The organism is Rahnella victoriana, from assembly GCF_021276285.1.
Classification (GTDB): Bacteria; Pseudomonadota; Gammaproteobacteria; order Enterobacterales; family Enterobacteriaceae; genus Rahnella; species Rahnella victoriana.
Map to the genome: position 1 here is coordinate 1,210,159 of NZ_CP089919.1, position 57,191 is coordinate 1,267,349.

Here is a 57,191-nt window from a genome sequence, read left to right on the forward strand (position 1 = left end):
GATTTTCACCTGGTTCATGTTGTACGGTGGATTCTTCGGTCTGAGCCGTGTCGAAACCCGCCAGTGGGGCGGCCTGACGCTGACCCTGATTATCGCTGCGGTCGGCATCGCAGGTGCGTTACCGCTGGGCATTATGCTGGCGCTGGCACGTCGTTCACGTCTGCCTGTCGTGCGCATTCTCTCGGTGATTTTCATCGAGTTCTGGCGCGGCGTGCCGTTGATCACCGTGCTGTTCATGTCGTCGGTGATGCTGCCGCTGTTCATGACCGAAGGGACAAGTATCGACAAACTGGTGCGTGCGCTGGTGGGGGTGGTGCTGTTCCAGTCAGCGTATGTCGCGGAAGTGGTGCGCGGCGGATTACAGGCGCTGCCGAAAGGCCAGACCGAAGCCGCCGAATCACTGGCACTCGGTTACTGGAAAACGCAGGGATTAGTCATTCTGCCGCAGGCGCTGAAAATGGTGATACCGGGGCTGGTGAACACCATCATCGCGCTGTTCAAGGACACCAGTCTGGTGATCATCATCGGCCTGTTCGACCTGTTCAGCAGCGTCCAGCAAGCCACCGTCGATCCTGAATGGCTCGGTATGTCGACCGAAGGCTACGTCTTCGCCGCCGCCGTCTACTGGATTTTCTGTTTTAGCATGTCGCGTTATAGCCAGCATCTGGAAAGACGCTTTCACACCGGACGTTCCGCACACTGAGGTAAACCATGAGCGACCATCAAGTCACAGAAAACCAAAATATGATGATCACGCTGGAAAACGTGAATAAGTGGTACGGACAATTCCACGTATTGAAAGACATTAATCTGAGCGTCAAACCGCGCGAGCGCATCGTGCTGTGCGGCCCTTCCGGCTCAGGGAAATCAACGACCATTCGTTGCATCAACCATCTTGAAGAGCACCAGCAAGGGCGCATCGTGGTGGACGGCACCGAACTGAACGACGATCTGCGTAACATCGAACGCGTGCGAACTGAAGTCGGCATGGTGTTCCAGCACTTCAATCTGTTCCCGCATCTGACCGTGTTGCAGAACTGCACCCTGGCCCCGTGCTGGGTGCGCAAGATGCCGAAGAAAGAGGCAGAAGAACTGGCGATGCATTATCTGAAACGCGTCCGTATCGCCGAACATGCGCATAAATTCCCCGGACAGCTTTCCGGGGGTCAGCAACAGCGTGTGGCGATCGCCCGCTCGCTGTGTATGAAGCCGAAAATCATGCTGTTCGACGAACCGACTTCTGCGTTGGATCCGGAAATGGTGAAAGAGGTGCTGGACACCATGATCACGCTGGCGGAAGAAGGCATGACCATGTTGTGTGTAACGCATGAAATGGGCTTTGCGAGAACCGTCGCCGACCGGGTGATCTTTATGGATCGCGGGGAAATCGTCGAGCAGGCGCCGCCGCTGGAATTCTTTGCCAATCCGAAATCCGCCAGGACGCGGGAGTTCTTGTCACAGGTGATTCATTGAGCTTGCTCCTCCCCTTCACAAAAGGGGAACCATTAAAGGTTTGGCTTTTGCTCCTCCCCCTGCGAAGGGGGAGGCTGGGAGGGGGTTTTAAATACAAAACAATAAGTTAAAGCACAGTTTGAATGTAGTTTTTGACCTTAATACCCCACCCCAGCCCTCCCCTTCGCAGGGGAGGGAGCTAATCGTGTTTCGCACTCCGCTGCAATAAAACCCGAACTGATTTTCGTCTTACTCCTCCCCTTCGCAGGAGAGGGAGCCTTAATCATCACCACATCACTACCCCGATCATCGGCGCGATCACCACAGTGACCACACCCGCCAGCATCATCACCAGACTCGACACCACGCCTTCTTCCGCGCCCAGCTCATAGGCTCTCGCCGTACCCGCACCGTGCGACGCGGCACCGAATCCGGCACCTTTCGCCAGACCGCTTTTCACCGCCAGACGCAGAAACAGCATATCGCCGACCGCCATGCCGAAAACGCCAGTGATCACCACAAACAGCGCCACCAGATCCGGCTGGCCGCCCATTTGCTTCGCCGCCGCCAGTGCGAACGGCGTGGTGATGGAACGCACCGCCAGACTGCGCTGGATTTCTTCCGGCAAGGTCAGCAGCCGCGCCAGCCAGACGGAACTGCTGACGGCAACGACAATGGCCGTCAGCACGCCTGCACTCAGCGACATCCAGTGACGACGGATCACCGCCATATTCTCGTAAACCGGCACCGCAAACGCGATGGTCGACGGCCCGAGCAGCCATAACAGCCAGTGCGTTTCCCCGATGTAATCCTGATACGAGGTGTGCGTCACCACCAGCAAAATCACCAGCACGATGGGGGTAAATACCAGCGGCATCAGCAGCAGTGTGCGTTTCTGGCGGTAGAGTTTTTTGTTGGCGTAATACAGCCCGAGCGTGATCACAAAACACAACACGCTGATAAGCAAATCAGTCACGGCTCGCCTTCCTCGCCGCCAGACGCTGTTCCAGACGGTATACCTTATCGACCACCACCGCCGTCGCGCCGAGGGTCAGCAAGGTGCTGACACCGATCACCAGAAAGATTTTCCAGCCCTCAATCATCAGCAACTGGGCATAATTCACCACCGCCACGACCGCCGGAACGAAGAACAACAGCATTTCCGCCAGCAGCCAGCGGGAACCGGCTTTCACCCATTTCACCGGCAAAATGCGGAACATGATCAGTAATAAAAGCATTAGCATCCCGACGATATTCGCGGGTAAAGGCAGATGCAATACGGTGACCAGACGATCGGCAATCACGAATAACACCGCGTACAGCACCACCTGAACGGGGATCTGACAGCGGGTCAGCAGGGACGGCGCTTTAGTGCGCAACGCCAACAACATGGGAACGACCTCGAAAGAGGAAAAAGAGTGAAAATGAAGTATACGCTGGCAGGAAACCGGTAAAGAAATGAATTAAAATCATAAGAATGATTCCAGTTTGGAATACTTTGTCACCCGCCGATCTGACCGGGATACCTCAGCCCATGGACGTCCGTACCTTACGTTATTTTGTCGAAGTGGTTCGCCAGCAGAGCTTTACCCGCGCGGCGGAAAAACTGTTCGTCACCCAGCCGACGATCAGCAAAATGCTGCGCCATCTGGAAGACGAGCTGGAATGCACGCTGATCATCCGCGAAGGACGGCGTTTACGGCTGACCGACAGCGGTCAGGCGCTGTATCAGCGCGGGCTGAATATCCTCGAGGAATTCCGTCAGCTGGAAGCGGAACTGGAAGACATCAACTCGCTGAAATCCGGCCATTTGCGGCTGGGTATTCCGCCGATGGTCGGGACACAAATTGCGCCGCTGATCGGCAGTTTCCGCCAGAAGTATCCCGGTATTGAGCTGATAATTTCTGAGTTTGGCGGGCTGACCGTGCAACAGGCGGTGATTTCCGGCGAGCTGGATCTGGCGCTCACCGCCCTGCCCGCCGATGCCGTGCCTTCCATCGCGTCGTTGCTGCTGTTCAGTCATCCGCTGTGCGTCGTGGTGCCACGTACACCGCACTGGCTGAACCGTACCCGTATGGCGATCAGTGAACTGGCGGAAGAAAGCATCCTGATTTATAACGAGGATTTTGCCCTTTACCGTCAGCTGATGGATGCCTTTGCGTCACATGGTTTCACTCCGAAAATTGCGGCCCGCAGCGGACAGTGGGACTTCTTAGCGGCGATGGTGCAGACCGGCATGGGCGTGGCGATTTTGCCGGAACCTGTCTGTCAGCGGCTGGATAAAAACGCGCTGATGTGGCTGCCGCTGGATCCGCTGATGCCGTGGCAACTGGGCCTTATCTGGCATCAGGGCAGTTATCTTTCACACAGCGCACAGGCGTGGATCACCCTGTGCAGGGATTACTGGAAATAGCGGGAAGCAACGGGAAATAGCAGGCAATAAAAAACCGCGTGAACCTTGCAGCGCACGCGGTTTTTTTATTTCTGACAGACGCTACACCTCTTTTTCTACCAGAAGCGCTTCGAGTAAATCGAGATCATGCAGCAGTTTTTGCAGGGTCTCGTTACTGATTTTCTGCGTGGCGCGCAGGTGATACAGCTCACCCCGCTCGGCGCGCAGTGCGGTCAGACGGAAGCGACGCTCGAGGTTTTCCAGCTTCAGCGCGGTTTCCATATCATCGCGATTGGCCGTGCGTCGCCGCAGTGTGCCGATCACCCGCGAACTGATTTCCTTCAGCGTCTGTTCATCGATGTTTTCTTCCGTATCCGCCGCCAGACGCTCTTCCATCTTGTGCAGGCTTTCAATCGCCACTTCCGCCGCGATCGATTTCGCCATGCGCTCTTCTTCACGATAGGTTGTGCCATCGGCCACCACCACGCCCCGGAGCAGGAACGGCAAGGCAATCACCCCGGCAATCAGGGAGAACAGAATGACGCCGGTCGCCAGAAATACCAGCTGATAACGCGACGGGAACGCCGAACCGTCAGCGAGGAACAGCGGAATGGACAGCACACCGGCCAGGGTAATCGCCCCGCGTACACCGGCAAAAGACGCCACCCACAGCTCACGCGTACTGTAGCTGCCAAACAGCAGCGGTTTCTTTTTCAGGAAACGGTTGCTGAAATTCTTCATCACCCACAGCCAGACAAACCGCAGGATCAGCAGCGCAAAATAGATAATCCCGACGTCGGCAAACAGATGCCAGGTGACGATGGACGGATCATGCGTTGCCTGATCAATTGAGTTCTCAAGGATGCCCGGCAGTTGCAGACCCAGCATGATGAACACCATGCCGTTGAACACAAACTCGAGCATCGCCCAGACGCTGTTCGCGCGCAGGCGCATCGCCAGCGGCGCATTACGGATAATACCGGACTGGCTGATGGTCATACCGGCAGCCACCGCAGCCAGAATGCCCGACACGCCGATGTGTTCGGCAATCAGGTACGACGCGAACGGCAACAGCAACAGGAAGACGATTTGCGTCGCCGGATCATCACCGCTCCAGCGGCTCATGATGCGCAGCGATTTACTGTACAGCCACGTCACCGCCACACCGGCCATCAGACCGCCGATCGCCACTTTGAGGAATTCCACCGTGGCACCGCCGACGGTGAAGATCATCGTGCCCATCGCCACGGCGATAGCAAACTTCAGGGAGACCAGGCCGGACGCATCGTTCATCAGCGCCTCACCTTCCAGCACGCCCATGATCGACTTCGGAATGCGGCCCTTGCCGACAATGCCGCCCAGTGCCACGGCATCGGTCGGTGAAAGCACCGCCGCCAGCGCGAACGCCGCCACCAGCGGGATATCCGGCACCATCATATAAATCAGATAGCCGATGCCGACGACGGTGAGTAACACCAGCACCAGCGCCAGCCCGAGAATTTCGCGCCCGTGGTGGAGGAATTCACGGGTCGGGGTTTTCCAGCCATCTGCAAACAGCAACGGCGGAATAAAGAGGACGAGAAACAGCTCAGGATCGAAATCCACATGCAAACCAAAATTCGGCCAGGCCAGCAAGGCCCCGACAGCAATCTGCATTAATGGAAGAGGAACCTGAAACGGCAACATTCTGGTGACGACACCGGAGAGCGACACCACCAGAATCAAAATCAGAATGGTAAAGAAGATTTCCATGCTTTCCTTAGACTCTTGTTTTTATGAATTTCAGCCAGACGCAGGTGAGTGAGTCCGGAGCGAACTAAGGAATAGTAGATCAAAAGGGGATGTGATTTAAATCAGTGCGTGCGGTTACATCAGAGAGGGTTTGCTCCTTACCCGTCTCAGGAGCCGGAATGAAGGCTTTTTCGTGCTCCTCCCCCTGCGAAGGGGAGGCGGGAGGGGGTTTTAATGACAAAACTCATGCCAAAGCACACTTCAACCTGCTGATTCGTCATTAATACCCCACCCCAACCCTCCCCTTCGCAGGGGAGGGAGAAAGGCAGTTGGCATCAGATCGCCCATCCGCCCGCATAAAACACCACCAGCGCGACGGCGATAATCACCGTTCCGAGGTTGAGTTTGCGCCATTCGCCGGAGAAGATGCGGCCAATCACCAGCGCGCTGAAACCGAGCATGATACCGGTGACGATATTACAGGTCAGCACGATAAATACCGCGCACAGTAACCCTGACATCGCATCCACGAAATCGCTGAAATCCAGTTTGGTGACGTTGCTGAGCATCAGCAGGCCGACGTACATCAGCGCAGGTGCGGTCGCGTAAGCCGGAACCAGATACGACAGCGGAGACAGGAACAGCATCAGCAGGAACAGCACGCCGACCACGGTTGCGGTCAGGCCGGTTTTGCCGCCCGCCGCTGTACCGGCGGCGGACTCGATGTACACCGCAGCGGGCGATGCACCGACCAGAGACGCGAAAATGCTGCTCACGGAGTCAGCGGTCAGGGCTTTACCGCCGCTGATGATCTGGCCGTTCTCATCCAGTAAGTTCGCCTGCCCGGCGACCGCACGGATGGTACCGGTGGCATCAAAGACCGCAGTCATCACCAGTGCCAGCACGCTTGGCAATACGGCGGCTTTCAGCGCGCCCATGATGTCGAGATCGAAAATCACGGATTTACCGTCCGCGCCCGCCAGAGAAGGCATCGCGAATAAACCCTGATATTTCACTGTCGGATCGAAAATCAGACCGATAATGGAAATGGCGATAATCACCAGCAGAATGCCGCCCGGCACGCGCAGTTTCTCCAGACCAAAAATCACGGCCAGACCGAGCAACGTCATCACTACCGGGAAAGAGGTGAAGGCGCCGAGGGCTACCGGTAAGCCATCCAGCGGGTTTTTCACCACCAGACCGACGCCGTTGGCGGCAATCAGCAGCAGGAACAGGCCGATACCGATGCCGGTACCGTGCGCAACGCCTGCTGGCAGGTTGCGCAAAATCCACGAACGGATACCGGTCACCGAGATAATGGTGAACAACACCCCCATCAGGAACACCGCGCCGAGCGCGACAGGCACGCTGATATGCTGGCCGAGTACCAGACTAAACGCGGTAAAGGCCGTCAGAGAAATGGCGCAACCGATCGCCAGAGGCAGATTCGCCCACAGCCCCATCAGCAGGGAGCCAAAACCGGCGACCAGACAGGTCGCGACAAACACCGCCGTTGGCGAGAAGCCCGCTTTGCCGAGCATTGAGGGCACCACAATGACCGAATACACCATCGCCAGAAACGTGGTTAAACCGGCGATCACTTCCTGACGGACATTACTGCCACGCGCACTGATTTTGAAAAAAGCATCAAGCGGGCCTTTTGGCGCAATTGCGCTGCCCGCCTGAGGTTGTTGACTCGACATGGAAAATCCTCTGAATGTCTTTACTGATTAGCCGGCGTGGTCATTATGAAACCGTTTCTGCACGTTCACTTCCATATTTGTCGCCTGACATCGCCGAAAACAGCGTCAGAACGGCAAGGCAAACGTTTAACTCGCATCGCGTGTGGCGGGACAAAAATTAACGCAAACGATTATCCGGCCTTTGGTACTCCCATTTCAACTCCGTTCGCCGACAATTTACCGTTGTCCGGTCAATAAAAACGCGGTTGTGGTGGAAATTTACCCGTTGAAGAAAAGTGAGACGCAAAAGGCAAAAAAGACAGGAAAGAAAAAATAACAGGAGATTTATTAAGGTTTATTTTTTCGACACGTTCATTGCATAAAAAACTGTCCGCCATGAACGTGTCGAAATATAAAAATGCAGAATGGGATTAACGCAAGATAGTAAACGGCCCGCCACTTTCCAGCGCCTTCTGATAGGCCGGACGCGCCGTTATATTCGCCAGCCAGGCATTGAGTCGCGGATATTTTCCCAAACCGGCGCGGGCATTGATCGCTTCTATCGGGAAACTCATCTGAATATCTGCCGCGCTGAACTGATAACCGGCGAAATAAGGATGCGTAGTCAGATGCTGTTCCAGATAATCCATGTGGGTATAAATCTGCTTATCCAGATAGTTTTTCTGTACGCCCTGCCCGATCGCGCCGGCGACCGGACGGATCAGCCACGGCATCGGCGGTTTGCCCAGACGGCTGAAAATCAGCTTCATCACCAGCAACGGCATCAGCGAACCTTCCGCATAATGCATCCAGTAACGGTATTGCTGACGTTCGGCAAAAGCGGCCGGTTTCAGCGTGCCCGCCTCATCGTACACTTCCTGCAGGTATTCAATGATGGCACCGGATTCCGCGAGGATCATGCCGCTGTCCTCCAGCACCGGTGATTTGCCCAGCGGATGGACTTTTTTCAGCGATTCCGGCGCCAGCATGGATTTTTTATCCCGCTGATAACGCTGGATTTCATAAGGGACGCCCAGCTCTTCGAGCATCCATAAGATTCGCTGTGATCGTGAATTATCCAAATGATGCACTGTTAACATAAAGGTATTCTGCCCCGTTTGATTTAATTATTTGTTAACTATAGACAACGCTTTCAAAACCCGTATCACAAATACATTAAAAACCCTGCTATTTATCGGGTTTATTTGCGCCAGAATCTTTTTATTTGATTAAAATCACTTACGGATTAATCTTAATTACATGAAAAAAATAATCGTAACTTCATTCGCCTTTAATAACTCTTAATGCCATTATCGCCGGATAAAAAATCAGCCCGTCGCTTTCGACTCTATGTTTGTGGAGCCTCACATGTTTTCCAGTAATTACAACAATGTGCTCGTTATGTTTTCGTTCATTGTTGCAATGCTTGCCTCTTATACCGCACTTGATATGGCTGGCCGGGTTGCCACCACGGAGGGAAGGGCTTCCCGACTTTGGTTAATTGGTGGCGCCATTGCAATGGGTATCGGTATCTGGTCGATGCATTTTATCGGCATGCTGGCCTTTAATTCTGCGATGCCAATGGGTTACGACCCGGTCATTACCCTGCTTTCCATGTTTATCGCCATCATTTCGTCGGCCTTTGCGCTGTGGCTGGTGTGTCTGCAGGAATTACCGGTCAGACGTTTACTGGCGGGTGCCTTGCTGATGGGCGGCGGCATTGCCGCGATGCATTACACCGGTATGTCGGCGATGCTGATGATGCCGCCGATTGTTTACGATTACCGCTGGGTCGCGTTATCGGTGGCGGTGGCGATTGTCGCCTCCGGTGCGGCGCTGTGGATGGCATTCCATTTACGTCAGCAGTCGCCTAACGTGCGCCTGTTGCGCATCAGCGCCGCAGTGGTGATGGGCACGGCCATTGTCGGCATGCATTACATCGGTATGGCCGCCGCCGAATTTCCGATGGACAGCCACAGCATGGCGGCATTCAGCGGCGTGGACAATAACTGGCTGGCGTTGCTGGTGATTGTGGTCACGCTGGCCATTCTGGCGATCACGCTGATCATTTCCATTCTGGATGGCCGTATGCAGGCCCGCACGTCGATTCTGGCATCGTCACTGGCGCAGGCCAACCGCGAGCTGACGCAACTGGCGCTGCATGACAATCTCACCCGGTTGCCGAACCGTCTGTTGCTGGAAGACCGTCTCAGTCAGGCGTTTCAGAAAGCCTCTCGCGGCGAATCACAGTTTGCGGTGTTGTTCCTCGATCTCGACGGATTTAAAGCCGTGAACGATGCTTTCGGCCATCACATCGGTGATCAGCTGCTGATTTCCGTTACCGAGCGCCTGAAATCTCAGCTGCGGGCGACGGATACACTGGCGCGACTGGGGGGCGATGAATTTGTGCTGCTGGTTGAGATCACCGAGCCGACCGACGCGTCGCAACTGGCCGATAAACTGGTGCATCTGATTGCGCGTCCGTTCTATGTGTCCCGCTACGAACTGCTGGTGTCCGCCAGCGTGGGCATTGCGGTGTATCCGGGCGATGGCGAGAATGAGCGCGAGCTGATGCTCAATGCCGACGCGGCGATGTACCACACCAAGAATTCAGGCCGTAACGGACACAGTTTCTTCCAGCCGTCGATGAACGCCAATGCGCAGAACCAGTTGCAGATGCTCAATGATTTGCGTCTGGCGCTGGAACACCACGAATTGCGTCTGCACTATCAGCCAAAATTTATCGCGCCTTACGGGCCGGTCAGCGGTTTCGAGGCACTGTTACGCTGGGAGCGCGAGGGCAAAACCCTCAGCCCGGATGTGTTCCTGCCGCTGGCGGAAAAAACCGGTCTGATTATTCCCATCGGTGAATGGGTGCTGAACGAAGCCTGCCGCCAGTTGCGCGAATGGCATCTGCAGGGGCATACGCAATGGACGGTAGCGGTGAATTTATCCACGTTGCAGTTTGAGCAGACCAATCTGGTGGAAATGGTGATTGATACCATTGAGCGCCATCAGATCCCGCCTGAAATGCTGACGCTGGAAGTGACCGAAACCACGGCGATGCGCAATCCCGATGTGAGCGTGGAAATTCTGGAGCGTCTGACGCAATACGGCGTTAAAGCCTCGATTGATGATTTCGGGACCGGTTATTCCAGCCTGCTGTATCTGAAACGTCTGCCCGCCAGCGAGCTGAAAATCGACGGTGCCTTCATTAACGATCTGATTGCCGGCAGTGAAGACGCCAGCATCGTGTCGGCGATCATTGCCCTCGGCCAGACCCTCAACCTGAAAGTGGTGGCCGAAGGGGTGGAAACCACCCAGCAGCAGGATTTCCTGACCCAGCTGGGTTGCGACACCTTGCAGGGCTATCTGCTGGGACGTCCGATGACGCCACAACAGATTGCCCAGCATCCCGATTCAGACTGGGAACCGCAGATCACCATTACGCAAAAAGTCTGACGCGCCCTGCTCAGACGGCCGCCGTGCGGAAGAAACGCACGGCGTTGCGCAATTCGACACTTTGCTCCGTCAGGGATTGCGCCGCGGCCGCCGCCTGTTCGACCAGCGCGGCGTTCTGTTGCGTCACCCGGTCCATCTGATCGACAGCAATCCCCACTTCATGAATACCGGTGTGCTGCTCCGAGCTTGCCGTCGAAATTTCGCTGACAATTCCCGCCACCTTATTCACCGAACTGACAATCTCGTTCATGGCTTTACTGGCGCGATCGGCCTGCTGCGACCCTTCGGCAATTTTGCTGACGGTGCCCTGGATCAGGTCTTTAATCTCTTTCGCCGCCTGTCCGCTTTTTTGCGCCAGCACCCGCACTTCACTCGCCACTACCGCAAAGCCCTTGCCCTGCGTACCGGCACGGGCCGCTTCCACGGCGGCATTCAGCGCCAGCAGGTTGGTCTGGAAGGCAATACCTTCAATCACGCTGATAATATTAATGATTTCATTCGAACTGCCGGACACATCGCGCATATGCGCCTGCATTCCCGTCACGATCGCCCCGCCCTGAGACGCCGTTTTCGAGGTTTCCAGCGCCAGCTGGCTGGCCTGTCGCGCGTTATCCGCATTCTGGCTGACGGTGGTGGTCAGGTTCTGCATATTGGAACTGGTCTGCACCAGCGAGGCCGCCTGTTCTTCAGTGCGCTGTGATAAATCCACGTTGCCCTGTTCAATTTCACTGGCGGCATGACTGATGGATTCGCTGCCCTGCATAATCTGATGAATGGTTTTATTCAGTTGCTGATTCATCCCGTTGAGGGAGGCCAGCAAACTGCCGTCATCACCCGGTTTCAGGGTGATTTTTGCCGCCAGATTACCGGCGGCAATTTCGCGCATGATAGAGGCGGCATAGGCCGGTTCACCGCCCAGCTGTTTCACCAGATTGCGCGCCAGCAGCAGCGCCATCGCCAGTGAAAGTACAAAGGCCACACCCACCAGCACTAAGAACATCGCGCTGCCCGTGTGATAGCTGCTGCGCGCCCCGGCGGCGGCCTGCTCGCTGTTTGTCAGTTCGTTTTTGACCAGTGTCGCCAGATCCGCCATCAGTTGCGTACGGTACTTGCGCGAATTATCGCCGCTGATTTGCGTGGCCTGCGCGATGTCATTACGCTCCACCGCCGCGATCACCTGATCGTTCGCCAGCGAAAACTGTTCAAAATTGCGGACGATTTGTTTAAACAGATCCGATTTACTGCCGCCACTGTTCAGTGTCTGGTATGCGTTTTCAGCCTCTTTAAAAGTGGCCACCGCCTGCAGGATTTCGACCCGGTGACCGTCACGCGGCGCACCCTGCGGCGAGGCAATGTACTGCACCTGTTGCAGCCGTAATTCGGCCAGCGTTCCGCGCATGACCAGCGGAAACTGCACGCCGGGCAGCCGGTAAGCGCGGTAATTTTCAATCTGCTGATTGCTGCTGTTGAGCAACCAGGCCGACATGGCCGCCAGAATGAGCATCAGCGACAGGACGAGCGCGAAAGCACCCAGTAAACGGGCAAGGATGGTGAGGTTAGTGATCTTTTTCATCTGGACACATCGGGAAGTCAGTGACAGGAAACTCTCATAACGGCCAAACGCAGGGGAACTTTAGGCAAAATGAAACTATATTTCATTTTGTTAAACACTGACTTTCGAAATGTAATTTCAGGGTTACCGGACAAATTTTTCATGTTACCGCAATGCGATAAAAACATGATCTGCCACGCATTTGCCGGTTTTGCCCTCTCAGGGCGAGAGGGCAATCACCGCGACTCACTTTGGCTCAAAATCCGGCCATAACGGGCTGACGCCCGACAACAACTTCGCCGTCCCCGCCGCCACCGACATGTGTCGGAAATTGTCGCTGCCGTCCGCTGTCTTCGCGAATTTCACCACCGTTTCCAGCCCGGCTTCCTGACACAATACCGTGCCGCCAGCGATATCCCACAGCGTGGTGCGCCGTTGCAGATGGCCGTCGATAATGCCTTTTGCCGCAAACACCATGCCGACCGTGGTACAGCGATAACAATGTACTGACCAGTCAGCCGCGCGGATCCCCTGATAAAAGGCCGAGGCCTCGTCCAGCTGGTCATCGGCGCTGTCGCCCAGCGACACAATCTGTACATCTTCAAAACGGTCATCGCGACGGAAGGGTTTGTCGTTGAGGAAAATCCCCTTTCCGGATTCTGCTGCAAACAGATCGTTTAAAACCGGCAGCGCCACAATGCCCATCACCGGCTGTTTATTTTCCACCAGCCCGAGCGACACGCCCCACAGCGGCGAACCGCGCAGAAAATTCGAGGTGCCGTCGATAGGATCAATCACCCAGCACGGCGCGTCGGTCAGAATGCCACCCATCTCTTCACCGATCACCGCATCCTGCGGAAAATGCTCTGCCAGCCGGGTACGGATAAACTGCTCAACCGCCAGATCGGCTTCAGAAACAAAATCCTGCGTGCGCTTACTGCTGATTTCGATAGCGTCCCGGCGGTGAAAAAAGTCCAGCGCCAGTCTGGCGGCCTGCGCCGCAATCTGACTGGCAACCGCCAGACGCGGGGACATCATAGTGTTGGTCATGACAAATCCTGGGTTTTCAGTCGGAAGGAACAAAAGCTGTCTTCATAGAATGCACCGGAATCGATGAATAAAAAATGACAACCTGCCGCTTGCTAAAACAGCGTAAAACACTCTATATCTGTGTGCTTCAACTTTATGAATTTTGCCGGAGTTTTCCATGCCCGATGCCGCCCATTGGTTGCCCTTTCTGCTGATTTGTCTCGGTCTGGTGTTAACACCCGGACCTAACATGATTTACCTGATCTCGCGTTCGCTGTGTCAGGGTCCGAAAGCCGGGCTGATCTCGCTGGGTGGCGTGGTGCTGGGATTCCTGTTTTATATGCTTTTCGCTGCGCTGGGCATTACCGCGCTGGTGATGGCGGTGCCGTTCGCCTACGACGCCCTGCGCATCGGCGGCGCGGCGTATCTGCTGTATATGGCCTGGCAGGCGGTGAAACCCGGCGGTCGCTCGCCGTTTCAGGTCAGAGATTTACCCCGCGACAGTCATAAAAAACTGTTCACCATGGGGCTGGTCACTAATCTGCTGAATCCCAAAGCCGCCGTGTTGTATCTGACGCTGTTGCCGCAATTTATCGTGCCGGAACAGGGGCATGTGCTGGCACAGTCGCTGATTTTGGGCAGCTCGCAAATTCTGATCAGCACGACGGTTAACGCGCTGGTGGCACTTTCCGCAGGCTATATCGCGGGCTTTCTGGCGGGACGCCCTCTGTGGATGGTGCTTCAGCGCTGGTTTATGGGCGCGGTGCTGGGCGGACTGGCGGTGCGTATGCTGCTCGACGGGCGCAAATAACGCTCTGTTTACAAGACCATCTGTTTATAAAACCATCAGTTTCTAAAAACTGTCGATTGATAAAAACGTGGCACTTATCACCGGTCATATTCACTTTACCGCGAACGCTATATAATCCTCTGCACAACGAAACCAGAGGATTTTTCCGTGCGCGTATTTTCATCCCGCTTTTTGACTCCGGCAGCCCTGCTCGGCCTGGCCCTGAGTTTGGCTTCCCCTTCCGCGTTGGCTACACGTCAGATCACCGATCAGCTTGGCCGTCAGGTCACTCTTCCCGATCAGGTGGATCGCGTCGTCGTGTTGCAACACCAGACCCTTAATCTGCTGGTGCAGCTTGATGCCACCCGGGACATCGTCGGCGTGCTGAACAACTGGCAGCAGCAACTGGGCAGCGGTTATGTGCGCCTCGCGCCGGAACTGGCAAAAACGCCGGTGGTCGGTGACCTGACCAGCGTTAATCTGGAAAGCGTGGTGGCGCTGCATCCGCAGGTGGTGTTCGTCACCAACTATGCACCGCAGGAAATGATCGACCAGATCAGCCAGACCGGCATCGCCGTGGTGGCGGTATCGCTGCGTGATGATCCGAAAGGCGAAGAACATAAGATGAATCCGGTGCTGCCGGATGAAGACAAGGCCTACTCCGAGGGGCTGAAAAAAGGCATCGCGCTGATCGGTGAGGTGGTGAATCACCAGAAACAGGCGCAGGCATTGATCGACTATACTTTTTCTCAGCGCCGGTTAACCGGCGAGCGGCTGAAAAGTATTCCGGCCAGTCAGCGGATCCGCACTTATATGGCCAATCCCGATCTGACTACCTACGGCTCGGGGAAATACACCGGCCTGATGATGGCGCATGCCGGTGCCATGAACGTGGCGGCGTCCACGGTGAAAGGATTTAAACAGGTCGCGCTGGAGCAGGTGATCGCCTGGAACCCGCAGGTGATCTTCGTGCAGGATCGTTATCCTGACGTGGTCGGGCAGATCCAGCAGGATCCGAAATGGCAGGGCATTGATGCGGTGAAAAACCATCGTGTCTATCTGATGCCGGAATACGCCAAAGCCTGGGGCTACCCGATGCCCGAAGCCCTGGCCATTGGCGAACTGTGGATGGCGAAAAAACTCTACCCGCAAAAATTCGCCGACATCGACATGCAAAAACAGGCTGATGACTATTATCAGCGCTTCTACCGGACAAATTATAAGCCCGCGACAGAAGCGGCGCGCGCGGGGAAATAGCCTCGTCTCCGGCGCTTTATGTTGAGGCAATGTGACAAGGAGACCTGATGACAAAGACGATAAAAGTGCTGGCGGCAGGGAGTCTGCGCCGTGCGTGGGCACCGTTGTGTGATGCCTTTACGGAAGAAACTGGCGACAAAATCGACGTGGAATTCGGCCCCGCCGGATTGCTGCGCGAGCGCATCGAACAGGGTGAAAAAGTCGATCTGTTTGCCTCGGCCAATACCGCGCATCCGCTGACGTTGCAACAACATGGCAAGGCGCTGGAGGTGGAAGCCTTTTGCGGCAACAGCCTGTGCGTGACGGCCAGAAAGGGGCCCGAGCTGGAGAAACTCAACTGGCTGAGCGTGTTGCTGGATCCGCGTTTTCGTCTGGCGACCTCGACGCCGCAAAGCGATCCTTCCGGCGATTACACCTGGCAGATGTTCGAGCAGATCGAAAGACGGCATCCTGATGCGGGGGCGATTTTGCGCAATAAGGCGCTGCGGCTGGTGGGCGGTGAGAAATCGGCGAAAGTGCCGGAAGGCAAACTGGCGGCGGAATGGCTGATTTGCAGCGGTCAGGCCGATGTGTTTATCGGCTATACCAGTTATGCCACGCTGCTGCGGGAAAACGATGCGCTGGAAGTCTACAACATTCCGGCGGATTACAACGTGCGGGCCAGATACGCGTTGGCGACCTGCACGGAGAAAGGCAAACCGCTGGCAGATTTTATTCTTTCAGAAACCGGCCAGCATATTTTGCAGAATGCCGGTTTTTGCGGGAGACATGCGGTGATGCCGGAATAGAAAAAAGGAAAAAATATACCTCAGTGATCGAGGTCCCTTTCCTTCATTGCCCGCTGACGATCATAGTACTCATCTTCGGCGGCAATGATTTCATCCAGCAGCGAATCCACATCTGCTTTGTGCGTATCTTCGGTGAACTGCCCGGTCAGAATGGTTTCCGGCGTCAGTTTGCCGTCTTCGTACAATGCCCAGATTTCTTTGGCAAAACGCGTTTCCAGCAACTGTGGCGCAAACTGACCGTAATACTCGGTCATGTTATTCACATCGCGCTCAAACATCGATTCGGCATGGTTGTTGGCTGCCGCGTCCACGGCCTGCGGCAGGTCGATAATCACCGGCCCGTCGGCATCCATCAGCACATTAAATTCTGACAAATCGCCATGCACGATACCGGCGCACAACATGCGCACGATGTTACGGATCATGGTCTCAAAATCCGCGACGGCTTCTTCTTCGGTCAGGATCACATCACTGAGACGCGGCGCGACCACGCCGTCGGCGTCGGTGATGAGCTCCATCAGCAGCACGCCGTCCAGACAAATATAGGGCTGCGGCACGCGCACACCGGCATTCGCCAGACGAAACAGCGCATCCACCTCCGCCGTCTGCCAGGATTCTTCCTGCTGCTTACGGCCGAACTTTGACCCCTTCTGCATCGCACGTGCATTACGGGTATTGCGCACTTTACGGCCTTCCTGATACTGCACAGCCTGTTTGAAGCTACGTTGTGTCGCTTCTTTGTAAACTTTGGCACAACGGATCTCTTCACCGCATAACACGGTGTAAACGTCGGCCTCTTTGCCACTTTTCAGTCGACGGACCACATCATCAATCAGGCCGTCATCCACCAGAGGTTGGATTCTATTTGGGATTTTCATGCAGCCTTGTACCTTATTTCAGCGCATGAGGGAATGACCTGCGCAATATTCCCTGCATTACACACCAGACACGCGGTTCGCGTCATCCTTTCTTGATCCTTATCGCTGACTGTCTTCAGGGGTACAGTTTAACGTAGTGACGAGGGTGTGGATACTTTCTGCGCACAGGTTATTGCCTGTCATCTTGCTATTTCTTAACGCTAAACCTGACCGTTTCTGCCAAATAAACGATAACCTTCGCGCTGGTTGAGGCGATCATAATACGCCGACACCGCCGGTAACGCCGGACGCGACATCGGGGTCATCGACCAGCGGTTCACCGCCAGCCCGATCGGAATATCCGCCAGGGTAAAATTATCGCCCAGCACGTAATCGCCGCTGCGCTGAAGCTGTTCTTCCAGCATCTGCATATGACGGTTCCACTCGCTGACACCGGCATCAATCAGCGCCGGATCCTGATGTTGCGGGCTGTTGCGCGCCAGCGCCGGAAACGCATATCGCCACGAATTATTCAGCTCACCGGCCTGCCAGTCCATCCACTGTTCCGTCAGCGCACGGCGTTTCGGATCAGATGACAGCAAATCCTCACGCCCTTCCCGCGCCGTCAGGTAGCGGCAAATCACATTGGATTCCCACAGCACAAACTCGCCGTCGAGCAGCACCGGTACCATCGCATTGGGGTTCAGTGCCTTAAACTCCGGCGTCTGTGTGGTCTGAAAACCTGAACCGAATTGCTCCTGTTCATATTCCAGCCCCAGTTCGTGACAGGTCCACAACACTTTACGCACATTGATCGACGGTGATTTACCCAGAATCTTCAGCATGATTTCCCCTGATAAGTGGAGCGTTAATAGCCGGTTACGACGGACGGACAAAAATCCGCGTTTCTGACCCATGATAGGTGGTATCGGTTTTTGCCACGAAACCACATTTTTCCGCCAGACGGATGGAAGCCTGATGCGCCGGCGCAATAATGCAGCATAGCTGACGATCGAGATGTGTACCGGCCCAGTTCAGTACCGCCTGTGCGGCTTCAAACGCATAGCCTTTGCCGTGAAACGCCGGAGAAACCACCCAGCCCATTTCTGCCATGCCATTGAGCGATGGGGTAATTTCCCGCTGATAATCCGCCAGACCGATCTCACCGACAAACGCGCCTTCTGCGCCGTGATTTTTTTCGAACACGATCCAGTAACCGAACCCCAGCATCTGCCAGTGGCCGGGATAACGCAGCAGGCGGCTCCAGCTCGCCTCGCGGCCGGACGGCGTGCCGCCGATATATTTCACCACAGCCGGATCGGCCCATTGCGCGGCGATATGTTCAAAATCATCCACATGATGGCCGCGTAAAATCAGTCGTTCGGTTTCAATAACGGGAGCGAGGGTCTGCATGGTTTTTCCTGAAGGATAAGATGAATTAGCCGCGGCGCAGCGCCGTCGGCGTCATGCCGCGCACGGCTTTGAAGCGGTTACTGAAATGGCTGGCGGAACTGAATCCGCATTCCAGCGCAAGGGTGGTGATATCCATCTGACTGGTTTTTAATAAAATTTCCGCACGGATCAGCCGGGCATTCATCACGTACTGATGCGGCGCCATGCCCATACTTTGTTTAAACATACGGGCGAAATGGAATTCGCTGAGTTCCGCCAGCGCGGCGAGGTCCGGCAACAGCAAGGGTTCCGCAAGATGCGCGTGAATGTAATCTTTCACGCGATTGAGAATATGCGGTGCCAGCCCGCCGCGTACCGTGGGCAGCGCCCATTGCAGGTGGGTGTAATGTTTCACCAGATGCGCCAGCAGCAGATTTGCCGCGCTGCTGAGCATCAGCTGATTGCTGTTTTCCTGCCACTGACTGCTGAGTAAAAAGTGGCGATACAGCAGGGTAATTTGCGGATCTTCTCCGAACGTATGCTCTTCCATGCGGATCGCCGCCGGACTGCGATCCCAGGTTTGTTCCACCAGATGCCGTAAATGTTCGTCGGAGCAATACAGATGCACAAACGACAAATCGTCGCGCACATCCCAGCTCGACATGCTGTCTTTCGGCATCAGACAAAAACGATCCGGCCCGCCGCCATTGCGCCAGCCGCTGCGGGTTTTGTGATAACACTCATAACCGTCGGCGACGTACAGGCTCAGCGTGTGGTGATCGGCACTTTCCTGATTGACGATGTCATTTTTGTTCGACCACGCCGCCAGCTGAATACCTGACCCCAGTGTCAGACTGTCATGCAGCACCGCTTTGTGCTTGCGCAGCGTTTCAAACGCCTGATAAACCCTGGTCATGCCAGCACACCCGGTGGAGGAAAGAAGAGTCACAGTTTACGGTTTTTCCCCGCCGCAGAGCCAGATTTTGCTGCGTGACGCAGCGAAAAAAAGCGCAAGAATATGCAACCCGCCGCAAACGGCTGACAGCCAGCCAGCGCGCATTCCCGCACACTCCGCTCAACATGTCATGTGAAACGAGAGAAGGCTATGAACGCGCTGCTTTATATTCTGGTGATTATTATCTGGGGCACCACCTGGTTTGCCATCTACCTGCAACAGGGCGATGTCCCGGTGACGGTGTCGATTTTCTACCGCTTCCTGCTGGCGGCAGTGATCATGCTGGTGGCATTGCTGGCAACGCGCCGGTTGCGACGTCTGGCGCTGAAAGATCACCTGTTCTGCATGGTGCAGGGGTGCTGCGTTTTTTGCTTCAATTTTTACTGTTTCTATCACGCGGCAGCCTATATCACCAGCGGACTGGAATCGGTGATTTTCTCCATGGCCGTGCTGTTTAACGCCTTCAACGGCATGGTGTTTTTCCGCCAGAAACTGGCACCGGCGGTGATCCCGGCGTCGGTTCTCGGACTGGCAGGCATTATCACCTTGTTCTGGCATGATCTGAGCGCGGCACACATCGCGCCGGAACTGCTGAAAGGCATCGGTCTCAGCCTGCTCGGCACCTACGGATTTTCACTCGGCAACATGATCAGTTCCCGCCACCAGCGCCACGGGCTGGATGTGCTTTCCACCAATACTTACGCGATGTTTTACGGCACGGCCGTTATGGGCGCACTGAGCCTGATGCAGGGCGCGTCATTCGCCATCGATCTGACCCCGCAATACCTCGGCTCCCTGGTCTATCTGTCGCTGTTTGGCTCAGTGCTGGCCTTCGGTATTTACTTCACGCTGGTCGGCCGCATCGGTGCCAGTCAGGCCGCCTACAGCACCCTGCTGTTCCCGCTGGTCGCCCTGACGGTGTCCACGTTCTATGAAGGCTATCAGTGGCACACCAATGCGATTATCGGTCTGGCGCTGATCCTCATGGGCAATCTGGTGATGTTCTGCCGCCCGAACTGGCTGGAGATGTTCAGGAAGGCGGCAGTGGCATAATTTGATATCAGGCCAGCAAATTCTCACCGCCAATCAGCGGAATGATTCTGGCAAGCACGTCGTCAAACACGCCACTTTCCGCAACAGCGATAAACTTAGCCTGCCGGTGACGCCAGTCCATTGTGTGGATCAATGTTGTGGCGACCACACTCGGTGCACTCAAATTGTTAACCGGCACTTCGGTCGGTGCGCCACGAATACTGGTGCTCACCGGCATACAAATCACCAGCCCGGTGACCTGATTATAAGTTTCATGAGACAGGATAAGCGCAGGGCGATATTTGCCTATTTCCTTTCCTTTGGTTGGCTCAAAATCCAGCCAGCAAATATCGCCACGCTTTGGTAAATACATTAATAATCAAGCTCCCTGTCAGTCGGTTCTGCCAATTCATCCGCGTGAGCATTATACGCGCTCAGACCCGATAGCAAGCTGGCCTCAGTGACCTTCTGCTTCCCGGCTTTTCGAATTTGCAGCCCCTCTTCAGAAATCTCGATATCAACAACATCGCCTTCTTCGAATTGTGGAATTGACTTCAAATTTCCTGACAACCGTAGCGCGATGCTGTTACCCCATTTCTGTAATGTGGCCTGAGTTCGCATGTTCATTCCTCCACCGTTGTATCTACAAAGAGTATACAACGAAAAGCCCGTAACGTTATTTTCGTTACAGGCTTTTGCGAGCTGCATTCAGACTATTTATCTTTCAGGCTTAAACAGGAATGTTAAATAATCCCGCCATTCGCCTTCAGCGTCTGGCCGTTCACCCAGGCACCGTCGGGACCGGCGAGGAAGGCGACCACGGAGGCGATGTCTTCCGGCTGACCGAGGCGCTCAAGCGGTGAGGTTTTGGCGATGGTGTCCACCAGCTGATCCGATTTGCCGTTGAGGAATAAATCCGTTGCCGTCGGGCCGGGCGCAACGGTATTGACGGTGATCTGGCGGCCGCGCATTTCTTTGGTCAGCACACGGCTCAGCGCCTCGACAGCGGCTTTGGTTGCGGCATACACGCCGTACGTCGGCTGATACAACCCCACCACCGTCGATGAAAAGTTGATGATGCGCCCGCCATTGTGCAGATGTTTCGCCGCCTCACGCAGGGTGTTGAAGGTCCCTTTCAGATTAATGTCGATAAGGCGATCGAAGGCCGCATCGTCGGTATCGGCGATGGCAGAAAGCGTCATAATGCCCGCGTTATTGACCAGCACATCCACGCCGCCAAACGCCTGTTCCGCACTGGCAAACATCCGGCTGACCGCCGCCGCGTCGCTGACATCCGCCTGCGCGCTGATGGCCTTGCCGCCTGCCCGTTCAATCTTGCTGACCACCGCGTCGGCCTCTGCCGCACCGCGTGAATAGTTCACAATCACGGTAAAACCGTCCCGCGCCAGACGCTGCGCAATCGCTGCGCCGATACCACGGGATGCGCCGGTGACCAGGGCGACTTTCTGTTTTGATGAAGTCATGAGGTATTTCCTTTTGAGTTGTCCGGATTCATTGCTGCTGAAGAAAGCGTAGCCGATTGACGCTGCCGGATAATTACCCGATATTCGTTATCACTATCCGAAAAAGGCGAACAATCATCATGGATAAACTCGACAGCATGCAGTTATTCACCCGCGTGGTGGAACTGCGCAGTTTTACCCAGGCCGCACAGGCGCTGAACCTGAAACGCTCGACGGTGACCGACGCAATTAAGCAGCTAGAGACGCGGCTCAACATCCGGCTTCTGCAACGCACTACCCGTCACGTCAGTCCGACGCTGGATGGCGAAGCCTATTACCAGCGCTGTCTGCGTATTCTGGCGGATGTGGAAGATGCCGAAATGGCCTTTGCCGGTGCGCAGCCGAAAGGGTTATTGCGGGTGGATGTACACGGTTCGATGGCGCGACATTTTCTGCTGCCCGGCTTACCGGATTTTCTGGCGCAGTATCCCGACATTGAGTTTTACATGAGCGAAGGCGACCGGCTGGTGGATCTGGTGCGGGAAGGCATCGATTGTGTGATCCGCGCCGGAGAGCTGAAAGACAGCGATATGGTGGCGCGGCCGCTCGGTACGTTGCCGGAAATTACCTGCGCCAGCCCGGATTATCTGCAACGTTTTGGCATACCGGAAACACCGGACGATCTCGCCGGTCACCGGATGATTGGTTTCCGGTCCAGTGCGACCGGTGGTCTGTTGCCGCTGGTGTTTCAGCAGCAAGGTAAACTGCGTGACGTTATGCTGCCGACCAGTTTGTCGGTCAACGGCGCGGAAAGCATGAAAGAAGCGGCACGGCGCGGGATGGGGATTATTCAGGTGCCGCATTACGGCCTGCTGGAAGATCTGGCGCAGGGCAGTCTGGTGCAGATTCTGGCGGATTATCCGGCCGGTTCGCTGCCGGTTTCCCTGCTTTATCCGCGCAACCGCCAGCTTTCGCCACGCGTGCGGGTATTTATCGACTGGATGGTGAAAGAGTTTGCGCGGCGCGATCCGCATCTGACATGATAGTTTTTCTGCTCAGAAAGCCTGACGTCACAACGTTAACGATTGGGAGATGCCGATGACCACACCTGCTGTATTGCTGCATATCGGCAGCGAAGAAACGCAAGTTATCGTCCGTAGTGATGATAACGAAGATAAAAGTTTGCTCCTGACACTGGGCTCACAACTGACATCCGTCGGGTATTTCCGCCATTCTCCGCCGACGCCGGATGAAATGGAAACCGCCATTATGGTGGTCGAGGACGAAGTAATTCGTATCCGGCATGACATTCCGCCGGACGCCAAACTGTTCAGCACAGACAACGATATCCGCGCGCTGGCCCGCATTGCCGGTGAAGCAGGAAACGAAATAATGACCTTATCCCTCGACGCCGTTGAACGCACTTTCGACCGGCTGGCGCTGGTGATTAATGGCCGTCCTGCCCATTTCGAAGGCATCCCGGACGGTAATGATTTCGCCGCCACGCTGCTTATTTTGCGCGAATTTATGCATCACCTGCAATTTGATGAAATCGTGGTGAAAGGGACGAAATTTGAGATACCCAGGTAAGCACTAAAGAGAAAAGAACAGCCCCGGATGGGGCTGTTAATACGTTAGCACTGGATCAGGATTTACTTTTTCCCTGCCCGTGGGTGTCGTAATAATTGAGCACGAATTCGAGATCGAAGGTTTTCGACTGGAATGTCTGTTTAAGTTTTTCCTGTAAAGGTGCTGGTAAAGCTAAAAACCGACCTTCTGTTTTTATCACAGAGGGATTTGCGCCCGGCGAAAGGACAATCAAAGATTCGATCACTGTTTGATAATCTTGCCCGCTATGTGTGCTTTCAGGAAAACTGCCCGCATATGCAATCATACTCAGCATATATTCATATTCTTGCTGTTGAATACAGGATTTCAGCGATTCATTTTTAAAGTAAATAAGCGCAGTAGATATCGTTTCCCGATCAAAAGGCTTCAGATCTTCTGCGGTAATTTTCGGCTTTTGTTGCTCTTTTTTGTCACACAGCGTGGTTTGTCTGCCCAGGCTGTCCATCGCAGATTGCATTGCCTGCTTTAGTCTTAATTGCTCAGGCGAGATACCCTGAGTGGCAAATACGCTCAGAGGAAAAAAGAGTAAGAGTGCGGTTAATGTTAAGAGCTTCACATTCATTCCTTAAATGTTTAACGAAGACTGTCCTTCATACACATCCAAAAAGCACGTTCCTCACCTTGCAATCCAGTTGTTAATATTAGCATTTCGATATCTCTATATATCAAGTTCCTGACAAGGTCACCGGTTCCTTTCGCTGCCTGAGAAAACATAAAGAAATCTTGTTGTGTAACGTAAAAACTACTGGTTAATGAATTATTTTTAACGAAAATAGAATAAAGAACACTAGTTGCATTCAGTGCCTGAAGTAATGTTCCCAATTTTCTCTTTCGACGTATTTCTTCAATGGTATTGATACTCTGCTGGCCGAAAGTTACGGAACCTCCACCACATTCTATCATTTTAGACCTCAGCTATTATTGAAATATATAATTCATAATAAATACATTCACATGACCCATCAAATAACTTCATTTATATGATATTGGTAAAAATGATTTTTAACTGAAGAAATATCACACTTCCAGAAATAAAAAGCCTCCCTGAAATATTCAGAGAGGCTTATATTTTCCGTTTATTTAATTACGTTACTGCAATGGTTAATGATTTTTTAATACCGCAGGATCAGATTCCATCAATACCAGACTGCTGAGATCAGGCAGGGTCTGATGATTCAGGTAATCCTGGAACGACATGCGCGGGGCATTATTTTCCCAGGCGGATTGCAGCTTGCCGAGCAGGTCAGTGGTTTTCGACGTGATTTCCGGCGTGGTGGTGTCGGATTCCAGCGCGCCTTTCACATATTTCTGAATATGCGTTAAGTGGCTGGCCGACTGATCGACCGACGCACTCACCAGCGCCCCTTTGTGATACTGCACGGACGTCGTGCTTTCTGCCGAGTCATCAATCTGATAGTACAGGTAATTCTGCGAATTCCGGTCGCTGGTCAGGTTCAGCTGTAAACCCGGCGTCAGCGACTGATGGTAACTGGCGACCAGATGCGACTGCTGCTTCTGGGTGATATTGCGATCCTGCGTACCCGTACCGGTGATGCTGCTGGTTTGAGAAACCTGATAAGAGAACGTATCGGTTTCGTCCGGGCGCATCGGATTGGTGGTATCGACCGGCGTCTGTGAGATGGACGCCGTGAAATCCGCCAGCCCCGTCATCATGTTTTTATCGGTTTTGGTCAGCGAGAAATACACCGGCTCTGAGCCACGGGTTTTGTATGTCGTCGCCGTATCGCCGTAATTGCTGTTCAGGGCGGTAAAGGTATCTTTGAACATGGCCATCAGCGATTCATCGGCATTGCCGCGATTGCCTGCGCTGTTGATTTGCTTCAGATAACTGTTCAGCGCCTGTTTCTGCTGATTATCGGTGCCCAGCAGTGCGCGTTGACTCATGTCCACGCTGATATCTACCGTGCCAGCCACACCGGTCGATTTGACTGAGCGCGTATTCGCATCGGCGTGGAAATCCAGCGTCTGGGTATGGGTGGTGCCCAGCGAGGCATGTAAATCCACCGACGACAACGCCGAGGTATCAAACTTCGTCAGCCCGCTCAGATCCAGTTTCGGCGGCTGTGCCGTCAGGCCATCAATCGCTTTCTGAAAACCTTCTGCCAGTCCGGCCAGCGCTTTACGATCCGTATCGCTGAGCGTGCCTTTGCTGACATTCATCTGTACACCAAGCGCATCATCATCACTGCTGAGCGTGATATCGACCAGCGCGCCGCTGGCGGTTTTAATGCTCAGGCTTATCTGATTATCGGCTTTGGTATGAAGCTGGGTTTGTGCGGCGACGTTGCCCGCTGAACTGGCTGACTGAGCGGAAGTCTGCTTCATCACCGACTGGGAATAACTGCCGCTGTCGGTAGTAAATCGTTCAAGCAGCGCCGCACCGAGTCCGGTAAACCGCGCCGCATTGCCGGCGTTGCTGAAATTGGATGCGAGCTTTGAAGACATCAGATCACTGGAAGAACGTTCCCAGACCAGTGCCGGTTTGGTGAAGCTGTATACCGGCGACGCAGATTCCGTCTGGCCGATCATCACTGCGGTGGATTGTGTCGTTGAAGCCTGCTGCTGACTGGCTGTAGTAGTGACTGCCGTCAGTGATTTTGTTGACGTAACCAGCGTATTAAGCGCCTGATTACCTGTCGCAGAGATAACTGTCATCCCGATGAGTCCCTATGTTTTTGCGCCATAGCGCCAGTGGATACCTTGATCCTTCTGATGCTATTTTCGGCAAAAACACAGGAAACTTTAAGGATGTGTAAAAAGTTGTTTCTTTGACGTCCCGCGCTACTCCAGCGGGCCGCCCAGAATGGTTTCGCACATTCCGGAGAGAATGCGTTCGCCGGTTTCGGTTTTCAGATCTTCGTACCATTGTTCGGTCACGGCCATTTCTTTGCCATGGGTGACATCGCAGCGTTTACGCGCTTTCAGTACCAGATCCTTCACGCGATACGCGCGTTTTTCCTGATATCGCAGCAGTGCATCTTCAATGCCTAACGAATTGGTTTGCAGCATATTGGCCAGCACCACCGCATCTTCCATCGCCGCGCAGCCGCCCTGCCCGATATCCGGTGTGGTGCTGTGACCGGAGTCACCGAGCAGTGCAATCCGGCCTTTGACCAGTTGCATAAAGGGTTCGATGTCGTGGATTTCGACGCGGTTGGTGGTTTCCGGATTGATCTGGCGGATCAGCTTCTGCACCGGCTCCGCCCAGCCCGCAAAATAGCCCTGCAAATCATCGCATACTGTCGTGCGATCCTGCGGCAAGCCTTTCGGCAGCGGCACATCAAAGAAGAAATAGAAACGGTTGCCGCTCACCGGCATCAGCGAAACGCGTTTGCCCTCGCCGACAAACGTTGTCCACTGATCGGCTGGCGCGATGCTTTCGTCAATTTCCACCAGACCGTTCCAGTTGACGTAACCGGCGTAGCGGCGCTCTGTCGCATAACCCAGAACGTGCTGGCGGATAATGGAATGAGTACCGTCGGCAGCGATCAGCAGATCGCCGGTCGCAGACGTGCCGTCGTCAAACCAGGCGGTTACGCTGTCGGCGGATTCCTCAACGTGTGTGACGCGCTTGCCGAACTGCACCTGATCGCGGCCATACGTCTCGAGCAGCATCGACTGAAGTTCCGCGCGCGCCACCGGATAGGGCTGTTCGCCGACGCTTTGGATCAGCGGATCCATGCTGAACCGCGTCATGGTCTGTCCCTGCTGATACTCTTTGTACGCCATAAAGCGCATGTTGCCGCCGAGTTCGCGCAGCGCCTCTTTCATGCCGAGATAATTCAGGCACTTCACGCCGTTAGGCCAGATGGAAATCGCCGCGCCCACCGGTTTGATCTCCTTCACCGCCTCGTATACCGCCGTTTCGATACCAAAACGCTTCAGCGCAATCGCCGCACATGCACCGCCAATACCGCCACCAATCACGATCGCTTTCATATTTTTCTCCCCTGAGTCTCTTTAGGGAAAAGCAATTTCTGTACCAGAAAAGCAATTTGCCGCCGAAGCCTTGTATACAATCTTAAGGTAAATCTGTAACGGCCGAAGGACAGGCGAAATGCCCTAAAACGAGGCGCTCTTTTGGAGCAGGAATGATGTAAACGCGGCGCAGTGAGTCACTCTGGTGCAGGAGGGCGAAGGTTGATACTCTGCCGGGTATTGATATTTCGAATACCCAAACCATAAGTATTTATAAAATGAATCGCTATCCGATGTTCAGCCCGCAGCAGTTACTCAGTTTTGTCGCCGTCTGCGAAACCGGCAGTTTTACCCGCGCCGCCGACCGCGTATACCTGTCGCAATCGACGGTCAGCCAGCAAATCCGCAGACTGGAAGACGCGCTGGGCAAACCGTTGCTGGAACGCACGTCTCATCAGGTGCAACTGACGGAAGAAGGCGAACGGTTGCTCGGTTATGCACGGCGGATTATCGCGCTGAACGGTGAAGCACATGACGCGCTGAGCGACCAGTGGCCGGACGGCGTGGTGCGTCTCGGCGTGCCGGAGGATTTTGCCGCAGCGACCACTTCCCTTCTGGCGCAGTTCAGCCGCGCCCATCCGCATATCCGCCTCGATGTCACCAGCGGCCTGAGCCACGAACTGCGCCGCGCCTGGCAGCAGGAGATGCTGGACATCATTCTGGTGAAACAACTGACCGGTGAGAAGGCCAACGCCGCGCGTCCCGAGCCGATGTTGTGGCTCGACAGCGCCGCGTTTCCGGCATTTGAACGGGATCCGATCCCGCTGGTGCTGTTTCCGCTCAACGGGCTATACCGCGAGGAACTCTGTCAGGCACTGGATGCTCTCGGGCGCAGCTGGCGCATCAGTTACAGCAGCGCCAGCCTCGCCGCGCTGGTTGCGGCCAGTGCAGCCGGATTAGGCGTCACTTTATTGCCCGCCAGTTGCCGCCAGCCGGAGCACCGGATTTTAGGGGCAGAAAGCGGATTGCCGCCGGTGGATAACGTAGAACTGGCGCTGTTTTACCGCCCCGACGCGACGCCTGCACAAATCGCACTGGCCGGAAAACTAAAGGATTTTTGCCAGCTCAGCTAGCTATTGTGTTTTCCACTGGCAGGCAGTGGGAAACATCACAGCCGGAACCGGCGTCATCTTTTAAGGTGAAGGGAAAGCCAGCATCCTCCCGCATCATGATTAAGGAATTCGACGTGCAAAATCCTCAGCAACAAAGCCGCAGACATTTTCTCTCGCACAGCGCCAAAATCACCGCCACCGGCGCGCTGCTCACGGCAGGCATGGCATCGGCCTCCCCGTTCAAACCGGGTGCCATGAACGAAAAATGTGACGATACCAGCCAGATCAACGCGATTTCTGCGCCGCATTACCAGTTGCGCAATGTGCGGCTGGAAGAGGGTTTTGAGCGCGAAGGCGATATCGTTATTGCCACCCAAACCGGGCTGTACAACCTGGAGATCAACAACGGCAAAATCGTGGCGATCCAGCCGGCAAAAGACGCCCCCGCCAGCACCTTGCCGGCTTTTGATGCCAGAGGATTACTCCTGCTGCCCGCCACGCGCGACATGCACATTCACCTCGACAAAACCTTCTACGGCGGCAAATGGCAAGCGCCGCGTCCGCGCAAAGGCAAAACTATCATGGACATGATTGCCCGCGAACAGGTGCTGATCCCCCAACTGTTGCCGACGTCGGTGGAACACGCCGAAGCGATCATCGGCCTGCTGCATTCCAAAGGCACCACGGTGGCGCGCAGCCACTGCAATATCGATCCGGTCAGCGGCCTGAAAAGTCTTGAGCATCTGAAGCGTGCGCTGGAAAAACATCAGCAGGATTTCAGCTGTGAAATCGTGGCGTTTCCGCAGCACGGTTTGCTGCATTCGAAAGTCGATGGGTTGATGCGTGAAGCCATGCAAATGGGCGTGCAGTACGTCGGCGGGCTGGACCCGACTAACGTGGACGGCGCAATGGAAAAATCCCTCGATGCGATGTTCCAGATTGCGCTGGATACCCACAAAGGCGTGGATATTCATCTGCATGAAACCACGCCCGCCGGGATTGCGGCGGTGAAATACATGATTCAGACCGTGGAGAAAAACCCGCAGCTGAAAGGCAAAGTGACGCTCAGCCACGGTTTTGCCCTGGCGATGATGCAGGGCGCGGAACTCGATGAAGTGATCGCCGGGCTTGCCGAACAGCAGTTCACCGTCGCCTCGACTATCCCGCTCGGCAAACTGAACATGCCACTGCCGCAGCTCAGTCAGAACGGCGTATTTGTCATGACTGGCACCGACAGCGTGATCGACCACTGGTCACCGTTCGGCACCGGCAGCATGCTGGAAAAAGCCAGCCTCTACGCCCAGCTCTACGGCAACTCCGACGAATTCGGCCTGACCCGCTCTCTCGCCATCGCCACCGGCAACGTGCTGCCGCTCGACGACAGCGGCAAACGCCAGTGGCCTGCGATCAACGATAACGCCGAAATGATCCTGGTCGACGCCAGTTGCTCCGCCGAAGCGGTCGCGCGGGTGTCAGATGTGAAGGCGACATTCCATCAGGGACGGCTGGTGTTCGGGGCGGTTGGGAAAGTGTGAGGGATTAAAGATTTCTGAATGCCGGATAGCAAAAAGCCCCTTTCGGGGCTTTTTGTTGTTCTGAACGTTGATGCCCGAAGGCAAACAATCAGAACGGGATATCGTCGTCGAAATCCATTGGTGGTTCGTTGTTCTGTGCTGGCGCGTTGTTTTGCGCAGCCGGACGAGCCTGCTGGCCGCCGCTGAACTGGTTGCCGCCTTGTGGTTGCTGAGGCTGACCCCAACCGCCTTGCTGGCCGCCTGCGGATGGCTGACCGCCACCTGCTGGTGCGCCGCCGCCGGCACGGCCGCCGAGCATCTGCATGGTGCCGCCCACGTTAACGACAACTTCGGTGGTGTATTTTTCAACGCCAGCCTGATCGGTCCATTTACGGGTTTGCAGTGCGCCTTCGATGTAAACCTGAGAACCTTTCTTCAGGTATTCGCCTGCGACTTCCGCTAATTTGCCGAAAAGCACAACACGGTGCCATTCGGTTTTTTCTTTCTGCTCGCCGGTGGCTTTGTCACGCCAGCTTTCAGACGTTGCCAGAGTGATGTTGGCAACCGCGCCGCCGTTAGGCATGTAGCGGACTTCCGGGTCTTGCCCCAGATTACCGACGAGAATAACTTTGTTTACGCCTCTGCTGGCCATGTGGATTCTCCTGATGATGTATGTCGTGGCTGAAACCACAGTTTGGGGTGTGAGGAACTCACTTCGCGACATTATAACCACAAAACGGTGCCTTCGTACCACGGATGTAAAACGTTGCGATTTTCTTTCCAGATTGTTCAGCAAACATTCCATCGTTACATCGAGTACTGGATATACATTCAGGTTTTGGGGTGGCATGGGCTGTGATTTGTGTCATAATTGCGCGTTACGTTCTTCTCTGTGCCCGATTCGATGGCTGGCGCGAAACTGGTTTTCACGGCGGTCACCGGCACGGTGAGCTATCAAGTTAATCCGGGAATGATGAATGGATAAGATCGAAGTTCGGGGCGCACGCACCCATAATCTCAAGAATATCAACCTGATTATCCCGCGCGACAAACTGATTGTTGTCACCGGCTTATCCGGTTCAGGCAAGTCCTCTCTGGCGTTCGATACGCTGTACGCCGAAGGCCAGCGCCGCTACGTCGAGTCGCTGTCGGCCTACGCACGCCAATTTTTATCCTTAATGGAAAAACCGGACGTCGACCATATTGAAGGTCTGTCTCCGGCGATTTCGATTGAGCAAAAATCAACGTCACACAACCCGCGTTCTACCGTCGGGACCATCACCGAAATCCACGACTACCTGCGTCTGCTGTTTGCCCGCGTGGGCGAGCCGCGCTGCCCGGATCATAATATTCCGCTGTCAGCCCAGACCGTCAGCCAGATGGTGGATAACGTACTGGCGCAGCCGGAAGGCCAGCGTCTGATGCTGCTGGCGACCATCATTAAAGACCGCAAGGGTGAGCACACCAAGACGCTGGAAAACCTGGCGTCGCAGGGCTATATCCGTGCACGTATTGATGGCGAAGTCTGTGATTTGTCCGATCCGCCAAAATTAGAATTGCAGAAGAAACACACCATTGAAGTGGTCGTTGACCGCTTTAAAGTGCGTGATGATCTGGCGCAGCGTCTGGCGGAATCCTTTGAAACCGCGCTCGAGCTTTCCGGCGGTACCGCCGTGGTCGCCGATATGGATGATCCGAAAGCCGAAGAAATGCTGTTCTCTGCCAACTTCGCCTGTCCGGTGTGTGGCTACAGCATGCGCGAGCTGGAACCGCGGATGTTCTCGTTCAACAACCCGGCCGGTGCCTGTCCGACCTGTGACGGTCTGGGCGTGCAGCAGTTCTTCGACCCTGATCGCGTGGTGCAGAACCCTGAGCTTTCACTGGCGGGCGGTGCAATCCGTGGCTGGGATCGCCGTAACTTCTATTACTTCCAGATGTTGCGCTCTCTCGGTGAGCATTATGATTTCAACGTGGAAGCGCCGTTTAACGCACTGAGCAGCGATGTGCAGCACGCCATCCTGCACGGTTCCGGCAAAACCACCATTGAATTCAAATACATCAACGATCGCGGTGATACTTCGATTCGTCGCCATCCGTTTGAAGGCGTGCTGCACAATATGGAGCGCCGTTATAAAGAAACGGAATCCAGCGCAGTACGTGAAGAACTGTCGAAATACATCAGCAACCGTCCATGTACGTCCTGCCGGGGCACCCGCCTGCGCGAGGAAGCGCGTAACGTGTTCGTGGAAGAAACCACGCTGCCGGAAATCTCTGATTTCAGCATCGGTCATGCGATGGATTTCTTCCGCAATATGAAACTCAGCGGTCAGCGCGCCAAAATTGCGGAAAAAGTGCTGAAAGAGATCGGCGATCGCCTGAAATTCCTGGTGAACGTTGGTCTGAACTATCTCTCGCTGTCCCGTTCTGCGGAAACGCTGTCCGGCGGCGAAGCCCAGCGTATCCGTCTGGCGAGCCAGATTGGTGCCGGTCTGGTGGGCGTGATGTACGTGCTGGATGAGCCGTCTATCGGCCTGCATCAGCGCGACAACGAGCGTCTGCTGGAAACCCTGATCCATCTGCGCGACCTCGGTAATACCGTGATTGTGGTCGAGCACGACGAAGACGCGATCCGCGCCGCTGACCATATTATTGATATCGGTCCGGGTGCGGGCGTGCACGGTGGCGAAGTGGTGGCAGAAGGCACCGCAGAAGACATTATGGCGACCGAGAATTCACTGACCGGCCAGTTCCTCAGCGGTAAACGTGAAATCTCCGTCCCGGCGCAGCGTGTTCCGGCAGATGCCACCAAAGTGCTGAAACTTTCCGGCGCCAAAGGCAACAACCTGAAAGACGTCACGCTGACGCTGCCGGTAGGCCTGTTTACCTGCATCACCGGCGTATCCGGTTCCGGTAAATCGACGCTGATTAACGACACGCTGTTCCCGCTGGCACAGCGCGAACTGAATGGCGCGACCATTGCCGAAGCGGCACCGTATCGCGAAATTGAAGGCCTGGGGCATTTCGATAAAGTCATCGACATCGACCAGAGCCCGATTGGCCGTACACCACGTTCCAACCCGGCGACGTACACCGGTATTTTCACGCCGGTGCGCGAACTGTTTGCCGGTGTACCGGAATCCCGTTCGCGCGGTTATACGCCGGGCCGTTTCAGTTTCAACGTCAAAGGCGGACGCTGCGAAGCCTGTCAGGGCGACGGCGTGATCAAAGTCGAAATGCACTTCCTGCCGGATATTTATGTGCCGTGCGATCAGTGCAAAGGCAAACGCTATAACCGCGAAACGCTGGAAATTAAATACAAAGGCAAGAGCATCCACGAAGTGCTGGAGATGACCATTGAAGAAGCGCGTGATTTCTTCGATGCCGTCCCTGCCCTTGCGCGTAAATTGCAGACGCTGATCGACGTCGGTCTGACCTACATCAGCCTCGGCCAGTCAGCGACCACGCTGTCCGGCGGTGAAGCGCAGCGCGTGAAACTGGCGCGTGAGCTGTCAAAACGCGGCACCGGTCAGACGTTGTATATTCTCGACGAACCGACCACCGGCCTGCACTTTGCCGATATTCAGCAACTGCTGGAAGTGCTGCATCAGTTACGCGATCAGGGCAACACCATTGTGGTGATTGAACACAATCTGGACGTGATTAAAACCGCGGACTGGATTGTCGATCTCGGGCCGGAAGGCGGCGCGGGCGGCGGTCAGATCCTGGTCGCCGGGACGCCGGAAACCGTCGCGGAATGCAAAGAATCGCATACCGCACGCTTCCTGAAACCGCTGCTGGAACGCCACAGCCAGCAGGCGAAGAAAAGCGCTTAAAGTTTTGATGAAGTAAAAGGCCTTCCCGACGGAAGGCCTTTTTGTTTGCCATGCTTACAGACCAAATCCTTCTCTGATCCTTTTGATGACGTCTTCTACACAGCCCCGCTCATTCAGTGACCTGAGATCAATATTCTCATCTGGCAATTTTGTGAGAAAATTTTCCATGTCAGCCCGGATGTTCCCGGGAAGGGTGACGGCCTTTCTTGTTAGCTGACCTGATAACCGGATCACATCATTTCTGTGCTTATTCACAACACGGGAATCCACAGCTTCTCCTGCCGCCTTGCGGGTTGACAGATCCAACCACGCATTCATTTTTAAAGGAATTAACCTGTCTGCTCCGATATAGGAGACTAATTCCGTGCGCAGGACGCCCTCCCTAAGGAAGGAATAATAATGTTCATCGAGGAGGATGGCAGAGAGGCTGGAAATACCTTCATCTTTGGGGATCGGGATAATCTGTAAATCTTCCGGGTGTTCCATTCCCTGTGGAGAACGCGAGAACAGTTCGATCTGGACGGGATAAGTGGTGTTGTCAGGTTTACCGAACCGGTAGAAAATCGGCTTTCCCTCACCGGTCTGGCGGATCTCATAGTTGCCTGACTTTATAAACGCCCAAAACCGGCTGACAAAATCAGGGTTCAGGGCCTCGATAATAAGCACAATATCCAGGTCTTTGGTGGCCCGAAACTCTTCCCCCGCTTCATCCATGGTGATCCATGAGGCAACACCCCCGATGAGAACGTATTGGTCCTGATAATCTTTAAAGAACTCGCCAAACAGCTTTAATCCCCGAATTTCATCCATGCGTATTGCTCCCTTAATTCGCTGAGCGCCAACCTGACGCGCTCGTCCTTACTGTCTTTCTGAGTCAGATAAAGCGATATCTCATCAACAATATGTATTGAGGCTTTAGGGCTCTGATAGCGCCAGATTTCAACTGTCGCCACAGCGCTGTCAATATGAGTGACTTCATCAAATTCTCCATTCTTAACGAGTGAAGTGAACACTTCCCGGGTCATCGCAAACACGGGCTTAGCGCTGTGGGCAAGCAGGGTATATTCCGCTAAGGCACTGTCTCCGGCATAACAAACTCCCGCATCTAATGGTGGGATTTGATTAACCCGGACGGCTTTCTTAACCGGATTGCGCATCAGCAGAAGGGCTTTTTCAAAGGTCTCTGAACGTGAAAATCTGAGCGAATACAATCGGGTCGAAAAATCTTTCACCTGCGTTGACGCAAGAAGCCCGGATTTTGTCAGTTCAGAAATGGCCTTGGAGAGCGTCACGCGGCTGTACTGGTATGAGCCCATTAACTGCTCAGCCGTAAAAGTCATGCCGGGTTTGAAAAAAGACTCATCCAACAACAGCTGGATGAGCATAGCCTGAGTGGCAGGAGAAAAATCACTTTGCCCTTCTTTGCCAGCGCTTTTTTTGCGAATTCTGAAGGCATCACGCAAATCCATGGCTAACTCAGGAACAAAGAACTGCTTTTTGATCGCGATGAAATTAATGTGATGGTCAATAAGGCTGCGGCGTTCCGCCAGATTCATATTTTCGCAGACATAGACAACGACCTTATCTGTCACCTTTTCAATAAGTGACAGACGCTTCCTGAGCGCGACAATACCCGGATAGGTGTCATCCTGCTGTAAAGCCGCCAGCAGAGCCAGAGGCTCGCCACCCGGCACACTTACTTCCAGCTCGTAGAAACCAAACAACGCCTGAAGATTGAATGACACCGATAATTTCACTTCAGTAGCTGTGGTGCGAAAGCCTAAGACCGTTTCAAGGTAACCGACCAGTTCAGTTATTTTCTGTGTCATTTGCGGATCCGTGTAAAGCCATTTTTTACAGTATAAACTGTAATGCTTTATACACTAAAAGTGACTTTACACGCTGAGATCACTTAAATATCTTCTGCACAAATTCCGCGTAGGCCGGGCGCCAGACGTCCATTTCATGGCCGAGATTCGGGTATTCGTGGTAATCGAATTTAATCTTTTTCTCTTCCAGCTCCGTTTTCAGTCCGGCAATGTCCTTGCCCGTCACCACATCTTTCTCACCGACAACCACGGTGAAGTTTTTCAGCTGCGCGTTGATTTTCTCCGGTTCGGCGAAGCGTTTCTCTACGTCGCCATTCGGCACCGTCGTGGTGCTGACACCGCTGAGTGTCGCCAGCCAGCCGAACTGATCGAGGTGGGTCATGCCACTGACCAGCGTCTGATAGCCGCCCTGTGAAAGCCCCGCCAAAGCGCGTCCTGCGGCGTCATCACGTACGCGGAAAGTTTTGGAAATCAGCGGGATAATGTCACCGGTCAGTTCTTTATCGGCGGCGGCAGCATTGCGCGGATAGAATTCCTTGCGGCGATCTTTGGTGACGTAATCCTCCGGCACCACGCCTTTGGCATCGGTCTCGGTATCCGGAATGACCACCAGCATCGGCGCGATTTTTTTCTCCGCCAGCAGGTTATCCATGATTTGCGGAATGCGCCCCTGATCCAGCGCCGAGCGGCCGGTGTCGCCAAAACCGTGGTAAAAATAAAGCACCGGCAGCGGCGTTGAGGCATCGCTGTAACCCGGCGGCGTCCATACCGCGACCTGACGTTCGGAATTCAGCGCGGCGGAATGATAGGTCAGCGTGCGGACTTCGCCGTGCGGCACGTTTTTCACATCCAGAATACTGCCCGGCACCAGGATCAGGCTGGTGTTCACCTGACGCTGCGGTTTTGGCATCGCACTGCCCGGATCGGCAATCCGCAAGCCATCGACATTAAAGAAATATTCATACAGATCAGGTTTCTGGGCATCCGATGTCCAGCTCCAGACGCCTTTATCGTCTTTGGTCATCTGATGCGGAATGTAGGTCACCGGCGTGGCACCGGTCACCACATCGACATGTTCGGCGGTCGGCGCATACAGCCGGTAAGTGATGGTTAAATCGGGATTTACCGCCGTGATGTAATGCTTCGCAGGCACCGACGCATCAGGATCCTGCGGCAGACTTTGCGCAGAGACGGTCAGGGGGAACGGCGCACTGAGCGCCAGAATCAAAAGCGTGGCAAGATTCAGCCGGTTACGGGTCATCATCCTTTCCTTCTGGGTTGGCGTGAGCAAACGGACACCGGTCCTCAAGTAACTCACTGTTTTTGCACAACTCTCAGAGTAGGTTATTTTTGCCGCCCGCGAGCGTGATCCGCATCACTGTTCAGAGGATGCGTCTAACGCATGAAGTTGCGGAAGCGCACTCAGCCGCTGATAAGCAAAGTCCCAGAATGTCCGCACCTTGCGCGGCATTTGCTGCACATGCTGCGCCATCAGTTGTATCGGCAACGGAAGCGGCTCGAAATCCGTCAGGATCCGCACCATCGTGCCCGCCTGCACATCGTCACTCACCTGATACGACAATAGCCGCGCGATCCCCTGCCCGCTGCGCACCGCCAGCAACTGGGATTCCACGTCATTGGAGAGCAGACGCGGCGACAACCGGACGCGCAGTTCGTCCTCGTACGGCCCGAAACGCCATTCGCGGATTTGCGTGCGCAGCGTGCCCATCACCGTCTGATGCGCGGCCAGTTCCGACGGATGCTGCGGCTCGCCATGCTGCGCCAGATACGCCGGGCTGGCGACCAGCACGCGGGTGACTTCGGCGACCTTGCGCGCCACTTTGCCTGAATCTTCCTGATGGCCGATACGCACCGCCAGATCCAGCCCTTCGTCGATCAGATCGAGATTGCGGTCATTGAACATCATTTCAATTTGCATATCAGGATGTTGCGCCAGAAATTCCATCACCAGCGGCGCGACGTGTTTACGGCCGAACTGCACCGGCGCGGTGATGCGCAGCAGGCCGCTGAGCTGGGTTTCTGCCGTATCTTCCACCGCGTTCTGATACTGACTGAGCAGCAGCCGGGCTTTTTCCGCCAGCCGTGCGCCCGCTTCTGTCGGTGCCAGACTGCGGGTGGTGCGCTCCACCAGCCTCGCGCCAAAACGGTGTTCCAGCGAGGCAATGGCGCGGGTGATCGCCGGAGGCGAACGGTGAAGTTTGCGGGCAGCTTCCGCCAGGCTGCCATACTGAAGTACAGCGACAAAAATCGCCATTTCGTCTAAACGGTCCATAGATTCTTCCACAAAGTGAAACGCTCAATTTCAATCTTCGTGGATCACAATCATTTAGTGCAAGAGTAATCTTGACGTCAGACCCTAAAGGAGACAGCCCATGCCCGCCATTCAACTTTACAGTACCCCGCTTTCCGGCCACTGCCATCGCGTGACCCTGCTGCTGAACATGCTCAGCCTGCCGTTTGAGACGAAAGACGGCGGTCAGGAAGTGCGTCAGAGCGCCGGATTCGCGCAACTCAATCCGCTGCGACAGGTGCCGGTACTTATCGACGCAGAACACGTGCTCACCGACAGCAATGCGATTCTGGTGTATCTGGTGAAACGCTATGCGCCGGACGGCCACTGGTTACCGGAAGATCCGCTGCAGGCCGCTGAAGTGCAAAAATGGTTGTCCCGCGCCGCCGGTGAAGTGCGCTACGGTCCGGCCTCTGCGCGCATGGTGAAACAGTTTTCTGCACCGGAAGTGTATGAAAGTGCGCTGAAAGTGACGGCGAAATTCCTGCCGCAGCTTGAACAGCATCTGGAAAGCCGGGAGTTTCTGGCGACGGAGCGCGCCACGATTGCCGATCTGGCCTGTTACGGCTATGTCGCCACAGCACCGGAAGGCGGGGTTTCTCTGGCAGATTATCCGGCCATTCAACGCTGGCTGAAACGGATTGAAAGCCTGCCGGGCTTTACGCCACTTCCGGCGTTGCCACTGCCTGAAATTGCGGGGTAAAAGACGATGAATAATCCTTTCCATGCAGACGAAATCCTGGCTCAGGACATGGCAGGGTTTGACGTCACCGCGCACGGTATCCGCGAAGCGATGCCGGAACAGCACCGGCTGTTTTTCGCCGCCTTGCCATATCTGTTTATCTCGACGCTGGATGACGGCGGCTGGCCGGTGGCAACCCTGCTGACCGGCCCCGCCGGGTTTATCCGTACGCCGGATGACAGCCATTTGCGGATCAATGCGCCGCGCCGGGATGACGATCCGGCGCTGGCCGCCTTACAGCCGGGGAAACAGATCGGCGGGCTGGGGATCGATTTCTCCAACCGGCGGCGTAACCGCGTGAACGGCAGGATCGGGCGCATGGATAAAAATCGCCTCGAGATCCTCGTCGATCAGAGTTTTGGCAATTGTCCGCAGTATATTCAGGTCCGCAAACTGGCCGATGTGCCGGTCCGTTTGCCGCTTCCCGCACGGGAAGACATGAGCGAACCGGATGACGATGCCCGCGCACTGATTGCCCGCGCCGATACGTTTTTTATCGCCAGCCACGCCCACGGCGGTGCCGATGTGTCGCATCGCGGCGGTCAGCCGGGGTTTGCGCATCTGGTGGGCAACCGGTTGTGGGTGCCGGATTTTCGCGGCAACCGTTATATGAATACGCTGGGGAATTTACTGGCAGAACCGCGCGCAGCGTTGCTGTTTATCGATTTCGAAAACGGTGACCTGTTGCATGTTCAGGGGCACACGCAGATCCACTGGCAACCGGAAGACATTCCCGGACCGGCGGGCGCAGAGCGTTACTGGAGTCTGGACATCACCCGTGTGTGGCGTTTTCGCGCCGCGTTGCCGTGGCGGGCTGAAGCGGTGGATTTCTCCCCCGCCACGCTCAGCAGCGGTCAGTGGCCGCAAAATCAGCGGCCGATTTCCTGACGTACGGCTTCCGGCAGGCCGGAGACCACCAGCTGATAGGAACCGTCGATCAGATAATAAAACTGGGAATCGGGCAGCGAACCGTCGAGGAACACCGTGTTCCAGTGCGCTTTATTGAGATGATCACCCGGCACGATATCCGGGTGTTGGGCGCGTAATTGCTCAGCCAGCTCCGGGCTGGTTTTCAGCGAAATCGCCTCGCGGCCATCGATTTCACACACCATGGCAAACATCGCGTCGCCCACTTTTACCTGATTTGCACCGCGCTGATTTTCCACACTTTGCTCTGCGCCGGGTTTCCCCATGCAATAGGTCAGCAGTTCCGAACTGGTCATGTTTGGGTTTCTCCTTGTAACGTGAAAGCTACGTGGCACGAAAGTGCCCTCGGTTAACCATAGCAAACCTGAACGATTTACAGGCTTAACACAGAAGTCTTTTCTTTCTCAATGACAGGACGGGGAATGTCTCCTTTCTTACGCGCACCGATTTCTTCAATGATTTTGGCGAAGCGTGCTTCGTTGAGTTTGTAAAATACGCCCATGATGATCGCCGCGCTGATCGCCAGTAAGCAGGGCCAGATAAAGATCAGCTGGCGCAAGCCGAGTAAAGTCGCGCTGCTTTGTACCGCATTCGGGATATACCCGATCTGGGTCAGCATGATGCCGGGCAGAAAACCGGCGAGCGCGGCGGAGATTTTTCGCGAAAAGGTGTAACCGGTATACACCGAGCCTTCGGCGCGGATGCCGGTTTTCCATTCGCCGTAATCGACGGTATCCGGCACCAGCGCCCAGTTCAGGCTGTTGACAAAGGCGGTGCCAAAGAACGCCATGCAGGAGAACAGCACAAAACTCAGCGAGCTGTTTCCCCACAGGAAATTAAAGATATCGCCGGTCGCCCACAGCAGTAATCCGCCCAGATACACCTGTTTTTTACCAAACCGTTTCACGCAGCCCGGCACCAGAAAGACACCGACCAGAATGCAGCCCATGCTGAAAAAACCCATCCACGACAGCAGATGAATATCGTTGAGGACGTACTGCGTGTAATACACCTGGATCGCCAGTTTGATGTTAAACGCCGCCAGCGTACACAGGTTGGCGAGGCACAACACCAGCAAGGGCGGATTGCGAAATATGGCGCGGAACGACCGCAGAATGCCGGATTTATGCCCCGCAGGCGTGAGTTCAACGTAACGTTCCCGCACGCCGCGATAGCACCAGCCCATACACAAAATGCCGCAGGTGGCGAAAATCAGCGCGGCGGAGAAATACCCCACCGACGGTGAAGCGCCGAGCAATGCCTGCACCGGCATAAACCCGACGGTACAAAGCAGCAACCCGAGGGTCGCGCCGCCCTGCCGCCAGGCTGCCAGCTGTGCCCGTTCGTGTGGATTTTTGGTGATGGCGGGCACCATCGCGCCGTACGAACAGTTCATCAGGCTGTAGAACAGGCCGAACAGCATAAACAGTACGGTGGCGAGCGCCGTCTTCACCGGCAGGCCAAAATCATTCGCCATAAACTGCGCGGTCGCCACCAGCCCGACCGGCACCGAGGCATAGAGAATAAACGGCCTGAACTTGCCCCGCGCGCCAATACGGCGGCGTGAATCGAGTAACACGCCGGTCAGCATATCGGTGAAGGCGGTGAAAAATTTCGCCACCAGAAAGATGATGCCGCCATAAAACGCCGGCATCCCCAGTTCATCGGTATAAAATTTCAGCAGATACAGCGTGCCGATACACAACATCAGGTTCGAGCCAAAATCGCCCATTCCATAGGCGCACTTCTCACGCAACGTCAGCGGATCAGGGTGATGACACTCTTTCATAATCGATCCTCACAGTGAATGCCTTATGCCGTCTGCTTGCGCTGCTCGATTTCGGCCACGATGCGTACGTACATTTTCTCATTGAGGTTATAGAAGCAGCCCATCGCCACGATGGTGATCGCCGCCAGCGCGCAGGGATAGATGAAGATCAGCTGGCGCAGCCCTTCCTGCGTGCCCGCCGACTGCACGACGTTAGGCACATAGCCGATTTGCGTCAGCATCAGGCCGGGGAAGAAACCCGCCAGCGCCTGCGAGACTTTGCGGAAGAAGGTAAAACCGGTGTAGACCGTGCCTTCCGAACGCACGCCGGTGCGCCATTCACCGTATTCCACCGTGTCGGAGACCAGCGCCCAGTTCAGGCTGTTGACGAACGCCGAGCCGAAGAACGCCAGACAGGAGAACGCCACAAAACTGACCGAGCCGCTGCCGTAGAAGTAGTTGAGGATGTCGCCGACAATCCACAGCGCCAGACCGCCGATATAGACTTTTTTCTTGCCGAACCGCCGCACGGCAGCGGGCATCAGGAACACGCCGATGAAAATGCATCCCATGCTGAAAAAGCCCATGTAGGAGAGCAGGATCGGATCGTTGAGCACGTACTGCGTGTAATACACCTGAATTGCCAGTTTGACGTTGAACGCCCCCAGCGTGCAGAGATTGGCGATGCACAGAATGAACAGCGGACGGTTACCGGCAATCGCCCGGAATGACTGCAACAGCCCCGGTTTTTGCGTGTGACTGGCGGGCTGCGCGTCGACATAACGCTCTTTCACCCCGGCATAACACAACCACATAAACAGCAAGCCCACCAGCGAGAACAGCGTCGCGGCAAAAATATAACTGCGCTGCGCACTGCCTTCCAGCAGGTTCATTACCGGCACAAACCCGACGGTACACAACAGCAGCCCCAGCGTGGCTCCGCCCTGACGCCATGCCGCCAGTGAGGCGCGTTCGTCCGGATTTTTAGTGATGGCAGGCACCATCGCGCCATAGGAACAATTCATCATGCTGAAAAATAATCCATACAGCATGAAGAGCAGCGTCGCCACCACGGTTTTACCGGTGATCTCCAGCGGCGTGCCGACGAAATTGGCGACCGCCAGCAAGGTCACCGGAAACGCGGCGTATAACACGAAGGGGCGGAATTTGCCTTTCGGCCCGATTTTACGGCGAGAATCCAGCATGATGCCGGTGCCCATATCGGTAAACGCGGTAAAGAATTTGGCGATCAAAAAGATAATGCCGCCGTAAGTCCCCGGCAGGCCGAGCACGTCGGTGTAAAATTTCAGCAGATACAGCGTGCCGATATCGAGCAGGATATTGGAGCCTAAATCCCCCATGCCGTAGGCCAGTTTTTCCCTGAAAGGCAGGCGCAGGGTCGCAGGGTTTTCCGGTGTTGTCTGACTCATTATTATTCTCCTTCACCTGCCGGAGCGATGTCCTGAACCCCGGCGGGTGAGCCTTATCAGAGGTAACGTAATTCGCCGAACAGCGCTGCCCACTCGCTGTCTGCACGATAAAAGACCGGCGGTTTACCCAGCGGCGCGGCCACTGTGATATCGCCGCCTTGATGGGTTTCACCGGTCCAGGCGTTGATCCAGGTATCCTGCGGCAGATACAGCGACCACTCGCTGCGCCCTTCTTCATGCACCGGTGCCACCAGCAGATCGCGGCCAAACAGGTACTGGTATTTCAGCGTGTAGGTACGGGTATCGTCTTCATAATGCAGGAACAACGGCCGCATCACCGGCAAACCGCTCTGGCTGTTATGCTTCACGGCCTGTCTGATGTAAGGCTTGAGATGGGTGAACACGCCGGTCATACGGGCGAAATGCGCGATGGTTTCCGCATCGCCGTCAAACTGCCAGTTATCACCCGGACGGTTGCCTTCGTGGGTGCGCATCATCGGCGTGAAAGCGCTGAAATCGCACCAGCGCAGCAGCAGTTCTTTGCTGCGTTTCATATCAAACAGCGTGGTATAACCGCCGATGTCGCTGTGATGCAGACCGTGGCCGCTCATCGCCAGTGATAAAGCTGCCGGGATCACCGAGGCCAGCCCGTCATCCAGGCTCCAGTCAACGTTCTGATCGCCCGCCCACATCATGGTCGAATACTTCTGGCTGCCGGTGTATCCGGCGCGCATAAAGAACAGCACCTCGCCGAGTTTGCCGGTTTCCTGCAAGGCTTCGTAATTGCACTTCGCCCACAGGGCGGGCCAGGCGTTGTGCATAATTTCCGCGCTGACGCCGTTATGCAGGAAAGTATCAGTAGGCAGATATTCGCCAAAATCGGCCATCCAGCCGCCACAACCCAGCTCAATCAGGTTCTTCTTGATGACGTCTTTAAACCACTCATAGGCCGCGGGATGAGTCAGATCGACCACGCCTGCGTAAAACTCACCGAACTCTACGTGGTAATCCTCGCCACGGGCGTCTTTGGTCAGATAGCCGTGTTCGGATGCCTCTGCGCATAAGTCACGATCGCTGGCGACGTACGGATTGATGTAAGAAAGAAACTGCACGCCCTCTTCTTTCCAATGCGCGATACGCTCGTCGAGTTGCGGATACAGCTCGCAGTTCCACTTCCAGTTCCACATCACACGTTTGCCAAACGAGGTCATGCGGATACCTGACCAGTCCTGCGCCCAGAGGCCGTTGACCTTCACGCCGCCGTCACGCATGGCGTCGAGTTTTTGCTGGCAGACGTCCGTGCCCCCCTGAATGCCCAGCGTCACGCCGTCGTACACCCAGTCCGGCAGTTCGGGCTGGCGGCCTAACAATGCGGTGAGTTTTTCCAGCAGGCTGATATAGCTGTCGGCGCATTCAAAACGCAGCGTGGCGTTGTCTTCCCAGAAGGCCAGTTCGTGATAATCCGGCGCACTGAAATCGAAATTCATATAGCCGCTGTTTTCAACGTGGCAGTAAACTTTCTGCGTGCTGACAAAAGTGGGTTGCGGGAAGAACGTCCAGTAATAGTCGCCGCCTGCGTTCTCTTTGCAGTCGGCCTGCCAGGTGACATAGGTCTGTTTGTTGCGCCCGACGCCCTGTTCGCTGGTCCACAGCGGGAAGGGTTTGCCGCGCAAATCAAAGTAGGAAAACTGTTCGCCGCAGCCGTAAATATGATCTTCTGGCTGTGCCGCCAGCCGCAGCCAGATGCGGTTATGCGCGCGGTTGTCGTTTTGCAAAGTCAGCTGTAAACGCCCGCTGTCATCGGTGGTGATCACAAGCGAAGCGCTGAGGCTGTCGCCCCGGCTGAAATGCAAATCCCATCCCGCCGGCTGCGCGGTAATTTTTACCTCGGTCAGGGCCACCTTTTCATTCAGGCGATCTTTAATACTGAAATTGCCACGGAACATCTCGATATCCGCCTCGCCGCGGCCAATCCATAAACAGGGCGCTTGCGCGGTATGACGTAAAATCAGGCGCTGCTGATAAATCAGCGAAAATTCATTATTACCGGCGATAAATTCAATCTGAGTATTTTTATTTTGTAGGGTACTCATGATGGTCTCCGTGATGTTTATTTTGCATTGATGTCCAGCAGACCGGCGGCCACGGCGGGTGCCAGCCCCGGTGCCAGCGGCAGGCGCGGGATCACCAGACAGTGCAGAAGATGATAAATATCCTGTTTGCCATCCCAGACTTTGGTGGTGACTTTGTTGTCGGTATCCAGCTCCTGCCACCACGAGCCGTTTTCATAGTCCATCAGGTATTTGACGCAGTATTCCCACCATGTCTGATACCAGCTTTCGTATTGCGCTTCGCCGGTCAGGCAGTGCAACGCATACGCGGTGCCCATCGCCTCCACAATGGGCCAGCGCACCCGTTCGCGCACAATAGGCTGCCCTTCCCAGTCCACGGAATAAACAAAGCCGTCTGCGCCGTCTGGTGCCCAGGCATCGCGGATCGTGGCGTGGAACAGCCCTTTGGCATCTTCCAGCAGCCAGGCTGGCGGCGTTTCAAAACGGGCTTCAAGCGCGGCATGAAGATGCAGCATCAGGCGGCCCCATTCGATCCAGTGGCCGGGCGTGCCGCCGTAAGCGCGGAAACGGTGCGCCGGATTGTCTTTGTTGTAATCGCGGATCGGGTTCCACTGCGTATCGAAATGTTCATTAACGCGATACTCACCCCGGCGGGCGACGTCATGAATGATCACCGAGGCAATTCTCAGTGCGCGATCCAGCCATTTGCGCTCGTGCGTGACGTCGTAAACGATCAGGAAGGCTTCGACCGCGTGCATATTGGCGTTACCGCCGCGATAGGCTTCGGTTTCGCTGAACGCTTCATCCCACGACTCGAGACACATCTGTTCGTCTTCACTCCAGAAGTATTTTTCGATCACACCGATGGCCTGATCGAGCAATGCTCTGGCGTCGGGATGGCCGGTGGTGACCGCGCTGGCCGCGCCCAGCAGGACGAAGAAATGCTGATAACCTTGTTTCGAGGCATCCACCACGCCTTCATCGTTTACGCAGGCGTACCAGCCGCCGTGCTGTTTATCCGCCAGCGCACCGTTGAGCGCGCGGATGCCGTGATCGACCAGCGAATAGGCACCGGGACGGCCCATGCCTGCGGCAACGGAATAGACGTGCAACATGCGGGCGGTGATCCACAAATGGGTGCCCATATCGGCCCGCACCTGTCCGTTATTGCCCAGCCAGCCGAAGCCGGTGGGCACGGCGGCATGTTTACCAAAATCGAAAATCCGGTCGGTTTCCTGCTCCAGCCAGCGGTGGTGGCTCATCGTGTTAAACCATTTCATTTTCCACTCCTTTCGTTAGCGGCGGCGCGCCATCATTTCGTCCACGATTTCACCCAGACGCTGCAATTTCGGCGCGGAAATGTCCCGGAGCATCAGTCCGGCATCGGGTAAACCGACCACGGATGACCAGACCGCACGGCCTGCGAGGAAACCGGACGCGCCCGCCGTCATGGCGACACTGACCGCGCGCGGGAAGAGTTTTTCATCGACGCCGGAAGAGAGGATCACCCACGGCATATGAATATGTTCATTGAGGTGTTGCGAGGCGCGCAGCAGTTCGGCCTGCGTGCCGCGTCCGCTGAGCGGCATTTCGACTTTATAAAGGTCAGCGCCGCTGTCGCCGAGTTCTTTTGCAGCGTCGATAATGGCCTGTTCGCGGTCAAATTTGTCGCCACGACGCGGCGGCCTGACCACCGGCTCGATAATGCTCAGCAAGCCGTGCGCATGGCAGCGTTGATTGAAGGCTTTCACCATCTCCAGGCGCTGTTGCGGGTCTTCATCGCTGCGCCACAGCACCAGCAATTTCAGCGCCTTGCCGCCGTTTTCCCTGACCTGCTGCGGATCGACATTGTTGTCGATCACCACGCTGTCCACCGGAATGCCGTTGCCCGGAATAAATTCGTCTGCCGCGACAATCATCGCGCAGCTTTTCGCGATGGCCTGTTGCTCAACAATCTGGCGGTAACAGAACTGCTGATCGACCAGAATCGCGGAGGCGTACGGCGATAAAATCCGCGCAGCATTGACTTTAAAATCGGTCAGCACCTGATCGGTGACCGGGGCTTTTGCGCCTGCGGCCATGAACATTAAGCGCATCGCTTCCCGCTGATCGACCGCCAGCATGGCGAAGCCGCCGGAAGGACGGGTGATATCGTTAAGGCTGTAGTGAGTCATGCAACTTTCCTTGGTTAATGCGTTACGGATGTGTTTTCTGAGGCAGACCGGCGCTGGTGCGCACCTGCTCGAGAATGGCGGTCCAGTCCTGACGCCCGCGCCCGGCGGCGCGCGCCTGGTTGTACACTTCGCGGGAAGCCGCACCGAGCGGCATCGGCACATGCAGCTGGTTGGCGACGTCCAGCGCGATACCGAGATCTTTATGGGCGAGGTCAATCATGAAGGCCGGTGACAGATCGCCTTTCAGCACTTTGTTCGGCCATGAAGTCGTGAAGTGGCCTTTTCCGGCAGGGGTTCCGCTCATCACCTGCAACGCCACATCGAAAGAGAGATCCAGCGCTTCGCACAGCACGGCGGCTTCGGCGGAGAGCGCATTCAGCGCGATGCTCATGTAGTTATTGATCAGTTTGACGCGGATGCCTTTGCCCGGCCCGCCCGCATTGATCAGCTCTGATCCCATCGCCATCAGCACCGGCGTGGCACGCTCAACCTGTTCCTGCGTACCGCCAGCCAGCAGCAATAAGGTCCCCGCGACGGCGTGATCGGAGGTTCTGCCCACCGGCACGTCCATCAGGCTGAACCCTTTTTCGTGCATCTGTGCGATCAGCGAGTCGGTCTGCAACGGGTGAATGGTCGACATGTCGATCACCAGCGCCGACGGACTCAGGGTTTCGCAAATGCCATCGCGGCCAAAAAGCACATCGCGCACCAGATCGCCGTTGGGCAGCATGGTGATGACAAATTCTGCGCCCTCCGCCGCCTCTGCCGCGCTCCTGCTGCCTGTTGCGCCCTGCCGCCCCAGTGCTGCCACCGCCTGCGGATTGACATCGAACACGCTGAGGCGGTGTCCCTGCTTAATCAGATTGGCGGCCATCGGCGCGCCCATTTGCCCCAGCCCTATAAATGCCACATTTGCCATGCGTCTCTCCTTTGCGCTGATCAGCCATGTCACTTTTTGATAATCAGCGGTGTCTTTGTTTGTCGTTTTTTGATCGTATTTGTAATTTAGAGTCAAAAAATTGACAGCCATCACTTTTTTAACAATTCGCTGAATTAAAATAACCTCATCAAAACACGCTTAAGGAATAGCCATGATTCGCATTGCCTGTGTCGGGATCGCCGTAATGGACCGGATTTATTACGTGAATGAATTACCTGCGGAAGGAGGGAAATATGTCGCTGAAAAATATCATGAAGTGGGTGGCGGCCCGGCGGCCACGGCAGCGGTGGCGGCGGCTAAACTGGGCGCGCAGGTGGACTTTATTGGCCGCGTGGGCGATGACGATACCGGCAACCGGCTGCTCGCGGAGCTGGAATCCCTGGGGGTAAACACCCGCTATGTCCGCCGCGTTGAGCAGGCCCGTTCGTCACAATCCGCCATCCTGGTGGATCAGCACGGGGAGCGGATCATCATCAATTATCCCAGCCCGGACTTGCCCGTTTCCGCGACCTGGTTGCAGGCGCTCGACTTTTCGCAATGGGATGTGGTGCTGGCGGATGTGCGCTGGCACGACGGCGCGAAACAGGCATTTACGCTGGCGCGTCAGGCCGGTGTGCTCACCGTGCTGGATGCCGATGTGACGCCGCAGGATATCGCCGGTCTGGTGACGTTAAGCGATCACAGCGCATTCTCTGCCCCCGGCTTGCAACGGCTGACCGGCGAAGCAGATGCCGGTTCTGCGTTAGTCAAAGCCCAAACGCTCACAAAAGGTCAGGTGTATGTCACACAAGGCGGGCAAGGTTGTCTGTGGCTGGAAAATGACAGCCTGCATCATCAGCCGGGTTTTGCCGTCAGGGTGGTGGATACCACCGGCGCGGGGGATGTTTTTCACGGTGCGCTGGCGGTCAGTCTGGCGCAGGGCGCCTCTTCCGGCGAAGCCGTGCGTTTTGCCAGCGGGGTGGCCGCACTGAAATGCACACAGCCGGGTGGCCGTGCGGGGATCCCTGACTGTGATCAGACCCGGTCTTTTTTGTCACTTTCTGTATAGAATACGACTCATACGCTCATTTTAAAGGATGTATCCATGAGTCTTACTGAACTGACCGGCAATCCGCGTCACGATCAATTGCTCGGGCTGATTGCCGAACGCGGTTATATGAACATTGAAGAACTGGCGGCGCTGCTGGATGTATCGACCCAAACCGCCCGCCGCGATATCCGCAAGCTCAGCGATCAGGGGCTGATCACCCGCCATCACGGCGGCGCGGGACGTGCCTCCAGCGTGGTCAATACTGCCTTTGAGCAGCGCGAGATATCCTGGACGGAAGAGAAAAAAGCCATTGCGGAAGCCATTGCTGATTACATTCCCGACGGTTCGACGGTATTTATCACCATCGGCACCACCGTCGAGCAGGTGGCGCACTCGCTGCTCAATCACAACCGGTTGCGGATTATCACTAACTGTCTGCGCGTCGCGCATATTTTGTATAAGAATCCGCGCTTTGAAGTGATGGTGCCCGGCGGCACGTTGCGCCCGCACAACGGCGGGATTATCGGCCCGGCGGCCACGGCGTTTGTCGCCGGATTCCGTGCCGATTATCTGGTGACCAGCGTCGGCGCGATTGAAGGTGACGGTGCCCTGCTGGAATTTGACGTCAACGAGGCCAGCGTAGTGAAAACCATGATGGCGCATTCACGCCATATTCTGCTGGCGGCCGATCACACCAAATATCATGCCTCGGCAGCGGTGGAAATCGGCAACGTCTCGCAGGCTACGGCGCTGTTCACCGACGAACTTCCGCCCGCCGGATTGCTCAAGGTGCTGAAAAACCATCAGGTCGAAGTGATTAAAGTCAGCGCATCGGAATAAAAAAAGCCGACATTTCTGTCAGCCTTATACACATCCAATCCCCTCAATAATTCGGGTTACGGGAAGGCAGTAAGTTCAGGAAGCCCCGGGAGCAGGGACGTAGCCTGTGACCGGGGTGAGTGAACGCACCCAACGCATCCGTAGCCCGAAGTATGACGGGAATTTACTGGACGGCGGCGAAAGCTTCAGCCACCTGTTTCACATTGTGGTGATTCAGACCTGCCATACAGACGCGGCCGCTGAGGATCAGGTAAACACCGAATTCCTCACGCAGACGGACAACCTGCGCTTCGCTGAAACCGGTGTAGCTGAACATCCCGCGCTGTTGCAGCAGGTAGTCAAAATCACGGCCCGGCAAGGCGGTTTTCAGGCTGTCGACCAGCGTGTGACGCATTTCCAGAATACGGGTACGCATCTTCTCCACTTCCGCTTTCCACTGGGCATTCAGCGCGCTGTCGCTCAGGACTTTCGCCACCACTTTTGCCCCGAAGTTCGGCGGGCTGGAGTAGTTGCGGCGCACGGTGGCTTTCAGCTGACCCAGTACACGTCCCGCCGCGTCGCTGTCTTCACAGACCACAGACAGGCCGCCGACACGTTCGCCGTACAGGGAGAAGATTTTTGAGAAGGAGTTACTGACGAAGCAGTTGACGCCCGCAGCGGCCATCGCGCGGATGGCGTAAGCGTCGTCGTCGATGCCCGCGCCAAAGCCCTGATAGGCGATGTCGAGGAACGGGATCAGCTCGCGCTGTTTGGTAATTTCAATCACCTGATCCCACTGCGCTGGCGTGAGGTCAGAACCGGTCGGGTTATGACAGCACGGGTGCAGCAGCACGATGCTTTGCGCCGGTAAGGTTTTCAGGCGTTCAGTCATCGCGGTGAAGTTCACACCCAGCGTTTGCGGATCAAAGTACGGATAGGTATGGACTTTAAAGCCCGCGCCACCAAAGATCGCCACGTGGTTTTCCCAGGTCGGGTCGCTCACGTAAACGTCTGAATTCGGGAAGTAAAACTTGAGGAAATCCGCACCGACTTTCAGTGCGCCGGAACCGCCGACGGTCTGAATGGTCGCGATACGCTGTTGTTTCAATGCCGGATGATCCGCACCAAACAGCAGTTCCTGAATGCCTGCGCGGTACGCCGGCAGACCTTCCATTGGCAGATACACTGACGCGGCCTGTGGCCCGGCGTTCAGCTGTTGCTCTGCATTTTCCACCGCAGCCAGTTGCGGAATAATACCCTGCTCGTCGTAATAAAGACCGATGCTCAGGTTTACCTTATCTTGTCTCGGATCGGTCTTGAAGCTTTCCATCAGCGACAAAATCGGGTCACCGGCATAGGCATCGACATGTTGGAACACGGTATACATCTCCTTGGTTTGGTTGAGTGGCGCTGCGATCCACGTCCGGCAGCCCGGCGCATCGCAACTGTTTCACAGACTATCAAAGTTCGTTAAAAAAGATGACAACTATGTTGTCATTTTACGGCGGGTTTTTGCACAAAAAGCCGGGCATCAATACGTCGCGCAATCTGGTGCTCACGAAACTTCCCGATAATAAAATCGACAAAGACCCGTGTCTTCGCCGGAAGCAGTTTATGTGTCGGGAAATACAGAAAAATACCGCCAGCTTCCGCATACCAGTCGGGCAGAACCCGCACCAGATCGCCGTTCTCCAGCGAAGGCAGCAAATCCGGCATATTGCCCATCACAATGCCCAGCCCCATGACCGCCGCGCGGCAACAGGCTTCGGGTTCGTTGAACGTCATCCGCAACGGCAATCCCACCGGCGATTGCTGTCCGGCGGCATTGCGCAGCATGTAATTGCGTATCCGGCCGGTTTGCGGCGAACGGATACGGATGCCGTGTCCGCGCGTCAGGTCGTCCGGCTCGAGAAACGGCGGATGCTGGCGCAGATACGCCGGTGACGCCGCCAGCACCGCGTGCACCGGTGCCAGTTCGCGCGCCACAATGCCCTGCGGCAGTTCGAAACCGCCGCCAATCGCCGCATCATACCGCTCGCCGATCAGGTCAATTTTGCGGTTATCGAATTCCCAGTCGGGCTGAATATCCGGATAGAGTTCCAAAAATTCGGCCAGCAGCGGCAAAATAAAGTGCATACCAAAAAAGGTGCCCATGCTGACTTTCAGCGTGCCGGAAGGACGTTCAGTCGACGTCGAAAGCCCCTGCATCGCCATTTTTACCGTGGTCAGGCCGCCGCGCACTTCCTGCAAAAATCGCTCACCGGCCTCCGTCAGCATCAGCTTGCGTGTACTACGCTGAAACAGGCGCACGCCGAGTTGCGTTTCCAGCGTCGTGACATTCTTACCCACTGCCGCCGAGGTCAGCCCGAGTTGCCGCGCCGCCGCAGAAAAGCTGCCGGTATCGGCGCTGATCACAAAGCAATCCAGATGAACAAGCATGCGTTCTCTCCGATTTCAAACCATCAGTTTGAAATGATTATAGCGATTACCGGCTAGTTCACCGCACGGATCAGGTGAATACTCGGTTCACCAACCCGATTAACATCCTTATCCGGAGCATCTGATTATGACTACTCAACATTCACTGCAAGACAAAGCCGCTTTCGTTCAGGGCGGTTCACGCGGCATCGGCGCGGCTATCGTTCAGCGTCTGGCCAGCGAAGGTGCCAGCGTGGCCTTCACTTACGTCTCTTCCGATGACAAAGCCCAGGCGCTGGTGAAAAGCATTGAAGCCAGCGGCGGTAAAGCACTGGCAATCAAAGCCGACAGCGCCGATGAAACCAGCGTGCGTACCGCCATCGACAGCGCGGCAAACGCATTCGGTAAAATCGATATTCTGGTGAATAACGCCGGTGTGCTGGCGTTCGGCGAAATCGACGCGCTGACGATGGATGATTTTGACCGCACCATCGCCGTCAACGTGCGCAGCGTGTTTGTCGCCAGCCAGCAGGCGGCGCGCCATATGCCTGACGGCGGCCGTATTATTACCATCGGCAGTGTCAACGCCGACCGTATGCCGTTCCAGGGCGGCGCGGTGTATGCCATGAGCAAATCCGCCATCGTCGGCCTGACCAAAGGTCTGGCCCGGGATTTAGGTCCGCGCGGCATTACCGTGAATAACGTGCAACCCGGCCCGGTTGATACCGATATGAACCCGGCAGACGGCGAAATGGCTGACGGTATGCGTTCTTACATGGCGCTCAACCGCTACGGCAAAGACAGCGAGATCGCCAGCTTCGTGGCTTATCTTTCCGGCCCGGAAGCGGGTTACATCACCGGCGCGAACCTGACCATTGACGGCGGTTTCGGCGCGTAATGCCGGTCACGGCAGGTATAAAACGGTAGATAAAAAAAGGGCGCACACGTTGCCGGTCAACGCGTTGCGCCATTTTTTATCCGTATCGTCAGACGCTGTAGCGCCCCGGACGGTGATTCATCGCGATAATCAGATTCACAATCACCGCACCCAGCACCGAGGCAATCAGCATTTCGTAACTGACGACGAACAGCGATGCCAGCACGATGCAGCAGTCCACGCCCATTTGCAGTTTACCGGCGCGGATACCGTATTTGTCCTGCAGAAACAGCGCCAGAATGTTCACGCCGCCGAGGCTGGCTTTATGGCGGAACAGCACAATGAAGCCGATGCCCATGATCACATTGGCAAACAGCGTGGCGTAGAACGGCTGAAGATGATCGAAATGGACAAACATCGGATGCAGGTCAGAGAAGACCGACACCAGCGCGACGGCGGCAAAGGTTTTCAGGGTGAACTGCAACCCCATACGGCGGAAAGAGAGATAATAGAAAGGTAAGTTAATGATAAAAAACGCGGTACCGAATGACACCTGCGTCACGTAATGCGCCAGAAATGCCATTCCCGCCGTGCCGCCGGTCAGCGCGCCGACCTGCCGTAACATCACCACGCCAAAAGAGACCATCAGCGTACCAATAATGATCGCCAGCGCATCTTCAAGCAGCGTATGGCCGATACGCGGCTGCTCAACCGGTGGTTTGATGTCTTCTACAGTTGCCATAATTCCCCAGTTCCCGAAATATTCATGCGTAATTACCCTTTCCGGATAATTAATGAGATGGGGAATTAAGGCAATATTCGCGCACGGAATTTGCATTAAAAATCGAAAATAAGATTTTGCGACGCGTTAATTATTCTTTACATGCACAGAATGCGCATACTCATGCAAAATAATGCACCATCACGGTGAGTTTGCACCAAAATAAATCCCCGTTATAGTGCACGGGAAATATCAGGTTAATAATCTCAGACCAGCGTCAATAAGCCGTTTTCTTTTAACCGGTTAAGGACGACGGATGTTTTCACATGGGCGACACTTTTATGCACTGACAGGATTTGGCTGATCAACGCACTTAAACCCGCTAAATCTTTGACTGCCACTTTCAGTAAATAATCGGCATCGCCGGTGGTTTTATAGGCATCAATAATGGCATCCACTTCGCCCAGCATACTGTGAAAGGCATCAACCTGTGCAGGTAAGTGGTTGATAAGGCGGACTTCGATTAAACCTATCATTCCCAACCCTAACGCTTCCGGTGCCAGACGGGCATGGTAGCCGAGGATCATCTGCGCCTGCTCCAGACCAATCCGGCGGCGTGAGCATTGTGAGGCCGACAGCCCCACAAGTTCGCTTAATTCCTGATTGGTCAGTCTTCCGTTGGCTTGTAATAGGGTCAGAATTTTCAGGTCGTAATCATCAACGCTGTACATAGCAGTTTTCCTGTCGTTTTAATTTTTATGTGTTGGAATTGTATTGCAAAGACTATACCGGTTAATTACTTATCGGCTGTTTTTTCTTATACTTGCGCACATTGATACCGCAAGGAAAAAATAATGAAAAAAGTCCTCTGTTCTCTTGCCTTACTGTCTGCTTTGCCCGGTTTCGCAAAAGCGGATCCCACGTCTTCCCATCTTGAGCGCGTATTACAGAAAGGCTCGCTGAATGTCTGCACCACCGGCGACTATAAGCCGTATACGTTTTTGAAAGAAAACGGCCAGTATGAAGGCATTGATATCGCCATGGCCGAATCGCTGGCGGCGAGTCTGGATGTGAAAGTGAACTGGGTGCCGGTCACCTGGAAAACACTGCCGGACGAAATGAGTGCCGGACATTGTGATATCGCGATGGGTGGCATTTCGGTCACGCTGAAACGCCAGCAGAAAGCCTGGTTTGCCAATGTGCTGGATCAGGACGGGAAAATCCCGCTGGTACGCTGCGAAAACGTGCGTCAGTACCAGACGGTTGAACAGCTGAACCGCCCTTCCGTGCGTCTGATTGAACCGGCGGGCGGCACCAACGAAGCCTTCGTGCACAGCCATCTGCCGAAAGGCACGCTGACGCTGAGCGATAACGTGACCATTTTCCAGAAGCTGGTGGATAAGAAAGCGGACGTGATGATCACTGATGCGTCGGAAGCGCTGTATCAGCAGAAACACTATCCGAAACTCTGTGCGGTGAATCCGAAAAAGCCGCTGCAATATGGCGAGAAGGCATACATGCTGCCGCGTGATGACGTGAGCTGGAAGATGTATGTCGACCAGTGGCTGCACCTGAGTAAAGCCACCGGTGACTATCAGAAAATTGTCAGCCAGTGGCTGGGCGTGAAGAAGTAAGGTTTAGTCGCCAGTATAAATGCGGGCAACGCGCTCGCTGAGTTGTGTGATCAGCTCATAAGCACTGATACCGGTTGCCTGCGCGATGCGCTCAACCGGTAATTTTTCGCCCCAGAAAATCACTTCATCACCGACCTTATCGGTAGCGTCCGGCCCTAAATCCACCGTGATCATGTCCATCGACACGCGTCCGGCCACCGGCACTTCGCGGCCATTCACCAGAACCGGGGTGCCGTTCGGCGCACTGCGCGGATAACCGTCGCCATACCCCATCGCCACCACACCCAGACGGGTATCGCGGTCACTGACCCAGGTACTGCCGTAACCCACCGGATCGCCGGCGAAATGCTCACGCACGGCAATCAGGCTGGAGGTCAGGGTCATTGCCGGTTGCAGCCCGAAATCGCGGGCGGTACCGGTTTCCATCGGCGAGACACCGTACAAAATAATCCCCGGACGAACCAGATTCATATGTGATTCCGGCCACAGCAAAATCCCGCCGGAAGCGGCGATAGATTTTTGCCCCGGCTTGCCTGCCGCAAAGGCGTTAAAGCAGTTCAGCTGTTTCGGCGTGGCGTCACTTTGCGGTTCATCGGCGCGGCAGAAATGACTCATCATATTGACCGGCTGAACCGCATTTTTACAGGCGCTCAGGCGCTGATAAAAAGCATCGGCCTGTGCCGGATGCACGCCCAAACGGTGCATACCGGTGTCGATTTTCAGCCAGACATTCAGCGGACGGGCCAGTTGCGCGTTTTCCAGCGCCTCAAGTTGTTCAATGCTGTGAACGGCGGTATCGAGCTGATGCTCGACCAGCAGCGGTAATTCGCTGGCGGAGAAAAAACCTTCGAGCAGGAGGATGGGTTTCACCACACCGGCTTTACGCAGCGACAGCGCCTCGCTGAGCCGGGAGACACCGTAATAATCGGCGTCCTGCAAACTGTGCACCGTCTCCAGCAGACCGTGCCCATAAGCGTTTGCTTTCACTACCGCAACCAGACGACTTTGTGGCGCCAGATGACGCACCCGTTGCAGATTGTGTCGCAGAGCGCGGCGATCAATGACAGCCGTAGCCGCTTTCATTTTGAGTCCTTTGCATGAAATTATTGGGGTTTTAGCAGCCTAAAGGGGCGTTATTGGCGCAGCCAGTTTGCGTTCGGCCAGCGCGGAAAAACCGGAGTGTACACGTAGTACACGAGGATTTTGAGCACTGCCCGGACACAAAATGGCAAGCAAAATAGCCCCGCACTAGTCTTCGTCGTATTGCGGGCCGCCATAGTTATCAAACCGCGACCACTGACCGTTAAAGGTCAGGCGGACGGTACCGATCGGGCCGTTACGTTGCTTACCGAGGATGATTTGCGCGATGCCTTTTTCTTCACTGTTATCGTGATAGACCTCGTCACGATAGATGAACATGATTAAGTCGGCGTCCTGCTCGATGGAGCCGGATTCACGTAAATCGGAGTTGACCGGGCGTTTATCCGCACGTTGCTCCAGGCTTCGGTTGAGCTGCGACAGCGCCACTACCGGCACCTGCAATTCTTTCGCCAGTGCTTTCAGCGAGCGGGAAATTTCGGCGATTTCCAGCGTACGGTTATCGGACAGCGCCGGAACGCGCATCAGCTGGAGGTAGTC

55 protein-coding genes (2 of these 55 only partly in view) are annotated in these 57,191 nt (G+C 55.4%); 19 read left to right on the forward strand and 36 right to left on the reverse strand.

Features of this window, described 5'->3' with window-relative positions:
• Positions 1-703, forward strand: the 3' portion of a protein-coding gene (locus J9880_RS05625) for an amino acid ABC transporter permease (protein ID WP_408637219.1). Its footprint begins 407 nt before the window's first position; only the last 703 of its 1,110 coding nucleotides appear in the window; its start codon lies beyond the left edge, outside the window; it ends in the stop codon at positions 701-703.
• Positions 704-711: 8 nt separating this feature from the next.
• Positions 712-1,473 carry an amino acid ABC transporter ATP-binding protein gene (locus tag J9880_RS05630; protein WP_013577309.1) on the forward strand — a complete coding sequence of 254 codons (762 nt, stop codon included), beginning with the start codon at positions 712-714 and terminating at the stop codon, positions 1,471-1,473.
• 265 nt (positions 1,474-1,738) lie between these two features.
• Here J9880_RS05630 and J9880_RS05635 read toward each other — a convergent pair whose 3' ends face one another.
• Positions 1,739-2,428, reverse strand: a complete 690-nt coding sequence (locus tag J9880_RS05635; RefSeq protein WP_095924376.1) for an LrgB family protein — start codon at positions 2,426-2,428, stop codon at positions 1,739-1,741.
• Entirely contained in the window at positions 2,421-2,843 is a 423-nt protein-coding gene (locus J9880_RS05640; RefSeq protein ID WP_232770197.1) for a CidA/LrgA family protein, read from the reverse strand. Before J9880_RS05640 ends, J9880_RS05635 begins: the two co-directional genes overlap by 8 nt.
• Before the next feature lie 143 nt (positions 2,844-2,986).
• Here J9880_RS05640 and J9880_RS05645 point away from each other — a divergent pair, with 143 nt between their 5' ends.
• Complete coding sequence (locus J9880_RS05645; RefSeq protein ID WP_232770198.1) at positions 2,987-3,865, forward strand: LysR family transcriptional regulator; 879 nt, start codon at positions 2,987-2,989, stop codon at positions 3,863-3,865.
• Positions 3,866-3,946: 81 nt separating this feature from the next.
• On the opposite strand, the gene J9880_RS05650 is transcribed toward J9880_RS05645, so the two are convergent.
• From J9880_RS05650 to J9880_RS05660, 3 genes are all read right to left on the reverse strand, one after another.
• A complete protein-coding gene (locus tag J9880_RS05650) occupies positions 3,947-5,596 on the reverse strand; it encodes a Na+/H+ antiporter (RefSeq protein ID WP_095924374.1) in 1,650 nt (549 codons plus the stop codon).
• 314 nt (positions 5,597-5,910) lie between these two features.
• Complete coding sequence (locus J9880_RS05655; RefSeq protein WP_095924373.1) at positions 5,911-7,278, reverse strand: NCS2 family permease; 1,368 nt, start codon at positions 7,276-7,278, stop codon at positions 5,911-5,913.
• 410 nt (positions 7,279-7,688) lie between these two features.
• Complete coding sequence (locus J9880_RS05660) at positions 7,689-8,357, reverse strand: glutathione S-transferase family protein (RefSeq protein ID WP_119823656.1); 669 nt, start codon at positions 8,355-8,357, stop codon at positions 7,689-7,691.
• A gap of 268 nt (positions 8,358-8,625) precedes the next feature.
• On the opposite strand from J9880_RS05660, the gene J9880_RS05665 reads away from it, so the two are divergent.
• Positions 8,626-10,719 (forward strand): putative bifunctional diguanylate cyclase/phosphodiesterase, encoded by a 2,094-nt coding sequence (locus tag J9880_RS05665; protein ID WP_119823658.1) that lies wholly within the window; start codon positions 8,626-8,628, stop codon positions 10,717-10,719.
• Between the two features lie 10 nt (positions 10,720-10,729).
• Here the strand turns inward: J9880_RS05665 and J9880_RS05670 are convergent, their stop codons facing one another.
• Both J9880_RS05670 and J9880_RS05675 read right to left on the reverse strand, forming a co-directional pair.
• Positions 10,730-12,292 carry a methyl-accepting chemotaxis protein gene (locus tag J9880_RS05670; RefSeq protein ID WP_095924370.1) on the reverse strand — a complete coding sequence of 521 codons (1,563 nt, stop codon included), beginning with the start codon at positions 12,290-12,292 and terminating at the stop codon, positions 10,730-10,732.
• Between the two features lie 225 nt (positions 12,293-12,517).
• Complete coding sequence (locus J9880_RS05675) at positions 12,518-13,321, reverse strand: inositol monophosphatase family protein (protein WP_095924369.1); 804 nt, start codon at positions 13,319-13,321, stop codon at positions 12,518-12,520.
• Between the two features lie 157 nt (positions 13,322-13,478).
• Here J9880_RS05675 and J9880_RS05680 point away from each other — a divergent pair, with 157 nt between their 5' ends.
• The 3 genes from J9880_RS05680 (at position 13,479) to modA (ending at position 16,135) form a co-directional block, all read left to right on the forward strand.
• Complete coding sequence (locus J9880_RS05680; RefSeq protein WP_095924368.1) at positions 13,479-14,111, forward strand: LysE family translocator; 633 nt, start codon at positions 13,479-13,481, stop codon at positions 14,109-14,111.
• Positions 14,112-14,297: 186 nt separating this feature from the next.
• Positions 14,298-15,347, forward strand: a complete 1,050-nt coding sequence (locus J9880_RS05685) for an ABC transporter substrate-binding protein (protein WP_229920964.1) — start codon at positions 14,298-14,300, stop codon at positions 15,345-15,347.
• A 47-nt stretch (positions 15,348-15,394) separates the two neighbouring features.
• The gene (modA, locus tag J9880_RS05690) at positions 15,395-16,135 is read left to right on the forward strand and encodes a molybdate ABC transporter substrate-binding protein (RefSeq protein ID WP_095924366.1); all 741 of its coding nucleotides are present in this window, start codon (positions 15,395-15,397) and stop codon (positions 16,133-16,135) included.
• Positions 16,136-16,155: 20 nt separating this feature from the next.
• On the opposite strand, the gene J9880_RS05695 is transcribed toward modA, so the two are convergent.
• The 4 genes from J9880_RS05695 to J9880_RS05710 all read right to left on the reverse strand — a co-directional run bounded on the left by J9880_RS05695 (position 16,156) and on the right by J9880_RS05710 (position 19,300).
• Positions 16,156-17,013: a PA4780 family RIO1-like protein kinase gene (locus J9880_RS05695; protein WP_095924365.1), complete on the reverse strand. Its 858-nt coding sequence runs from the start codon at positions 17,011-17,013 to the stop codon at positions 16,156-16,158.
• Between the two features lie 200 nt (positions 17,014-17,213).
• Positions 17,214-17,837, reverse strand: coding sequence for a glutathione S-transferase family protein (locus tag J9880_RS05700; protein WP_095924364.1), 624 nt, complete (start codon positions 17,835-17,837; stop codon positions 17,214-17,216).
• Positions 17,838-17,871: 34 nt separating this feature from the next.
• Positions 17,872-18,405 (reverse strand): GNAT family N-acetyltransferase, encoded by a 534-nt coding sequence (locus J9880_RS05705; protein ID WP_131693986.1) that lies wholly within the window; start codon positions 18,403-18,405, stop codon positions 17,872-17,874.
• A gap of 25 nt (positions 18,406-18,430) precedes the next feature.
• The gene (locus J9880_RS05710) at positions 18,431-19,300 is read right to left on the reverse strand and encodes a helix-turn-helix domain-containing protein (protein ID WP_095924362.1); all 870 of its coding nucleotides are present in this window, start codon (positions 19,298-19,300) and stop codon (positions 18,431-18,433) included.
• Positions 19,301-19,489: 189 nt separating this feature from the next.
• Between J9880_RS05710 and J9880_RS05715 the strand changes: the two genes are divergently transcribed.
• Positions 19,490-20,392 carry a DMT family transporter gene (locus tag J9880_RS05715; RefSeq protein ID WP_232770199.1) on the forward strand — a complete coding sequence of 301 codons (903 nt, stop codon included), beginning with the start codon at positions 19,490-19,492 and terminating at the stop codon, positions 20,390-20,392.
• A 7-nt stretch (positions 20,393-20,399) separates the two neighbouring features.
• Here the strand turns inward: J9880_RS05715 and J9880_RS05720 are convergent, their stop codons facing one another.
• From J9880_RS05720 to J9880_RS05730, 3 genes are all read right to left on the reverse strand, one after another.
• Entirely contained in the window at positions 20,400-20,744 is a 345-nt protein-coding gene (locus tag J9880_RS05720; protein ID WP_232770200.1) for a type II toxin-antitoxin system PemK/MazF family toxin, read from the reverse strand.
• A complete protein-coding gene (locus J9880_RS05725; RefSeq protein WP_095924359.1) occupies positions 20,744-20,992 on the reverse strand; it encodes an AbrB/MazE/SpoVT family DNA-binding domain-containing protein in 249 nt (82 codons plus the stop codon). The genes J9880_RS05720 and J9880_RS05725 overlap by 1 nt, the downstream gene beginning before the upstream one ends.
• Before the next feature lie 122 nt (positions 20,993-21,114).
• A complete protein-coding gene (locus tag J9880_RS05730; protein WP_232770201.1) occupies positions 21,115-21,855 on the reverse strand; it encodes an SDR family oxidoreductase in 741 nt (246 codons plus the stop codon).
• 119 nt (positions 21,856-21,974) lie between these two features.
• Between J9880_RS05730 and J9880_RS05735 the strand changes: the two genes are divergently transcribed.
• Both J9880_RS05735 and J9880_RS05740 read left to right on the forward strand, forming a co-directional pair.
• Positions 21,975-22,877, forward strand: coding sequence for a LysR family transcriptional regulator (locus J9880_RS05735; protein WP_095924357.1), 903 nt, complete (start codon positions 21,975-21,977; stop codon positions 22,875-22,877).
• 55 nt (positions 22,878-22,932) lie between these two features.
• A complete protein-coding gene (locus tag J9880_RS05740; RefSeq protein ID WP_232770202.1) occupies positions 22,933-23,424 on the forward strand; it encodes a hypothetical protein in 492 nt (163 codons plus the stop codon).
• Positions 23,425-23,479: 55 nt separating this feature from the next.
• Here the strand turns inward: J9880_RS05740 and J9880_RS05745 are convergent, their stop codons facing one another.
• The 4 genes from J9880_RS05745 to hpxO form a co-directional block, all read right to left on the reverse strand.
• Complete coding sequence (locus J9880_RS05745; protein ID WP_123902747.1) at positions 23,480-24,019, reverse strand: hypothetical protein; 540 nt, start codon at positions 24,017-24,019, stop codon at positions 23,480-23,482.
• 17 nt (positions 24,020-24,036) lie between these two features.
• Complete coding sequence (locus J9880_RS05750) at positions 24,037-24,366, reverse strand: hypothetical protein (RefSeq protein WP_095924354.1); 330 nt, start codon at positions 24,364-24,366, stop codon at positions 24,037-24,039.
• Between the two features lie 198 nt (positions 24,367-24,564).
• The gene (locus tag J9880_RS05755) at positions 24,565-26,139 is read right to left on the reverse strand and encodes a hypothetical protein (protein ID WP_232770203.1); all 1,575 of its coding nucleotides are present in this window, start codon (positions 26,137-26,139) and stop codon (positions 24,565-24,567) included.
• Between the two features lie 126 nt (positions 26,140-26,265).
• Positions 26,266-27,423, reverse strand: a complete 1,158-nt coding sequence (gene hpxO / locus J9880_RS05760) for an FAD-dependent urate hydroxylase HpxO (protein ID WP_232770204.1) — start codon at positions 27,421-27,423, stop codon at positions 26,266-26,268.
• Between the two features lie 257 nt (positions 27,424-27,680).
• On the opposite strand from hpxO, the gene J9880_RS05765 reads away from it, so the two are divergent.
• Both J9880_RS05765 and J9880_RS05770 read left to right on the forward strand, forming a co-directional pair.
• Positions 27,681-28,535 (forward strand): LysR family transcriptional regulator, encoded by an 855-nt coding sequence (locus tag J9880_RS05765; protein ID WP_015698970.1) that lies wholly within the window; start codon positions 27,681-27,683, stop codon positions 28,533-28,535.
• A 95-nt stretch (positions 28,536-28,630) separates the two neighbouring features.
• Complete coding sequence (locus J9880_RS05770; RefSeq protein ID WP_232770205.1) at positions 28,631-30,049, forward strand: amidohydrolase family protein; 1,419 nt, start codon at positions 28,631-28,633, stop codon at positions 30,047-30,049.
• An 88-nt stretch (positions 30,050-30,137) separates the two neighbouring features.
• On the opposite strand, the gene J9880_RS05775 is transcribed toward J9880_RS05770, so the two are convergent.
• Complete coding sequence (locus J9880_RS05775) at positions 30,138-30,680, reverse strand: single-stranded DNA-binding protein (protein ID WP_095924349.1); 543 nt, start codon at positions 30,678-30,680, stop codon at positions 30,138-30,140.
• A gap of 325 nt (positions 30,681-31,005) precedes the next feature.
• Between J9880_RS05775 and uvrA the strand changes: the two genes are divergently transcribed.
• Complete coding sequence (gene uvrA, locus J9880_RS05780) at positions 31,006-33,861, forward strand: excinuclease ABC subunit UvrA (RefSeq protein ID WP_232770206.1); 2,856 nt, start codon at positions 31,006-31,008, stop codon at positions 33,859-33,861.
• Between the two features lie 54 nt (positions 33,862-33,915).
• On the opposite strand, the gene J9880_RS05785 is transcribed toward uvrA, so the two are convergent.
• From J9880_RS05785 to J9880_RS05800, 4 genes are all read right to left on the reverse strand, one after another.
• Positions 33,916-34,671: a hypothetical protein gene (locus J9880_RS05785; RefSeq protein ID WP_095924347.1), complete on the reverse strand. Its 756-nt coding sequence runs from the start codon at positions 34,669-34,671 to the stop codon at positions 33,916-33,918.
• Positions 34,650-35,690 carry a hypothetical protein gene (locus J9880_RS05790; RefSeq protein WP_232770207.1) on the reverse strand — a complete coding sequence of 347 codons (1,041 nt, stop codon included), beginning with the start codon at positions 35,688-35,690 and terminating at the stop codon, positions 34,650-34,652. Before J9880_RS05790 ends, J9880_RS05785 begins: the two co-directional genes overlap by 22 nt.
• Before the next feature lie 79 nt (positions 35,691-35,769).
• Positions 35,770-36,951, reverse strand: coding sequence for an esterase (locus J9880_RS05795; protein WP_232770443.1), 1,182 nt, complete (start codon positions 36,949-36,951; stop codon positions 35,770-35,772).
• 114 nt (positions 36,952-37,065) lie between these two features.
• On the reverse strand, positions 37,066-37,983 hold the full coding sequence (locus tag J9880_RS05800; protein ID WP_119823696.1) for a LysR family transcriptional regulator: 918 nt from the start codon (positions 37,981-37,983) through the stop codon (positions 37,066-37,068).
• A gap of 100 nt (positions 37,984-38,083) precedes the next feature.
• Between J9880_RS05800 and J9880_RS05805 the strand changes: the two genes are divergently transcribed.
• Complete coding sequence (locus J9880_RS05805; RefSeq protein WP_119823698.1) at positions 38,084-38,704, forward strand: glutathione S-transferase family protein; 621 nt, start codon at positions 38,084-38,086, stop codon at positions 38,702-38,704.
• A 6-nt stretch (positions 38,705-38,710) separates the two neighbouring features.
• Positions 38,711-39,631 (forward strand): pyridoxamine 5'-phosphate oxidase family protein, encoded by a 921-nt coding sequence (locus J9880_RS05810; protein ID WP_232770208.1) that lies wholly within the window; start codon positions 38,711-38,713, stop codon positions 39,629-39,631.
• Here J9880_RS05810 and J9880_RS05815 read toward each other — a convergent pair.
• The 7 genes from J9880_RS05815 to yihU form a co-directional block, all read right to left on the reverse strand.
• Positions 39,613-39,966 (reverse strand): MmcQ/YjbR family DNA-binding protein, encoded by a 354-nt coding sequence (locus J9880_RS05815; RefSeq protein WP_119823703.1) that lies wholly within the window; start codon positions 39,964-39,966, stop codon positions 39,613-39,615. The genes J9880_RS05810 and J9880_RS05815 overlap by 19 nt on opposite strands.
• Before the next feature lie 77 nt (positions 39,967-40,043).
• Positions 40,044-41,459: an MFS transporter gene (locus tag J9880_RS05820; protein WP_095924340.1), complete on the reverse strand. Its 1,416-nt coding sequence runs from the start codon at positions 41,457-41,459 to the stop codon at positions 40,044-40,046.
• A 23-nt stretch (positions 41,460-41,482) separates the two neighbouring features.
• On the reverse strand, positions 41,483-42,868 hold the full coding sequence (locus tag J9880_RS05825) for an MFS transporter (RefSeq protein ID WP_131694000.1): 1,386 nt from the start codon (positions 42,866-42,868) through the stop codon (positions 41,483-41,485).
• A gap of 56 nt (positions 42,869-42,924) precedes the next feature.
• Positions 42,925-44,961 carry an alpha-glucosidase gene (locus tag J9880_RS05830; protein WP_232770209.1) on the reverse strand — a complete coding sequence of 679 codons (2,037 nt, stop codon included), beginning with the start codon at positions 44,959-44,961 and terminating at the stop codon, positions 42,925-42,927.
• Positions 44,962-44,978: 17 nt separating this feature from the next.
• The gene (gene yihS / locus J9880_RS05835) at positions 44,979-46,220 is read right to left on the reverse strand and encodes a sulfoquinovose isomerase (protein ID WP_133823655.1); all 1,242 of its coding nucleotides are present in this window, start codon (positions 46,218-46,220) and stop codon (positions 44,979-44,981) included.
• A gap of 15 nt (positions 46,221-46,235) precedes the next feature.
• Entirely contained in the window at positions 46,236-47,114 is an 879-nt protein-coding gene (gene yihT, locus J9880_RS05840; RefSeq protein WP_119823711.1) for a sulfofructosephosphate aldolase, read from the reverse strand.
• A gap of 22 nt (positions 47,115-47,136) precedes the next feature.
• A complete protein-coding gene (gene yihU / locus J9880_RS05845; protein ID WP_095924335.1) occupies positions 47,137-48,033 on the reverse strand; it encodes a sulfolactaldehyde 3-reductase in 897 nt (298 codons plus the stop codon).
• A 172-nt stretch (positions 48,034-48,205) separates the two neighbouring features.
• Here yihU and J9880_RS05850 point away from each other — a divergent pair, with 172 nt between their 5' ends.
• Complete coding sequence (locus J9880_RS05850) at positions 48,206-49,102, forward strand: sugar kinase (protein WP_119823715.1); 897 nt, start codon at positions 48,206-48,208, stop codon at positions 49,100-49,102.
• A gap of 36 nt (positions 49,103-49,138) precedes the next feature.
• On the forward strand, positions 49,139-49,924 hold the full coding sequence (locus J9880_RS05855) for a DeoR/GlpR family DNA-binding transcription regulator (protein WP_095924333.1): 786 nt from the start codon (positions 49,139-49,141) through the stop codon (positions 49,922-49,924).
• Positions 49,925-50,087: 163 nt separating this feature from the next.
• Here J9880_RS05855 and J9880_RS05860 read toward each other — a convergent pair whose 3' ends face one another.
• Positions 50,088-51,281 (reverse strand): amino acid aminotransferase, encoded by a 1,194-nt coding sequence (locus J9880_RS05860; RefSeq protein ID WP_095925259.1) that lies wholly within the window; start codon positions 51,279-51,281, stop codon positions 50,088-50,090.
• A gap of 116 nt (positions 51,282-51,397) precedes the next feature.
• Positions 51,398-52,342 (reverse strand): LysR family transcriptional regulator, encoded by a 945-nt coding sequence (locus tag J9880_RS05865; protein ID WP_095924332.1) that lies wholly within the window; start codon positions 52,340-52,342, stop codon positions 51,398-51,400.
• Between the two features lie 127 nt (positions 52,343-52,469).
• Between J9880_RS05865 and J9880_RS05870 the strand changes: the two genes are divergently transcribed.
• A complete protein-coding gene (locus tag J9880_RS05870; protein WP_119823717.1) occupies positions 52,470-53,219 on the forward strand; it encodes a 3-oxoacyl-ACP reductase family protein in 750 nt (249 codons plus the stop codon).
• 88 nt (positions 53,220-53,307) lie between these two features.
• On the opposite strand, the gene J9880_RS05875 is transcribed toward J9880_RS05870, so the two are convergent.
• Positions 53,308-53,940, reverse strand: coding sequence for a YitT family protein (locus J9880_RS05875; protein ID WP_095924330.1), 633 nt, complete (start codon positions 53,938-53,940; stop codon positions 53,308-53,310).
• A gap of 245 nt (positions 53,941-54,185) precedes the next feature.
• Positions 54,186-54,650, reverse strand: a complete 465-nt coding sequence (locus J9880_RS05880; protein WP_131694005.1) for an Lrp/AsnC family transcriptional regulator — start codon at positions 54,648-54,650, stop codon at positions 54,186-54,188.
• Between the two features lie 123 nt (positions 54,651-54,773).
• Between J9880_RS05880 and J9880_RS05885 the strand changes: the two genes are divergently transcribed.
• Entirely contained in the window at positions 54,774-55,553 is a 780-nt protein-coding gene (locus J9880_RS05885; RefSeq protein ID WP_095924328.1) for a transporter substrate-binding domain-containing protein, read from the forward strand.
• Positions 55,554-55,556: 3 nt separating this feature from the next.
• Here the strand turns inward: J9880_RS05885 and alr are convergent, their stop codons facing one another.
• Positions 55,557-56,636: an alanine racemase gene (gene alr, locus J9880_RS05890; protein WP_131694006.1), complete on the reverse strand. Its 1,080-nt coding sequence runs from the start codon at positions 56,634-56,636 to the stop codon at positions 55,557-55,559.
• Between the two features lie 165 nt (positions 56,637-56,801).
• Positions 56,802-57,191, reverse strand: the 3' end of a protein-coding gene (dnaB, locus tag J9880_RS05895; RefSeq protein ID WP_013577363.1) for a replicative DNA helicase. 1,017 nt of this gene lie beyond the right edge of the window; the window shows 390 of its 1,407 coding nt (coding positions 1,018-1,407); its start codon lies off the right edge, out of view; the stop codon is at positions 56,802-56,804.

What these genes read in the sequence shown, in the direction of transcription:
- J9880_RS05630 (WP_013577309.1), top strand. Translation starts at nt 712, where the DNA reads ATGAGCGACCATCAAGTCACAGAAAACCAAAATATGATGATCACGCTG.
- J9880_RS05640 (WP_232770197.1), bottom strand. Translation starts at nt 2,843, where the DNA reads ATGTTGTTGGCGTTGCGCACTAAAGCGCCGTCCCTGCTGACCCGCTGT.
- J9880_RS05645 (WP_232770198.1), top strand. Translation starts at nt 2,987, where the DNA reads ATGGACGTCCGTACCTTACGTTATTTTGTCGAAGTGGTTCGCCAGCAG.
- J9880_RS05650 (WP_095924374.1), bottom strand. Translation starts at nt 5,596, where the DNA reads ATGGAAATCTTCTTTACCATTCTGATTTTGATTCTGGTGGTGTCGCTC.
- J9880_RS05655 (WP_095924373.1), bottom strand. Translation starts at nt 7,278, where the DNA reads ATGTCGAGTCAACAACCTCAGGCGGGCAGCGCAATTGCGCCAAAAGGC.
- J9880_RS05660 (WP_119823656.1), bottom strand. Translation starts at nt 8,357, where the DNA reads ATGTTAACAGTGCATCATTTGGATAATTCACGATCACAGCGAATCTTA.
- J9880_RS05665 (WP_119823658.1), top strand. Translation starts at nt 8,626, where the DNA reads ATGTTTTCCAGTAATTACAACAATGTGCTCGTTATGTTTTCGTTCATT.
- J9880_RS05670 (WP_095924370.1), bottom strand. Translation starts at nt 12,292, where the DNA reads ATGAAAAAGATCACTAACCTCACCATCCTTGCCCGTTTACTGGGTGCT.
- J9880_RS05675 (WP_095924369.1), bottom strand. Translation starts at nt 13,321, where the DNA reads ATGACCAACACTATGATGTCCCCGCGTCTGGCGGTTGCCAGTCAGATT.
- J9880_RS05680 (WP_095924368.1), top strand. Translation starts at nt 13,479, where the DNA reads ATGCCCGATGCCGCCCATTGGTTGCCCTTTCTGCTGATTTGTCTCGGT.
- modA (WP_095924366.1), top strand. Translation starts at nt 15,395, where the DNA reads ATGACAAAGACGATAAAAGTGCTGGCGGCAGGGAGTCTGCGCCGTGCG.
- J9880_RS05695 (WP_095924365.1), bottom strand. Translation starts at nt 17,013, where the DNA reads ATGAAAATCCCAAATAGAATCCAACCTCTGGTGGATGACGGCCTGATT.
- J9880_RS05700 (WP_095924364.1), bottom strand. Translation starts at nt 17,837, where the DNA reads ATGCTGAAGATTCTGGGTAAATCACCGTCGATCAATGTGCGTAAAGTG.
- J9880_RS05705 (WP_131693986.1), bottom strand. Translation starts at nt 18,405, where the DNA reads ATGCAGACCCTCGCTCCCGTTATTGAAACCGAACGACTGATTTTACGC.
- J9880_RS05710 (WP_095924362.1), bottom strand. Translation starts at nt 19,300, where the DNA reads ATGACCAGGGTTTATCAGGCGTTTGAAACGCTGCGCAAGCACAAAGCG.
- J9880_RS05715 (WP_232770199.1), top strand. Translation starts at nt 19,490, where the DNA reads ATGAACGCGCTGCTTTATATTCTGGTGATTATTATCTGGGGCACCACC.
- J9880_RS05720 (WP_232770200.1), bottom strand. Translation starts at nt 20,744, where the DNA reads ATGTATTTACCAAAGCGTGGCGATATTTGCTGGCTGGATTTTGAGCCA.
- J9880_RS05725 (WP_095924359.1), bottom strand. Translation starts at nt 20,992, where the DNA reads ATGCGAACTCAGGCCACATTACAGAAATGGGGTAACAGCATCGCGCTA.
- J9880_RS05730 (WP_232770201.1), bottom strand. Translation starts at nt 21,855, where the DNA reads ATGACTTCATCAAAACAGAAAGTCGCCCTGGTCACCGGCGCATCCCGT.
- J9880_RS05735 (WP_095924357.1), top strand. Translation starts at nt 21,975, where the DNA reads ATGGATAAACTCGACAGCATGCAGTTATTCACCCGCGTGGTGGAACTG.
- J9880_RS05740 (WP_232770202.1), top strand. Translation starts at nt 22,933, where the DNA reads ATGACCACACCTGCTGTATTGCTGCATATCGGCAGCGAAGAAACGCAA.
- J9880_RS05750 (WP_095924354.1), bottom strand. Translation starts at nt 24,366, where the DNA reads ATGATAGAATGTGGTGGAGGTTCCGTAACTTTCGGCCAGCAGAGTATC.
- J9880_RS05755 (WP_232770203.1), bottom strand. Translation starts at nt 26,139, where the DNA reads ATGACAGTTATCTCTGCGACAGGTAATCAGGCGCTTAATACGCTGGTT.
- hpxO (WP_232770204.1), bottom strand. Translation starts at nt 27,423, where the DNA reads ATGAAAGCGATCGTGATTGGTGGCGGTATTGGCGGTGCATGTGCGGCG.
- J9880_RS05765 (WP_015698970.1), top strand. Translation starts at nt 27,681, where the DNA reads ATGAATCGCTATCCGATGTTCAGCCCGCAGCAGTTACTCAGTTTTGTC.
- J9880_RS05770 (WP_232770205.1), top strand. Translation starts at nt 28,631, where the DNA reads ATGATTAAGGAATTCGACGTGCAAAATCCTCAGCAACAAAGCCGCAGA.
- J9880_RS05775 (WP_095924349.1), bottom strand. Translation starts at nt 30,680, where the DNA reads ATGGCCAGCAGAGGCGTAAACAAAGTTATTCTCGTCGGTAATCTGGGG.
- uvrA (WP_232770206.1), top strand. Translation starts at nt 31,006, where the DNA reads ATGGATAAGATCGAAGTTCGGGGCGCACGCACCCATAATCTCAAGAAT.
- J9880_RS05785 (WP_095924347.1), bottom strand. Translation starts at nt 34,671, where the DNA reads ATGGATGAAATTCGGGGATTAAAGCTGTTTGGCGAGTTCTTTAAAGAT.
- J9880_RS05790 (WP_232770207.1), bottom strand. Translation starts at nt 35,690, where the DNA reads ATGACACAGAAAATAACTGAACTGGTCGGTTACCTTGAAACGGTCTTA.
- J9880_RS05795 (WP_232770443.1), bottom strand. Translation starts at nt 36,951, where the DNA reads ATGACCCGTAACCGGCTGAATCTTGCCACGCTTTTGATTCTGGCGCTC.
- J9880_RS05800 (WP_119823696.1), bottom strand. Translation starts at nt 37,983, where the DNA reads ATGGACCGTTTAGACGAAATGGCGATTTTTGTCGCTGTACTTCAGTAT.
- J9880_RS05805 (WP_119823698.1), top strand. Translation starts at nt 38,084, where the DNA reads ATGCCCGCCATTCAACTTTACAGTACCCCGCTTTCCGGCCACTGCCAT.
- J9880_RS05810 (WP_232770208.1), top strand. Translation starts at nt 38,711, where the DNA reads ATGAATAATCCTTTCCATGCAGACGAAATCCTGGCTCAGGACATGGCA.
- J9880_RS05815 (WP_119823703.1), bottom strand. Translation starts at nt 39,966, where the DNA reads ATGACCAGTTCGGAACTGCTGACCTATTGCATGGGGAAACCCGGCGCA.
- J9880_RS05820 (WP_095924340.1), bottom strand. Translation starts at nt 41,459, where the DNA reads ATGAAAGAGTGTCATCACCCTGATCCGCTGACGTTGCGTGAGAAGTGC.
- J9880_RS05825 (WP_131694000.1), bottom strand. Translation starts at nt 42,868, where the DNA reads ATGAGTCAGACAACACCGGAAAACCCTGCGACCCTGCGCCTGCCTTTC.
- J9880_RS05830 (WP_232770209.1), bottom strand. Translation starts at nt 44,961, where the DNA reads ATGAGTACCCTACAAAATAAAAATACTCAGATTGAATTTATCGCCGGT.
- yihS (WP_133823655.1), bottom strand. Translation starts at nt 46,220, where the DNA reads ATGAAATGGTTTAACACGATGAGCCACCACCGCTGGCTGGAGCAGGAA.
- yihT (WP_119823711.1), bottom strand. Translation starts at nt 47,114, where the DNA reads ATGACTCACTACAGCCTTAACGATATCACCCGTCCTTCCGGCGGCTTC.
- yihU (WP_095924335.1), bottom strand. Translation starts at nt 48,033, where the DNA reads ATGGCAAATGTGGCATTTATAGGGCTGGGGCAAATGGGCGCGCCGATG.
- J9880_RS05850 (WP_119823715.1), top strand. Translation starts at nt 48,206, where the DNA reads ATGATTCGCATTGCCTGTGTCGGGATCGCCGTAATGGACCGGATTTAT.
- J9880_RS05855 (WP_095924333.1), top strand. Translation starts at nt 49,139, where the DNA reads ATGAGTCTTACTGAACTGACCGGCAATCCGCGTCACGATCAATTGCTC.
- J9880_RS05865 (WP_095924332.1), bottom strand. Translation starts at nt 52,342, where the DNA reads ATGCTTGTTCATCTGGATTGCTTTGTGATCAGCGCCGATACCGGCAGC.
- J9880_RS05870 (WP_119823717.1), top strand. Translation starts at nt 52,470, where the DNA reads ATGACTACTCAACATTCACTGCAAGACAAAGCCGCTTTCGTTCAGGGC.
- J9880_RS05875 (WP_095924330.1), bottom strand. Translation starts at nt 53,940, where the DNA reads ATGGCAACTGTAGAAGACATCAAACCACCGGTTGAGCAGCCGCGTATC.
- J9880_RS05880 (WP_131694005.1), bottom strand. Translation starts at nt 54,650, where the DNA reads ATGTACAGCGTTGATGATTACGACCTGAAAATTCTGACCCTATTACAA.
- J9880_RS05885 (WP_095924328.1), top strand. Translation starts at nt 54,774, where the DNA reads ATGAAAAAAGTCCTCTGTTCTCTTGCCTTACTGTCTGCTTTGCCCGGT.
- alr (WP_131694006.1), bottom strand. Translation starts at nt 56,636, where the DNA reads ATGAAAGCGGCTACGGCTGTCATTGATCGCCGCGCTCTGCGACACAAT.